At 71.3% G+C, this 55,345-nt stretch carries 52 protein-coding genes (2 of these 52 only partly in view); 13 read left to right on the top strand and 39 right to left on the bottom strand.

The features are described from left to right. A protein-coding gene (locus ABD912_RS17680; protein ID WP_425548101.1) for a Pls/PosA family non-ribosomal peptide synthetase crosses the window boundary here: on the top strand, window positions 1-1,898 show its 3' portion. 2,077 nt of this gene lie to the left of the window's left edge; only the last 1,898 of its 3,975 coding nucleotides appear in the window; its start codon lies off the left edge, out of view; it ends in the stop codon at window positions 1,896-1,898. Further along, complete coding sequence (locus ABD912_RS17675) at window positions 1,895-3,283, top strand: M1 family metallopeptidase (RefSeq protein WP_345152869.1); 1,389 nt, start codon at window positions 1,895-1,897, stop codon at window positions 3,281-3,283. Before ABD912_RS17680 ends, ABD912_RS17675 begins: the two co-directional genes overlap by 4 nt. 67 nt (window positions 3,284-3,350) lie before the next feature. Here the strand turns inward: ABD912_RS17675 and ABD912_RS17670 are convergent, their stop codons facing one another. From ABD912_RS17670 to ABD912_RS17655, 4 genes are all read right to left on the bottom strand, one after another. After that, window positions 3,351-3,971: a GOLPH3/VPS74 family protein gene (locus ABD912_RS17670; protein WP_345152868.1), complete on the bottom strand. Its 621-nt coding sequence runs from the start codon at window positions 3,969-3,971 to the stop codon at window positions 3,351-3,353. Between the two features lie 318 nt (window positions 3,972-4,289). Further along, window positions 4,290-6,833 (bottom strand): phenylalanine--tRNA ligase subunit beta, encoded by a 2,544-nt coding sequence (gene pheT, locus ABD912_RS17665; protein ID WP_345152865.1) that lies wholly within the window; start codon window positions 6,831-6,833, stop codon window positions 4,290-4,292. Between the two features lie 4 nt (window positions 6,834-6,837). Further along, on the bottom strand, window positions 6,838-7,926 hold the full coding sequence (pheS, locus tag ABD912_RS17660; RefSeq protein WP_345152864.1) for a phenylalanine--tRNA ligase subunit alpha: 1,089 nt from the start codon (window positions 7,924-7,926) through the stop codon (window positions 6,838-6,840). Window positions 7,927-8,182: 256 nt separating this feature from the next. Then, entirely contained in the window at window positions 8,183-8,869 is a 687-nt protein-coding gene (locus ABD912_RS17655; RefSeq protein WP_345152862.1) for an LppM family (lipo)protein, read from the bottom strand. 91 nt (window positions 8,870-8,960) lie between these two features. Between ABD912_RS17655 and ABD912_RS17650 the strand changes: the two genes are divergently transcribed. After that, the gene (locus tag ABD912_RS17650; RefSeq protein WP_345152860.1) at window positions 8,961-9,449 is read left to right on the top strand and encodes an eCIS core domain-containing protein; all 489 of its coding nucleotides are present in this window, start codon (window positions 8,961-8,963) and stop codon (window positions 9,447-9,449) included. 377 nt (window positions 9,450-9,826) lie between these two features. On the opposite strand, the gene ABD912_RS17645 is transcribed toward ABD912_RS17650, so the two are convergent. The 6 genes from ABD912_RS17645 to infC form a co-directional block, all read right to left on the bottom strand. Further along, the gene (locus ABD912_RS17645) at window positions 9,827-10,261 is read right to left on the bottom strand and encodes a (deoxy)nucleoside triphosphate pyrophosphohydrolase (RefSeq protein ID WP_345152857.1); all 435 of its coding nucleotides are present in this window, start codon (window positions 10,259-10,261) and stop codon (window positions 9,827-9,829) included. Beyond that, window positions 10,258-11,217 (bottom strand): cation diffusion facilitator family transporter, encoded by a 960-nt coding sequence (locus ABD912_RS17640; protein WP_345152855.1) that lies wholly within the window; start codon window positions 11,215-11,217, stop codon window positions 10,258-10,260. Before ABD912_RS17640 ends, ABD912_RS17645 begins: the two co-directional genes overlap by 4 nt. 157 nt (window positions 11,218-11,374) lie before the next feature. Continuing rightward, window positions 11,375-12,280 (bottom strand): TrmH family RNA methyltransferase, encoded by a 906-nt coding sequence (locus ABD912_RS17635; protein WP_345152854.1) that lies wholly within the window; start codon window positions 12,278-12,280, stop codon window positions 11,375-11,377. Window positions 12,281-12,634: 354 nt separating this feature from the next. Next, entirely contained in the window at window positions 12,635-13,279 is a 645-nt protein-coding gene (gene rplT / locus ABD912_RS17630) for a 50S ribosomal protein L20, sunset domain variant (protein WP_345152853.1), read from the bottom strand. A 109-nt stretch (window positions 13,280-13,388) separates the two neighbouring features. Continuing rightward, entirely contained in the window at window positions 13,389-13,583 is a 195-nt protein-coding gene (gene rpmI / locus ABD912_RS17625) for a 50S ribosomal protein L35 (protein ID WP_149957810.1), read from the bottom strand. 165 nt (window positions 13,584-13,748) lie between these two features. Next, window positions 13,749-14,750 carry a translation initiation factor IF-3 gene (gene infC, locus ABD912_RS17620; protein ID WP_425548100.1) on the bottom strand — a complete coding sequence of 334 codons (1,002 nt, stop codon included), beginning with the start codon at window positions 14,748-14,750 and terminating at the stop codon, window positions 13,749-13,751. Window positions 14,751-15,072: 322 nt separating this feature from the next. Here infC and ABD912_RS17615 point away from each other — a divergent pair, with 322 nt between their 5' ends. After that, on the top strand, window positions 15,073-15,441 hold the full coding sequence (locus ABD912_RS17615) for a DUF1844 domain-containing protein (protein ID WP_345152850.1): 369 nt from the start codon (window positions 15,073-15,075) through the stop codon (window positions 15,439-15,441). Between the two features lie 117 nt (window positions 15,442-15,558). On the opposite strand, the gene ABD912_RS17610 is transcribed toward ABD912_RS17615, so the two are convergent. The 8 genes from ABD912_RS17610 to ABD912_RS17575 all read right to left on the bottom strand — a co-directional run bounded on the left by ABD912_RS17610 (window position 15,559) and on the right by ABD912_RS17575 (window position 22,358). Then, window positions 15,559-16,890: an MFS transporter gene (locus ABD912_RS17610; protein ID WP_345152849.1), complete on the bottom strand. Its 1,332-nt coding sequence runs from the start codon at window positions 16,888-16,890 to the stop codon at window positions 15,559-15,561. Window positions 16,891-17,030: 140 nt separating this feature from the next. Continuing rightward, window positions 17,031-17,936 carry an SseB family protein gene (locus tag ABD912_RS17605; protein WP_345152848.1) on the bottom strand — a complete coding sequence of 302 codons (906 nt, stop codon included), beginning with the start codon at window positions 17,934-17,936 and terminating at the stop codon, window positions 17,031-17,033. 334 nt (window positions 17,937-18,270) lie between these two features. Continuing rightward, on the bottom strand, window positions 18,271-19,017 hold the full coding sequence (priA, locus tag ABD912_RS17600; RefSeq protein WP_345152847.1) for a bifunctional 1-(5-phosphoribosyl)-5-((5-phosphoribosylamino)methylideneamino)imidazole-4-carboxamide isomerase/phosphoribosylanthranilate isomerase PriA: 747 nt from the start codon (window positions 19,015-19,017) through the stop codon (window positions 18,271-18,273). A 72-nt stretch (window positions 19,018-19,089) separates the two neighbouring features. Continuing rightward, window positions 19,090-19,239 (bottom strand): hypothetical protein, encoded by a 150-nt coding sequence (locus ABD912_RS17595; protein ID WP_345152846.1) that lies wholly within the window; start codon window positions 19,237-19,239, stop codon window positions 19,090-19,092. A gap of 2 nt (window positions 19,240-19,241) precedes the next feature. Next, entirely contained in the window at window positions 19,242-19,880 is a 639-nt protein-coding gene (gene hisH, locus ABD912_RS17590; protein ID WP_345152845.1) for an imidazole glycerol phosphate synthase subunit HisH, read from the bottom strand. Beyond that, the gene (gene hisB / locus ABD912_RS17585) at window positions 19,881-20,501 is read right to left on the bottom strand and encodes an imidazoleglycerol-phosphate dehydratase HisB (RefSeq protein WP_425548099.1); all 621 of its coding nucleotides are present in this window, start codon (window positions 20,499-20,501) and stop codon (window positions 19,881-19,883) included. A gap of 58 nt (window positions 20,502-20,559) precedes the next feature. Further along, window positions 20,560-21,681: a histidinol-phosphate transaminase gene (locus tag ABD912_RS17580; protein ID WP_345152843.1), complete on the bottom strand. Its 1,122-nt coding sequence runs from the start codon at window positions 21,679-21,681 to the stop codon at window positions 20,560-20,562. Between the two features lie 149 nt (window positions 21,682-21,830). After that, entirely contained in the window at window positions 21,831-22,358 is a 528-nt protein-coding gene (locus ABD912_RS17575) for a LysM peptidoglycan-binding domain-containing protein (protein ID WP_345152842.1), read from the bottom strand. Window positions 22,359-22,632: 274 nt separating this feature from the next. Between ABD912_RS17575 and lexA the strand changes: the two genes are divergently transcribed. The 4 genes from lexA (at window position 22,633) to ABD912_RS17555 (ending at window position 27,653) form a co-directional block, all read left to right on the top strand. Continuing rightward, on the top strand, window positions 22,633-23,340 hold the full coding sequence (gene lexA / locus ABD912_RS17570) for a transcriptional repressor LexA (RefSeq protein WP_345152840.1): 708 nt from the start codon (window positions 22,633-22,635) through the stop codon (window positions 23,338-23,340). A gap of 326 nt (window positions 23,341-23,666) precedes the next feature. Further along, complete coding sequence (locus ABD912_RS17565) at window positions 23,667-25,085, top strand: class-II fumarase/aspartase family protein (protein WP_345152838.1); 1,419 nt, start codon at window positions 23,667-23,669, stop codon at window positions 25,083-25,085. Further along, window positions 25,085-26,626: an SLC13 family permease gene (locus ABD912_RS17560; RefSeq protein ID WP_345152836.1), complete on the top strand. Its 1,542-nt coding sequence runs from the start codon at window positions 25,085-25,087 to the stop codon at window positions 26,624-26,626. Before ABD912_RS17565 ends, ABD912_RS17560 begins: the two co-directional genes overlap by 1 nt. A gap of 25 nt (window positions 26,627-26,651) precedes the next feature. Continuing rightward, the gene (locus ABD912_RS17555) at window positions 26,652-27,653 is read left to right on the top strand and encodes a LacI family DNA-binding transcriptional regulator (protein WP_345152835.1); all 1,002 of its coding nucleotides are present in this window, start codon (window positions 26,652-26,654) and stop codon (window positions 27,651-27,653) included. Window positions 27,654-27,689: 36 nt separating this feature from the next. Here the strand turns inward: ABD912_RS17555 and ABD912_RS17550 are convergent, their stop codons facing one another. Next, window positions 27,690-29,702: an ATP-dependent DNA helicase gene (locus ABD912_RS17550; protein WP_345152834.1), complete on the bottom strand. Its 2,013-nt coding sequence runs from the start codon at window positions 29,700-29,702 to the stop codon at window positions 27,690-27,692. Continuing rightward, window positions 29,695-31,275, bottom strand: a complete 1,581-nt coding sequence (hflX, locus tag ABD912_RS17545) for a GTPase HflX (protein ID WP_345152832.1) — start codon at window positions 31,273-31,275, stop codon at window positions 29,695-29,697. The genes ABD912_RS17550 and hflX overlap by 8 nt, the downstream gene beginning before the upstream one ends. Window positions 31,276-31,452: 177 nt before the next feature. On the opposite strand from hflX, the gene ABD912_RS17540 reads away from it, so the two are divergent. Further along, the gene (locus ABD912_RS17540; RefSeq protein ID WP_345152829.1) at window positions 31,453-32,064 is read left to right on the top strand and encodes a class I SAM-dependent methyltransferase; all 612 of its coding nucleotides are present in this window, start codon (window positions 31,453-31,455) and stop codon (window positions 32,062-32,064) included. 76 nt (window positions 32,065-32,140) lie between these two features. Here ABD912_RS17540 and dapF read toward each other — a convergent pair whose 3' ends face one another. From dapF to ABD912_RS17510, 6 genes are all read right to left on the bottom strand, one after another. Next, window positions 32,141-33,109, bottom strand: a complete 969-nt coding sequence (gene dapF / locus ABD912_RS17535) for a diaminopimelate epimerase (RefSeq protein WP_425548098.1) — start codon at window positions 33,107-33,109, stop codon at window positions 32,141-32,143. Between the two features lie 221 nt (window positions 33,110-33,330). Then, window positions 33,331-34,236: a tRNA (adenosine(37)-N6)-dimethylallyltransferase MiaA gene (gene miaA / locus ABD912_RS17530; protein ID WP_345152826.1), complete on the bottom strand. Its 906-nt coding sequence runs from the start codon at window positions 34,234-34,236 to the stop codon at window positions 33,331-33,333. Window positions 34,237-34,243: 7 nt separating this feature from the next. Beyond that, a complete protein-coding gene (gene miaB / locus ABD912_RS17525; protein WP_345152825.1) occupies window positions 34,244-35,770 on the bottom strand; it encodes a tRNA (N6-isopentenyl adenosine(37)-C2)-methylthiotransferase MiaB in 1,527 nt (508 codons plus the stop codon). Window positions 35,771-35,836: 66 nt separating this feature from the next. Continuing rightward, complete coding sequence (locus ABD912_RS17520) at window positions 35,837-36,952, bottom strand: regulatory protein RecX (protein ID WP_345152824.1); 1,116 nt, start codon at window positions 36,950-36,952, stop codon at window positions 35,837-35,839. Window positions 36,953-36,986: 34 nt separating this feature from the next. Continuing rightward, a complete protein-coding gene (recA, locus tag ABD912_RS17515; protein ID WP_345152822.1) occupies window positions 36,987-38,030 on the bottom strand; it encodes a recombinase RecA in 1,044 nt (347 codons plus the stop codon). 209 nt (window positions 38,031-38,239) lie between these two features. Then, window positions 38,240-38,461 carry a DUF3046 domain-containing protein gene (locus ABD912_RS17510; protein ID WP_345152819.1) on the bottom strand — a complete coding sequence of 74 codons (222 nt, stop codon included), beginning with the start codon at window positions 38,459-38,461 and terminating at the stop codon, window positions 38,240-38,242. A 131-nt stretch (window positions 38,462-38,592) separates the two neighbouring features. On the opposite strand from ABD912_RS17510, the gene ABD912_RS17505 reads away from it, so the two are divergent. Then, window positions 38,593-39,096, top strand: coding sequence for a MarR family winged helix-turn-helix transcriptional regulator (locus tag ABD912_RS17505; protein WP_345152815.1), 504 nt, complete (start codon window positions 38,593-38,595; stop codon window positions 39,094-39,096). Between the two features lie 188 nt (window positions 39,097-39,284). Here ABD912_RS17505 and ABD912_RS17500 read toward each other — a convergent pair whose 3' ends face one another. From ABD912_RS17500 to dapA, 6 genes are all read right to left on the bottom strand, one after another. After that, on the bottom strand, window positions 39,285-39,710 hold the full coding sequence (locus tag ABD912_RS17500) for a helix-turn-helix domain-containing protein (RefSeq protein WP_345152813.1): 426 nt from the start codon (window positions 39,708-39,710) through the stop codon (window positions 39,285-39,287). 203 nt (window positions 39,711-39,913) lie between these two features. Then, window positions 39,914-40,483, bottom strand: a complete 570-nt coding sequence (locus tag ABD912_RS17495; protein WP_345152811.1) for a CinA family protein — start codon at window positions 40,481-40,483, stop codon at window positions 39,914-39,916. Further along, on the bottom strand, window positions 40,480-41,097 hold the full coding sequence (gene pgsA / locus ABD912_RS17490; protein WP_345152912.1) for a CDP-diacylglycerol--glycerol-3-phosphate 3-phosphatidyltransferase: 618 nt from the start codon (window positions 41,095-41,097) through the stop codon (window positions 40,480-40,482). Before pgsA ends, ABD912_RS17495 begins: the two co-directional genes overlap by 4 nt. A 42-nt stretch (window positions 41,098-41,139) precedes the next feature. Next, the gene (locus ABD912_RS17485) at window positions 41,140-44,055 is read right to left on the bottom strand and encodes an FtsK/SpoIIIE family DNA translocase (RefSeq protein ID WP_345152808.1); all 2,916 of its coding nucleotides are present in this window, start codon (window positions 44,053-44,055) and stop codon (window positions 41,140-41,142) included. A gap of 196 nt (window positions 44,056-44,251) precedes the next feature. Further along, on the bottom strand, window positions 44,252-45,955 hold the full coding sequence (locus tag ABD912_RS17480; protein WP_345152806.1) for a ribonuclease J: 1,704 nt from the start codon (window positions 45,953-45,955) through the stop codon (window positions 44,252-44,254). A 15-nt stretch (window positions 45,956-45,970) separates the two neighbouring features. Continuing rightward, a complete protein-coding gene (dapA, locus tag ABD912_RS17475) occupies window positions 45,971-46,888 on the bottom strand; it encodes a 4-hydroxy-tetrahydrodipicolinate synthase (protein WP_345152805.1) in 918 nt (305 codons plus the stop codon). Between the two features lie 103 nt (window positions 46,889-46,991). On the opposite strand from dapA, the gene ABD912_RS17470 reads away from it, so the two are divergent. Further along, window positions 46,992-48,236 (top strand): heparan-alpha-glucosaminide N-acetyltransferase domain-containing protein, encoded by a 1,245-nt coding sequence (locus tag ABD912_RS17470; RefSeq protein ID WP_345152804.1) that lies wholly within the window; start codon window positions 46,992-46,994, stop codon window positions 48,234-48,236. A 91-nt stretch (window positions 48,237-48,327) separates the two neighbouring features. Here the strand turns inward: ABD912_RS17470 and ABD912_RS17465 are convergent, their stop codons facing one another. The 6 genes from ABD912_RS17465 to ABD912_RS17440 form a co-directional block, all read right to left on the bottom strand. Then, window positions 48,328-48,783, bottom strand: coding sequence for a hypothetical protein (locus tag ABD912_RS17465; RefSeq protein WP_345152803.1), 456 nt, complete (start codon window positions 48,781-48,783; stop codon window positions 48,328-48,330). A 4-nt stretch (window positions 48,784-48,787) separates the two neighbouring features. Beyond that, window positions 48,788-49,546, bottom strand: coding sequence for a 4-hydroxy-tetrahydrodipicolinate reductase (dapB, locus tag ABD912_RS17460; RefSeq protein ID WP_345152801.1), 759 nt, complete (start codon window positions 49,544-49,546; stop codon window positions 48,788-48,790). A gap of 31 nt (window positions 49,547-49,577) precedes the next feature. Next, window positions 49,578-50,030, bottom strand: coding sequence for a molybdenum cofactor biosynthesis protein MoaE (locus tag ABD912_RS17455; protein ID WP_345152798.1), 453 nt, complete (start codon window positions 50,028-50,030; stop codon window positions 49,578-49,580). Then, window positions 50,020-50,520, bottom strand: coding sequence for a MogA/MoaB family molybdenum cofactor biosynthesis protein (locus tag ABD912_RS17450; protein WP_345152796.1), 501 nt, complete (start codon window positions 50,518-50,520; stop codon window positions 50,020-50,022). The genes ABD912_RS17455 and ABD912_RS17450 overlap by 11 nt, the downstream gene beginning before the upstream one ends. Next, window positions 50,517-51,002, bottom strand: coding sequence for a cyclic pyranopterin monophosphate synthase MoaC (moaC, locus tag ABD912_RS17445; protein WP_345152910.1), 486 nt, complete (start codon window positions 51,000-51,002; stop codon window positions 50,517-50,519). The genes ABD912_RS17450 and moaC overlap by 4 nt, the downstream gene beginning before the upstream one ends. Before the next feature lie 104 nt (window positions 51,003-51,106). Beyond that, window positions 51,107-52,405 (bottom strand): molybdopterin molybdotransferase MoeA, encoded by a 1,299-nt coding sequence (locus ABD912_RS17440; protein ID WP_345152794.1) that lies wholly within the window; start codon window positions 52,403-52,405, stop codon window positions 51,107-51,109. Window positions 52,406-52,803: 398 nt separating this feature from the next. Here ABD912_RS17440 and moaA point away from each other — a divergent pair, with 398 nt between their 5' ends. Together moaA and ABD912_RS17430 are read left to right on the top strand one after the other, a co-directional pair. Further along, window positions 52,804-53,994: a GTP 3',8-cyclase MoaA gene (gene moaA, locus ABD912_RS17435; protein ID WP_345152792.1), complete on the top strand. Its 1,191-nt coding sequence runs from the start codon at window positions 52,804-52,806 to the stop codon at window positions 53,992-53,994. Between the two features lie 10 nt (window positions 53,995-54,004). Then, window positions 54,005-54,319 carry a MoaD/ThiS family protein gene (locus ABD912_RS17430; protein ID WP_345152790.1) on the top strand — a complete coding sequence of 105 codons (315 nt, stop codon included), beginning with the start codon at window positions 54,005-54,007 and terminating at the stop codon, window positions 54,317-54,319. A gap of 78 nt (window positions 54,320-54,397) precedes the next feature. On the opposite strand, the gene ABD912_RS17425 is transcribed toward ABD912_RS17430, so the two are convergent. After that, on the bottom strand, window positions 54,398-55,345 hold the 3' portion of the coding sequence (locus ABD912_RS17425) for a M16 family metallopeptidase (protein WP_345152788.1). The gene runs 411 nt beyond the window's last position; only the last 948 of its 1,359 coding nucleotides appear in the window; its start codon lies beyond the right edge, outside the window; it ends in the stop codon at window positions 54,398-54,400.

Genomic DNA, 55,345 nt, shown 5'->3' with positions numbered 1-55,345 from the left:
TGGCCTCCGCCCGGCTGCTGCTGCGCGGCGTGCACCCGGGCTCCTACCCGCGCTCGGGCAAGGTGCACCTGAAGCTGTGGCTGGCCCAGCACATCGCCGACCTGGTGGACCCCGTCAGCCTCGCCAGCGCCCCCTGGGTCCCGTACTACGCGCGGGCGCTCGGGGCCAGGATCGGCCGCGACGCGAACCTGCATTCGGTGCCCCCGGTGACCGGCATGCTCACCCTGGGCCGCGGAGCCTCCGTGGAGCCGGAGGTCGACCTTTCCGGGTACTGGATCGACGGCGACCGGGTGCACATCGGCCATGTGGAGGTCGGCGCCGGAGCCACGGTGGGCTCGCGCAGCACGCTGCTGCCCGGGGCCGTGGTCGCCGACCGCGCCGACGTGGCGCCGGGCTCCGCCGTCGTCGGGCAAACCAAGGCGGGCACCGCCTACTCCGGCTCCCCCGCCCAGCGCACCGGCAAGGCCAAGCCCGCCTGGCCGCAGGAGACCCCACGCCGTGGCCGCTGGAGCGCGTTCTGGTTCGGGACGGCCTCCGCCGTCCTTTCGCTGATCCCCTACGTGGGGGTGCTGGCCGCCGTGGTCGTGCTCGCCGTGGCCGCGCGCGGCCACGGCAGCCTGCGGCACGCGCTGCCGGAACTGCTGCTGGCGGTCCCGCTGGCGGCGCTGGCCTGGTTCTTCGTCAACGCCGCGCTGGTCGTGGTGACCGTGCGCCTGCTTGGCATCGGCATCACGGAGGGCTGGCACCCGGTGCGCGGCCGCGTCGGCTGGCAGGTCTGGGCCACCGAGCGGGTGCTCGACATGGCCCGGGACCACCTTTTCCCGATCTACGCCAGCCTGTTCACCCCGGTGTGGCTGCGCCTGCTCGGGGCGAAGGTGGGCCGCAACGTGGAGGCCTCCACGGTCCTGCTGCTGCCCAAGATGACCACGATCGGCAGCGGGGCGTTCCTGGCCGACGACACCATGGTAGCGTCCTACGAACTCGGTGGCGGCTGGATGCGGGTGGGCCCGGCGAAGATCGGCAAGCGCGCGTTCCTGGGCAACTCCGGCATGGCCGGCGCCGGCCGGCGCGTGCCCAAGGACGGGCTGGTCGCCGTGCTCTCCGCCACCCCGGCGAAGGCCAAGACCGGGTCCTCCTGGCTGGGCAGCCCGCCGGTGCGCCTGCGCCGGACCGCCGTTGCCGCCGACGAGTCCCGCACCTTCGAGCCCCCGCGTCGCCTGAAGGCCGCCCGCACGCTGTGGGAGCTGTGCCGGTTCGTCCCGGTGGCCGTCACCGTGGCCATCGCCGTCCTGGTGTTCGCGGCCCTGGATGCCCTGGCCGAGTCCTACGGCTACGTGGTGGCAGCCGCGGCCAGCGGCGTCGTGCTGCTGGCCGCCGGCGCCGTCGCCGCCGCCGTCTCGGTGCTGGCCAAGTGGGTGCTGGTGGGGCCGATCCGCGCCGGCGAGCACCCGCTGTGGAGCTCGTTCATCTGGCGCAACGAGGTCGTGGACACCTTCGTCGAAATGGTCAGCGCCCCCTGGTTCGCCCGGCTCGCCTCCGGCACCCCGGCGCTGGTGTGGTGGCTGCGCGCGCTCGGCGCCCGGATCGGCCGCGGCGTCTGGTGCGAGAGCTATTGGCTGCCCGAGGCGGACCTGGTCACGCTGGGCGACGCTTCGACCGTCAACCGCGGCTGTGTGGTCCAGACCCACCTTTTCCACGACCGGGTGATGTCCATTGATACGGTGGAACTCGCCGACGGATCCACCCTGGGTCCGCAAGGCGTGATCCTCCCCGCAGCGGTGCTGGAGGCCGGGGCCACCGTGGGTCCGGCGTCCCTGGTCATGCGCGGCGAAAACCTTCCGCCATCCTCCTACTGGATGGGCAACCCCGTGCAACCCTGGAGCCGGCCCACCGCATGAGTCCCAAGAACCGACCCACCCGCCAAAAGAGCGAACCCGTGATCCCGGATCCCTACACCCCCGGGGCCGGCAGCGCGGACTACACCGTGGTCCACTACGACCTGGACCTGGAGTACAAGCTGGCCACTAACCGGCTCGACGGCCGGGCGCTGCTGCGCGGCACCGCGCTGGTTCCGCTGCAGCGCGTGGAGCTGGACTTGGGGAACCTGCGGGTCGTGCGGGTCGGCGCGGGCGCCAGGAAGGTCCGCTTCACCCACCGGGCGGGCCGCCTGGCCGTGCTCCTGCCGGCGCCCGTGGACGCGGGCGGGCAGTTCGAACTGGACATCCGCTACGGCGGGTACCCCCAGCCGATCCACGGGACGTGGGGGGAAGTTGGCTGGGAGGAACTCACGGACGGGGTGCTCGTCGCCGGCCAGCCCAACGGGGCGCCGTCGTGGTTCCCCTGCAACGACCACCCCAGCCACAAGTCCACCTACCGGATCCGGGTCAGCACGGATGCGGGGTATCGGGCGGTCTGCAACGGTGAGCTGGTCGAGCACACCCGGCGGGCCAGCTGGGAGAGCTGGACGTACCTGCAGCGCGAACCGATGGCCACCTACCTGGCCACGGTGCAGATCGGGCGCTACGACCTGCATCGACTCGTCGAGCCGGCCGCGGACCCCTCGGATGCCCGGCATTCCGTGCCGCTCCGGCTGCCGGCGCAGTTCGTTGCGGTGGACGCCGGGTTGGCCCCGGCGGCGCTGGCGGTGCTGGCCCGGCTGCCGGAGATGATGCGGGTGTTCATCGAGTCCTTCGGCCCCTATCCCTTCGAGTCCTACACCGTGGTGGTCGCTGACGACGTGCTGGAGATCCCGCTGGAGGCGCAGACGCTGTGCATCCTCGGGCGCAACCACCTCTCGCTTACCTGGGAGGCCCAGCGCCTGATCGCCCACGAGCTGAGCCACCAGTGGTTCGGCAATTCGCTGACCGTGGCCCGGTGGGACGACATCTGGATGCACGAGGGGTTCGCCTGCTACGCGGAATGGGTCTGGTCGGAGGCCTCCGGGGGTGCCGCCGCGCAGGCCCACGCCCGGGTGGCCTGGAACAGGCTCAATCAGCTCCCCCAGGATCTCTGCGTGGGCGACCCGGGCCCGGAGGAGATGTTCGACGACCGGGTGTACAAGCGCGGCGCGCTGGCCCTGCACGCCCTGCGCCTGGCGTTGGGCGACCAGCGGTTCTTCGGGATGCTCAAGGACTGGACCCGGCGCAAGCAGCAGGACAACGTCACCTACCGCCAGTTCGTGGCCCACGTGGAGTCGCACGCCCCGGAGGGCTTCAGGATCAAGGCCTTCCTGAAGCCCTGGCTGTTCCAGGAAAGGCTCCCGGCCTTCCCGGCGGCCGCCTAGCCCGGCCGCCTCACCCGCGGCCGGCCGGGAGGCTGGCGGCAGCGGACTTTCGGGTCTGCGGACGGGGTCAGCCGACCCAGACGTAGGAGAGTTCCTCGATCGCCCGGTACACGGCCACGGTGGTCCAGTTGCCGACGGCCAGTTCGGTCACCCTCTCCTTGGGCGTGGCATCGAGTTCCTTGTGCAGGAGCCCGGCGGCCCGGCACAGCGCCACCAGGGTCGCGTCCCCGGGAATGGGCTCTCCGGTGCCGTCCAGCACGGCGCCCAACCGGGTGCGCAGCCGCCTTTCCGGGGCGGGGTCGGCCTCGGGGAACCGCTCGGACGGAAAGAGCCCCAGCACGCGAACCTCCTCCGCGCGCACCTGGCCCCGCTGCACCAGTTCCCGCAGGACGGCCTCGCGCAGCCCCGCACTTCCCAGCCGCAGCACCCACCAGACGGGGTACCGCGGCTTGCCTTCGGCCTTGATGCGCGCCAGCGCCCGGTCCGGCAGCGCGGCGCCCAGCGGCGCGCCGTCGAGCACCACGACGCGCCCGTCCTTCAGCCCGATGCGCCCCGCCGCGTTCAGTTCCGCCAGCAGCGCCCCGGCGAGCCCGCAGTCGAACGCCGGCGCGGAGATGGCCCGCTGGCCGTTCCTGTGCAGGCCCAGCAGCGCGAAGGAATGGACGAGGTGAAGCTGGCTGTCGGTCATGGCGGGCCCTCCGTTGCTTTCCTTGCCCCCACTTCACCAAGGCGGGCACGGCACGTCAATTCCCGCCAAAGGTTGACGCCTCCCCCCACCCGTTTCGCCAAAGGTTGATGTCGGGTTTGGGGGCCGAACCCGACATCGACCTTTGGCCAAACGCAGGGGCGGGACAACGTCCCTTGCCGAAAAGCATCTGGGCTCCTGGTCTACATGGGGCCCTGGTCGAAGAGCGTCCGGGAACGACGGCGGGCCCGCACCTTTCCCAGGGAAAGGTGCGGGCCCGCCGTCGTGCACACTGCGGGTGGTGCAGCGTGCCGGCGCGTCCTACCGCTGCACGGCCCCGAAGCGCTCGGCAGCGAGGGCGACCGCGGCGGCGCGGGCCTCGGAGGCCTCGTCCGCGGTCAGCGTGCGGTCGTTCGCGCGGAAGCGCAGGCCGAAGGCGAGGGACTTCTTGCCCTCCTCGATGCCGGCCCCGGCGTAGACGTCGAACAGCGCCACGTCCTCGAGCAGTTCGCCCGCGCCTTCGCGCAGGGTGTCCAGCACGTTGGCGGCCACGGTGTCCGCGTCCACGACCAGGGCCACGTCCTGCGTGGTGACCGGGAAGGTGGAGATCTGCTTGGCCACAACGACGTCGGCCGCTGCCGCGCAGAGCGCGTCCACGTCGATCTCCATCGCCACGGTGCGGGCCGGAAGGTCCAGTTCGGCCAGCAGCTTCGGGTGCAGCTCGCCGGCGTAGCCGACGGCCTGGCCCGAGCGCAGCGACAGCGCCGCGGTGCGGCCCGGGTGGAACGCCTGGTGCGCGCCCTGGGCGACCACCAGTTCGACGCCGAGCACGTCCCCGGCCAGGCGGGCCGCGTCCAGCGCGTCCGCCCAGTCGTAGGGGCGCGGGGTGTGCTCCGGCGCGACCGGGGAATCGTGGCCGGTCAGCACCGCGGCAAGGTGCAGCGGCTGGTGCGGCAGCCCGCTGTAAAGCTCCTCCAGGACCTCGTCGGAGGGCTTGGCGCCCAGCGGCGGGATGGTGGCGGTGCCCAGCGTGTCGCCGGGCAGGAACACCAGCCCGGCCTCGTACAGGGCCAAGTCGCGGAAGCCGCGGCCGTGGTTGCGGCGGGCGGTCTCCAGCAGGCCCGGCAGCACGGAAGTGCGCAGGAAGCCGAACTCGTGGCTGATCGGGTTCGCCAGCTTCACGGCCCTGACCTCGGCGCCGGCCGCGGCGGAGCCGAACGTGCTGTTCTGCGCGGCGGACACGAACGGGTAGGACAGCACCTCGACCAGGCCGGCGTCGGCCAGGGCCTGCATCACGCGGCGGCGCTGGACCTGGGTGCGGCTCAGGCCGCGGCCGGGGGGTGCCACCGGCAGGGTCGCCGGGATCTGGTCGTAGCCGACCAGGCGGGCGATCTCCTCGGTGAGGTCCTCGCGGGTCTCCAGGTCCGGACGCCAGCTTGGCGCCGTGACCAGGTACCCGCCGTCGACGGCCTCGACCGTGCCGCCGAGCTCGGTGAGGGTGCCCTGGATCTGTTCGGCGGTGAAGTCGATGCCGATGCGCGTGGCCGGGTAGCCGGCCGGCAGCTCGATGGCCTTCGGCTCCGGACGGGTGCCGACGTCGGTGGCCGTGGCGTCGGCGGTCCCGCCGGCGAGTTCCACGAGCAGGTCGACGGCGCGCTGGGCGGCCTCGTCGGCGATCTCCCAGTCGACGCCGCGCTCGAAGCGCTTGGACGCCTCCGAGGGCAGGCGGTGGCGGCGACGGGAACGGGCGATCGAGACTTCCTCGAAGTGGGCGGCCTCGATCAGGACGTCCTTCGTGGTGCCGGAAACCTCGGTGGTGGCCCCGCCCATCACGCCGGCGATGCCGATGGGGCCGGAGGCATCGGTGATCAGCAGGTCCTCGGGGTCGAGGGTGCGCTCCTTGCCGTCCAGCGTGGTCAGCTTTTCGCCGGCGGCGGCGCGGCGCACCACGATCTCGCCCTGCAGCGTGTCCAGGTCGTAGAAGTGCAGCGGCTGGCCAAGCTCGAGCATCACGTAGTTGGAGATGTCCACGACCAGCGAGATGGAGCGGATGCCGGCCAGGCGCAGGCGCTGGGCCATCCACGGCGGGGTGGGCCGGGCGGTGTCCACGCCGCGCACGGCGCGCGCGACGAAGCGGTCGCAGCCGGGCTTGCCGTAGATGCCGGCCGCGTCCTCCAGCCGCACCCCGTAGCCGGGCCCGGCCGGCTCGGCCACGACGACGCCGGCGGCCGGGTCCGTGAACGCGGTGCCGGTGGCGTGGGCGTATTCGCGGGCGACGCCGCGGATGGAGAAGCAGTAGCTGCGGTCCGGGGTCACGTTGATCTCGGCGGCCTCGTCGTACAGGCCCAGCAGGGCCATCGCGTCCGCGCCGACCTCGGGATCCAGGCCCAGCTCGGAGAGCACGATGATGCCCTCGTGGTCGTCGCCGAGGCCCAGTTCGCGGGCCGAGGCGATCATGCCGGCGGAGAGGTGGCCGTAGGTCTTGCGGGCGCTGATGGCGAAGTTGCCCGGCAGCACGGCGCCGGGAAGGGTGACGACGACCTTGTCGCCCTCGACGAAGTTGTGCGCGCCGCAGACGATGCCCTGCACTCCGGAGGGGTCGATGCCCTTGGCGGTCAGGGTCTGCTCCTGGCCCTCGGGCACAACACGGACCTGGCACCAGTTGATGGTCTTGCCGTTGGACTGGGGTTCCTTGACCACGGACAGCACCTGGCCGACGACGACGGGTCCGGTCAGCGAATCGGAGGGACGGTGCACGTCCTCCTCTTCGAGGCCGACCTTGACCAGTTCCGCCATGACGTCTTCGGCCGTGGCGTCGGCCGGCACCTGCGCATACTCGCGCAGCCAAGAAAGGGGAATACGCATTGGGTTAGATCTCCATCCCGAAGTGTTCGCTGAAGCGCACGTCGCCCTCGATCATGTCGTGCATGTCCGGGACCTCGTTGCGGAACATGAGCGTGCGCTCGATGCCCATGCCGAAGGCAAAGCCGGAGTAGACCTCCGGGTCGATGCCCGCCGCGCGCAGCACGTTCGGGTGCACCATGCCGCAGCCGCCCCATTCGATCCAGCGCGGGCCGCCCTTGGCGCCCGGGTGCCAGATGTCCAGTTCGGCGGAGGGTTCCGTGAACGGGAAGTAGTTCGGCCGCAGCCGGATGGAGGCTTCGTCGCCGAACATCTGGCGGGCGAAGTGCTCCAGCGTGCCGCGCAGGTCAGCCATGGACAGGTCCTTGTCGATGGCCAGGCCCTCGAACTGGTGGAAGACCGGGGTGTGGGTGGCGTCGAGCTCGTCGGTGCGGAACACCTTTCCCGGGCACAACACGTACACCGGCAGGTCGCGCTCGAGCATGGAGCGAACCTGCACCGGGGAGGTGTGGGTGCGCAGCAGCAGGTGCGCTTCGGGCGGCTCCACGAAGAAGGTGTCCTGCATTTCGCGGGCCGGGTGGTCCGGCTTGAAGTTCAGGGCGTTGAAGTTGAACCACTCGGACTCGACCTCGGGGCCTTCGGCGATTTCCCAGCCCATGCCCACGAAGATGTCGGAGACGCGTTCCTGCAGCGTGGAGAGGGGGTGGCGGGCACCGGCGCGGCGGCGGCGCGGGGCGGCGGTGACGTCCACGGCCTCCTCGACGAGGATGCGCGCTGCGTGCTCGGCCTCGAGCACCTGGGTGCGCTCGGCGAGCGCCTTGTTCACGCGGCCGCGGGCGGCACCCATGAGCTTGCCGGCGGTGGCCTTCTCCGACTTGTCCAGCCGGCCGATCTCGCGGTTGGCCAGGCTCAGCGGGGACTTCTCCCCGGTGTGCGCCAGGCGGGCCGCCTTGAGCTGGTCCAGGTCGGCGGCGGCGGCGAAGGCCTGCAGGGCCTGCTCGACCGCTGCGTCGAGCGCGGCACCGTCCGTGGGCTGGGGAACGGCCGGTTCCGCCGCGCCGGGGGCGACGTCAACCGGTGACGTGGGTTCAGACATGGGTGTTTTCGGCCCTTTTCACTGTGGTTCGGGAGTCCTTTTGTTCCGCGGCCAAGTCTACCGGGCGAGGGACCCGTCCCGAGCGCAGCGAGGTAAGAGAGCGGCCAGGGGTCCCCGCGCGCGAAGCGTGTGGGGCAGGCCGCGAACGGGGAGCCCGGTGGACGCTACCGGGCGAGGGACCCGTCCCGAGCCCGGAACAAACGACGGCGGCACGCCACCCGCGCAGGTGGCGTGCCGCCGTCGTTTGTTCCGGGGTCTATCCCACCCCGGCGGGCTGGTGCTCCTTCGCGGCGGCGGGCTTCGGCGGTCGCAGCGCCAGCGCCAGCGCGAAGATGCCGCCGGCCAGGATGATTGCCCCGGCCAGCACCCACATCTGCCAACTGATGCCGGTGGGGTTGTCATCGGCGACCGCCGTCATCCGCGCCCCGGGGTTCTCCAGCAGGTTGAAGGTGACCTTGTTGCCTTCAACCACCGCGCCCGGGGAGGTCTCCAGGACCGGGCCGGGGAAGGTCACGCTCATCAGGGCCTCGGTGTACAGGGAGCGGGCCTGCTGGTCCTGCATGCCCAGGGCGGCGCCGTCGGCGGTGAAGTAGTACTTGCCGTCGAGGTGGTCCAGGGCCCAGCCGCCGGTCGCTCGGGAGAACTCCGCGTTGGGCACCTGGTCCGTCATGGTGAATCGGTAGCCGGCATAGTTGGCGTCCTCGTAGTCCGTGCGGACGGCCGCCTCCGGCATGCCGGCGAACGGGTCGGAACCGTTGCCGACCACAGCGAACATCTCCTCGACGCTCCGGTTGCCCAGCGCTTCCTTGCTGATGGCGATGACCATCGAGGAATCGGCGGACTCGGCCGAGTGCACCACCAGGTCGATGTTGAGCTTCACGCAGCCGGTCAGCGTCAGCAGGAGTGCGACCAGCAAGGGTATGGCGGTGAAAATCTTTTTCATGGGAACCCCATCCGGGACGTGTTTTCCATCACTTTTGAGGTTACCGGCCCGGGCTCTCCAGCGGACCACTTGTTGTGGCTACACTATGCGCATGATTGGGCCGCCGGCCGGGCGCCTGGGTTCGGGCTTGGGTGTGGGGGAACGGATGCGTGCCGCGGCGAACTGGGCCAACCTGAGCACGCCCGCCGGCCTGGCGCTGGCGCGGGCCGCCGGGTGCCGGGTGCGCCGCGGCGCCGGAGGGCTGCGCTATGCCCTGGGCTACCGCCCGCCGCTGCCCGCGGCGGGAGCGTTCACCGTGGGCAACGTCGTCTTCTTCCGCCCGGCCTTCGCCGACCCTGACGCCCACCCCGCCCTGGTGGCCCACGAGGGCAGGCACTGCACCCAGTACGCGCTCTGCCTGGGCCTGCCGTTCCTGCCGCTGTACTTCGCCGCGGCCGCGTGGTCCTGGCTGCGCACCGGCGATCCCGCCTCCCGCAACGTGTTCGAGCGTGCGGCCGGCCTGCGGGCCGGCGGATACGCCGAGCGCCCGCCGCGGCCCTTGGCGGCGGCGCTGCGGAGGCGCCGCCGTTCCCTCCGCTAGCCGCTCCGGCCCGCCCCTGCGGAAATGGCCCGGCGGCGTGCGGGCGGGAAGTTTCCGGAAGCTCCGGTCCGGCGGGAAGGGGCCGGGCCAGCCCGCGGGCCCTACCCGCTCTTCCCTTGGACGGACATTCGAAGATGTGTTCTAATCGGGGTGTGAGAAGGGAAGCTCAGCCATCCCGGTCGGCGCCAGCAGGTGAAAGAGCTTGGAGTGCCAACCGGGGCGGCCGGGGGCGGGGACCGGTGGACCTTTTGGTCCGTAGGCACCCCGCCCCCGCACTTCCCAGTCAGGTTTTTCCTGGCCCGGTTTTTCCCTGCCCGGTTCGTTCCCCGTCCGATCCTTTTACCGTCCGGTTCCTTCCCTGCCCGGTCCGCCGGCCCCTACCGCGCGGTGGCGGCCACCGCCTCCAGCAGGGCATCCACGATGGGACGGTCTGCCGGGATCCATGCCAGGGCCTCCAAGGCCACGGCGTCCAGCTCCACCCAGCGCAGCTCGTCGTGGTCCTGCAGCGGCGCCGGGTCGCCGGAAACCACCTCGGCCAGCCAGACGCGCATCGCGGCGGTTCCGTTCAGTGCCCAGCCCTGTTCCAGCGGGCCGGGGACCTCTGCGCCGAGGCGGGCGTCCACTCCGAGTTCCTCGTCGAGCTCGCGCAGCAGGGCCTCCTCGCAGGACTCCCCCGGCTCCACCTTGCCTCCCGGAAACTCCCACATCCCGGCATACTGCTCCGGCCGGGTGCGGCGCGCCGCCAGGAGCCGGGTCGGGTTCGGCAGCGAGTCCACGATCGCCGCGCCGACGATCTGTTTCAGCGCGCTCACGCGCCGCTCCCGGCGGGGGCGCCCTCCGGCGCCGTCGTGGTGTAGGGCTCTCGGTAGATGTCGGGTTCGATGTAGATGACGTTGGCGATCGGGACGGCCTGGCGCACGCGCACCTCGGTGGCGTCGATCTCCTCGGCGATCCGTTCGCTGCTCATTCCGGGTTCCACGGACATCTTGGCCGCGACGAGCAGCTCGTCCGGGCCCAGGTGCAGCGTCTTGAGGTGGATGATGCGCGCTCCGCCGGCGGTCAGGGCGTCCTCGATCAGCCTCACGTGCTCCCTGGTGGCGGACTCGCCGAGCAGCAGCGACTTGGTTTCGGCGGCCAGGACCACCGCGATGGCCACCAGCAGCAGGCCGATCATGGCGGTGCCGAGCGCGTCAAAGACGCCGTTGCCGGTGATCAGGGTCAGCGAGACGCCGAAGAGCGCGAAGACCAGGCCCAGCAGCGCGCCCAGGTCCTCCAGCAGGATCACCGGCAGCTCCGGGGCCTTCGCGCGCCGGACGAAGGCGACCCAGGACTGCTTCCCGCGGATGAGGTTGGATTCCTTGATGGCGGTGCGGAAGGACAGGCCCTCGGCGATGATGGCACCCACCAGCACGGCCAGCGGCACCCACCACCAGCGGCCCTCGATGCCATGCGGGTGCAGGAACTTCTGGTACGCCTCGTACAGCGCGAACAGGCCGCCGACGCTGAAGAGGACGATCGAGACGATGAATGAGTAAATGTAGCGCTCGCGCCCGTAGCCGAAGGGGTGCTGGGGGCTGGCCTGCCGTTGGGCGCGCTTTCCGCCGATCAGCAGCAGGACCTGGTTGCCCGAGTCGGCCACGGAGTGGATCGCCTCGGCCAGCATCGAGGAGGACAGCGTGACCAGCCACGCGATGAACTTGAAGACCGCAATGGTCAGGTTCGCCGCCAGTGCCGCGACGACTGCCTTGGTGCCTCCGGAGGCTGCCATGTGTGTTTCCCCTACGGTCCGGGTGCCCGGTGCGGGCACGTGGTTTTCCTCGCTCCACGCTATACCCGGTCCGCGCGCCGGACCCAGCCGGCCGCCGTCGCGCACTGCCGCGCGTCCCGCTTCCGAGCGCGCCTCCGGGACCGCCTTGCGGACCCGTTCAGGCGCGGCGCTGGGCGCGCGCGGAGGCGTAGAGGCAGACGGTCGCGGCCGTGCCCACGTTCAGCGATTCGGCCACCCCGTACAGCGGGACCGCGACGCGGCGGTCCGCGGCGGCCAACTCCTGCCGGTCCAGGCCCTGGGCCTCGTTGCCGAACAGCCAGGCGGTGGGCGCCTCCAGGAGCACGACGCCGGCGTCGGGCTCCCCCGCGGCACCCGCGAGGCGGCGGGCGGCCGAGTCGTCCTGCAGGGCGTCGAGGTCGGTGTCCCCGTAGCCGTCGGCAGCGAGCACGGCCAGGCCCGCGCCGCGCAGCGCCGCGGCAAGGTCGGCGAAGGGCACCCCGGAGACGATCGGCAGGTGGAAGATGGACCCGACAGTGGAGCGCACGGCCTTGGGGTTGTGGATGTCGACGCTGCCCTCGGTGAGGATGACGGCGTCGGCGCCGGCGGCATCCGCGGCGCGCAGGATGGTGCCGGCGTTGCCCGGGTCCTGGACCCGGCACATCACGGCAACCAGCCGGGGCGTGCCGGCCAGGACCTCCTCCAGGGTGTTCCCGGGCAGGTGGCAGACGGCGATGATGCCCTGCGGGGAAACGGTGTCAGCCATCGCGGCCAGGACCTCGTCGGTGGCCAGCCGCAGCCGGGTGCCGGCGGAAACCTCGGCCAGTTCGGCCAGTTCGGGGCTGCGCTCCAGGAACTCGGCGGTCGCATAGACGGACTCGACGACGGGGGCCCCGCTGGAGGCCAGGCGCTCGCGGTGCAGGGCCAGCGCCTCGCGGACCGCCTGCGGTCCCTCGGCCAGGAACAGCCCGCGCTTGGCCCGCCCCGAGCGCGTGGCCAGCCGGGCGACGTCGCGGACGCGGTCGGCTCGGGGGTTGGACATCACGTCGGGCGCGGAAAAACTCATGGGACGACTCTAGCCCCGAACGCGAAAGGGGGCGGAATCCCGCGGGCGTCCGACCCTGCCTGAACACAGGCCAAAAGACCGGCAAACATTCGGGGGTGGAGGCTCTTCCGTGCCGGGCCCCGAGGGCGTACCGTGAGACTTCCTGTCGGCAGTAACCATGGGCTCCGGCGGACGAAAAGGAAGGCCTGCGGCCGGGGAAGACCGCAGGCCTTTCTGATGCCCGCATTCCGTGCCTGGCAACCGGCGTTTCCCGGCAGGGCCGGGACGCCAAACGGAAAGGGGGCGGAATCCCGTGGGATTCCGCCCCCTTTTCACGGGTGCGTGCCAGTCATGGCGAGCCGGTCTTCGAAAAGACTAGGCTTCCTTGACCTGCTGGCGAGCCTCGCCACCGGCCGGCTCGAAGCCGGCGGCCTTGGCGGCCTCGACGGACTCGAACCAGTACTCGGCAGCGGTCTGCTCGTACCAGGTGGAGCCCGGCACGTGGTACTTGTTGGACTGGGCGTTGCCCTTGATCACGAAGCCCTCGGGGGCGTCCTGGCCCTCGACGGCCTTGATCGCGCCGGGAACCTCGTCGGTGGAAGCGGCAGCAGCCTTGGGGGCGGAAGCCTGGGCAACCGGGGCGGCCTTCGGGGCGTTCACGTCGGCCGGCAGGGCGGCCTTGGCCACGTTCACCAGGGCGACGAAGGCGGTGTTGTCGGAGATGGCCAGCTCGGCCAGCATGCGGCGGTCGACCTCGACCTCGGCAGCCTTCAGGCCCTGGATCAGGCGGTTGTAGGTCAGGCCATTGGCGCGGGAAGCAGCGTTGATGCGCTGGATCCACAGGCGGCGGAAGTTGCCCTTGCGCTTGCGGCGGTCACCGTAGCTGTACACGAACGAGTGCAGCAGCTGCTCCTTGGCCTTGCGGTACAGGCGGGAGCGCTGTCCACGGTAGCCCTTTGCGCGTTCAAGGATAACTCGACGCTTCTTGTGGGCGTTGACCGCCCGCTTCACACGTGCCACGTGTGTACTCCTTCTTTTCTGCCCCCGATACCTCGGCATCCGTCCAAACGGTTGCGGGCTGGGGAAAACTTGGTGGTGGGTGGGGACCGGAAGCCCCCGGGGGGAATGCTTAGAGGCCCAGCATCCGCTTGATGGTCTTGGTGTCCGCCTTCGAAACGATGCGGTCACCGGCCAGGCGGCGGGTCAGCGTGGAGGACTTGTGCTCCAGGTAGTGGCGGCGGTTGGCCTGCTGGCGCTTGAGCTTGCCGCTACCGGTCAGCTTGAAGCGCTTCTTGGCGCCACTGTGGGTCTTGAACTTCGGCATGTCCGCCGTTCTCCTTACGTGCTCCCGAAACCCTTGCGGGCCGGGGATCTTGTCGCGCTTCCGGTACCGGAAGCCCGTGGTGTGCGGTTCGGTGCCCCATGACGGGGCAAGCCTCGCCGGGTCCTACTTGGGCAGGTCCTTACGGGGCGGGTCCTACTGGGCCGTCTACTTGGCAGGGCGCGGAGCCGGCTTGGCTGCCGGCTTCGGAATGCCCGGCTTCGGGATGCCCGGCTTCGGAGCCGCGGCCGCCGGCTTCGGTGCGGCCACCGGCTTCGCGGCTTCGGCCACCGGCTTCGGGGCTTCCACCACCGGAGCGGCCTCAACCACCGGAGCGGCTTCCTCGACGGCCTCGGCCACGGGGGCCTCGACTTCCGGAGCAGCTTCCTCAGCCACCGGAGCGGCTTCCTCAGCGACCTCGACCTCGGCCTCGACCTCGGCCTCGGCCTCGGGGGCCTCGGCAGCCGGAGCAGCTTCCTCGACGACCTCGACCTCGGGGGCCTCGGTCTGGACGGCTGCCGCGGCTTCCGCCGCCTCCCGCGCCTGGATCAGCTTGGCCTGCAGGTCATCCCCGAGCGTGTCGCCCAGGGACTGGGTCATGGCCGGCTGCTCCGAAGTGTCCACGCGCAGCTTGGCCTCGGCGGCCTTGGCACGGTCGGTCTCGCGCTGGGCCTGGCGACGGGCCTCGGCCTTCGCCTCCGCCTTGTTCTTCAGCGGTCCGACGACCATAACCATGTTGCGGCCATCGATCCGCGGGGCGGACTCGACGATGCCGACCTCAGCCACGTCCTCCGCAAACTTGTTGAGCAGGCGGATGCCCATTTCCGGACGCTGCTGCTCGCGGCCACGGAACTGGATCATGGCCTTGACCTTGTCGCCCGCTCCGAGGAAGCGCAGGGCGTGGCCCGTCTTCGTCTCGTAGTCGTGCTTGTCGATCTTGAGGCGGAAACGGATTTCCTTCAGGACCGTGTTGGTCTGGTTCTTACGGGCCTCACGAGCCTTCACCGCGGCTTCGTACTTGTACTTGCCGAAGTCCATCAGCTTGCAAACCGGAGGCTTGGCCGTAGGCGCCACCTCTACGAGATCAAGATCGGATTCGAGGGCGAGGCGCAGCGCGTCTTCAATGCGGACGACGCCGACCTGCTCGCCGTTCGGTCCGACCAGCCGCACCTCGGGGACGCGGATTCGATCATTAATGCGTGGATCGCTGATGTGTAGCTCCTGTTGACTCGGGGTCCGTAAGCCCCCGCAACATAAGAAGGCCTCCGGTTGCGGGGCAAACGGAGGCCTGGTTTTTTCGGTGCGGACATGCCGCGCGCCCGGGACGCTGGTCCCGTGCAACCGAAGTGACCCGGCGGCCTGAAGCGGCTGCAGCGGGTGGGAGTTAGGCCTCCACTTGCATACCGGACCCGCTGCGTTTGCTGTCCCCCGGGCGAGCCGGGAGGCGCAACCGAATACGCGGATCCAGTCGGTCTGTGAAAAGCTTAGCAGCATGAGTACCCCTGAAACCAATCCCGAGTCCCCCGACGCCGCGACGAACCAGGTCCGCGACATTGCCGAGGTTGCCGCGGTGGAGATCATCACGACGGCGGCGGTGCACCTGATGAGCGCCGCGGCGGTCAAGTGCGGGCTCGCCGCCGGCGACGACGCCGAGGAACTGAAGGACCTCGACGAGGCCCGCAAGCTGATCACCGCCCTGGCCGGCCTGATCACCGCGGCGGCCCCGGAGGTCGGCAGCCAGCACGCCGCCCCGCTGCGTGACGGCCTGCGTTCCCTGCAGCTGGCCTTCCGCGAAGCCTCCCTGATCCCGGACGAACCGGGCAAGGGCCCGGGCGAGAAGTTCACCGGCCCGGTCAACTAACTCCCCACACGTTCCACCGCCAAGGGGCGGTGCGTGGCCAGGAACCCTTGGGATCCCGGTCCACGCACCGCCCCTTGGCATTTGCAGGACTGGCGCACTGGCGCCGCCGCGGACGCGCTACTCGGCGGGCGCGGCCTGCCGGGCCGGCTGCCGGCGTCGTACCGTCTGGGCGGTGAGCGCTGCGAGGCAGACCAGGACGCCGAGCACGCCCGCCGCCAGGAATCCGGCGGAGGCGCCCCGGGCGTCGATCACCACTCCCACCAGCGGAGCCCCCAGCGCGGTGCCGGCGGTCATGGACGACCCGTACCAGCCCATCGCCTCGCCGCGGCGGCGCTCGTCGACCAGTTCGGTAACGCGCTCGGACGCGGCGGCGAGGGTGGGGGCGCAGAGCAGCCCCGAAGGGATGCACAGCAGCGCCAGGGTCAGCGTGTCCGTGGCGAACATCGCCGGCACGGTGAGCACCGACATGGCCAGCAGCAGGGACACCGGCGACGGCTTCCGGCGCGAGGCCCCATACAGCAGGCCACCCACCAGCGAGGCGCCGCACCAGGCGAGGAACACCCAGCCCAGTTCGCCGACGTTGCCGGCGTCCTCCAGCACCGCAACGATTCCTACGTCGGTGCCGGCCAGCAGCAGTCCGGCGCCGGCGGCGGTGGCGAACACGGCGACGACGGCGCCGGTGGCCCAGCCGAAACGGAGTCGGAGGCGGCGCCCGCGCTGGCGGATCCGCCGGCGCACGGCCGAGCCGCCTGCGTCGACCAGTTCACCCTCGACCTCGGCCAGGTGCGCCGGGGCGGCGGAGACGACCTGGAGGAGGGCCTCGCGCCGCTTCTCCTCGGCGTCGGGCCGGGAGACGGCGCCGGGCTGGTCGGAGCGGGTGGGCGGGTTCTGCAGCATCAGCAGCAGGCCCGCGCCGGAGGCCGCGACGCCCACGGCGGTGAGCCCCACGGCGGTCGAAACCTGGGTGGCGACCACCGCGGCGAGCGCCGGGCCGGTCATGAAGATCAGTTCGGTGACGATCGAATCCAGGGCGAACGCCGAGCGCCGTTCCTCGCCGTCGGTCATCACGCCCAGGGACTGGCGCAGCACGCTGAAGACCGGCAGCGTGAACACGCCTCCCACGAAGACCACCGGCAGCAGCCACTCGTAGGGCAGGTGCGGGATGGTGCTCCACACGATGATCTCCGCGATGACGGACGGGATCAGTGCCCGCCGCAGGCCGTGCGCGTCGACCTGGCGGCCGCGCCAGGGCGCGCCCAGCGCGATGCCGACGGTCATCACCGCGGCCACGGTGCCGGCGGAGGTCCAGTCGCGGCCCAGGGTCAGGACCACGTGCAGGGTCAGCAGCACGCCGGCCGCCGAGTGGGGGAAGCGGGCCACCATGCCGACCAGCAGCAGCAGGGTGAGGTCGCGCCGCCTGAGCAGCGCCTTGTAGCGGGCGAAATCCATCCGGGGTCCTCCGGTAAGGGTGTGCGAGTGATGTGAGGCGCGCGGGCCGGGATTGCCGACACCGCGCGGGTGTTGCGGGGTGTTGCGGGAAGGGGCACCGGAGCCGTGCCGGGCGGAGGCCCTGGGCGGCTGCGGAGACCCTAGGCCGGTGCGGAGGCCAGGGCCAGTTCGATCGAGTCGACTGCCTCGGCGAAGGCCCGGTCCGCGCCCAGCGCGGCCTGGATCCGGGCCGCGCAGGCCTGGGCGTCGGCGGCCGCGGTACCGGGGCGGAAGGTGACCTCCAGGCGCAGTTCGGGCCCGGGGCCTCCCCCGGGCAGCACGCGCCCGTCGGCCGCCCGGCTGGCCACGCCGCGGCCCGGGGCCGCCGTGATGCCCACGACGGCGGGTTCGCCCGCGGCGAGCGAGCGCAGCAGCGGCAGGTGGGATTCGTCCTTGTAGCTGGGAATCCATTCGCGTTGCTGGGCCAGCGCCCAGACCGCGGGACGGCGCAGCACGAAGGTGACCTCGGCACCGGGATCCACCACCATCAGCTGGGCGCCATCCGAGACCGCCGAGAGGGCTGCGCGGGCCGCATACACGGCGACCGGGCGCGCCTCGGGGTGCCAGGCCTGCAACCGCGCGACGGAGGTGAAGGCCGGCAGGGCGGTGCGTCCGTCCGGGGCGGTGATGGTGACCAAGGCCATGTCCGCTTCCTTGTCCTCCACGAAGCCGTGCTCGCCGATCTGGTCCTCCGCGAGCGAGGCAACGACCGGGATGAACACGCGCGCAGTGCCCAGCGCCCGGTGCACGGCCTCCTCGGAGCCGGTGCCGGCGGCGAGGTCGGCGATGGCCGCCTCGTAGCCGGGGTCGGCCAGGCCGTTGTCGTCGTCGAAGTTGTGCAGCGGGTTGCCCTCGCCGCCCAGGTCGCGGCCTTCCCAGGGCTGGCCGGCGGAGTCGGTGCCGCTGCCGGCGCGCGCCAGCGCGGCGGCGATGTGGCCGGGCAGGTGGCGCGCGGCGCTGGAATCGTGGGGGGCATGTGCGTGGTCGGCGTGGTCGTGCGGGGCCATGGACCCAGCCTACCGGGCGAGGGGCCCGTGCCGAGCGCCAGCGAGGTGCGGGAGCCCGGGAGGCGCTACCGGGCGAGGGGCCCGTGCCGAGCGCCAGCGAGGTGCGGGAGCCCGGAAGGCGCTACCGGGCGAGGGGCCCGTGCCGAGCGCCAGCGAGGTGCGGGAGCCCGGAAGGCGCTACCGGGCGAGGGGCCCGTGCCGAGCGCCAGCGAGGTGCGGGAGCCCGGAAGGCGCTACCAGGCGAGGGGCCCGGGAGGAGACGACGCCGGAGGGCGGCTTCCGTGCGGAAGCCGCCCTCCGGCGTCGGGCTGTGGGGGCTTGGCTGCCCCGCGCCTTAGCGGCGGCCGGCCACGTCCAGAGCCTGCGGCAGGGTGAACTTGCCGGCGTACAGCGCCTTGCCGACGATGGCGCCCTCGACACCGGCCGGGACGAGTTCGCGCAGCACGCGCAGGTCATCGAGGCTGGAGATGCCGCCGGAGGCGACGACCGGCTTGTCGGTGCGTTCGCACATCTGCTTGAGCAGCTCGACGTTCGGGCCGCGCAGGGTGCCGTCCTTGGTGACGTCGGTGACGACGTAGCGGGCGCAGCCGGCATCCTCGAGGCGGGTCAGGACCTCCCAGAGATCGCCGCCCTCCTTGGTCCAGCCGCGGGCGGCCAGGGTGGTGCCGCGCACGTCCAGGCCGACGGCGATCGCGTCGCCGTAGCGCTTGATCGCGCGGGCGGTCCACTCCGGGTTCTCCAGCGCGGCGGTGCCGAGGTTGACGCGGGCGGCGCCGAAGTCCAGCGCGCGGTCCAGGGACTCGTCGTCGCGGATGCCGCCGGAGAGTTCGACCTTGATCTTCAGCTCGTCGGCAACCCGGCGCAGGACCTCGGTGTTGTTGCCGCGCCCGAAGGCGGCGTCCAGGTCCACCAGGTGCACCCATTCGGCGCCGTCGTTCTGCCAGGCCAGGGCGGCCTCAAGCGGGTCGCCGTAGCCGGTCTCGCTGCCGGCTTCGCCCTGGACCAGGCGCACGGCCTGGCCGTCGGCGACGTCGACGGCGGGAAGGAGTTCGAGGATGGGGGCGGTGTCGTTGTTGCTCATCGCGGGGCTTTCCTGTCGGTGCGGGCGGTGGTCGGCGCGCACCGGGCGGCGCGGGCCGTGGGTGTCACGGGGTCAGAGGGTGACGACGTAGGCGGCCAGCAGGGACATGCCCGCCAGGATCCAGCACGTCACGATCCAGCTCCTGTGGGCCTTCTGCTGGCGGAGGGAGAGCGCCCCGCCGGCGAGGACGCCGGCGAGGCCCATCAGGAGGATGCTCCACATCTCTAGAGCGTCCCCAGCCAGTTCTTCAGCAGTTGGGCGCCGGCGTCGCCGGACTTCTCCGGGTGGAACTGGACCGCCGAGAGCGGGCCGTTCTCCACGCCGGCAACGAACCGCGCGCCGTGTTCGGCCCAGGTGACGGCGGGCGGCTGCATGCGCGGCTGGGTGACGTCGAACTGCCACGACTGCACGGCGTAGGAGTGCACGAAGTAGAAGCGTTCGTTCTCGATGCCCTTGAAGAGGCGGGTGTTCTCCGGCGGTTCGACGGTGTTCCAGCCCATGTGCGGGACGATCGGCGCCGGCAGCAGCTCCACGGAGCCGGGCCACTCCCCCAGGCCGGGGGTGCGGATGCCATGCTCGACGCCTTCCTCGAACATGACCTGGTGGCCGACGCAGATGCCCAGGACGGGGCGGTTGCCGGCGACGCGGCGGCCGATCCACTGGAGGGCGCCGACGTCCTTGAGCGCCTTCATGACGGCGGCGAACGCACCGACGCCGGGAACCAGGAGGCCCTCGGCGTCGAGCACGTCCTCGGCGCGGCGGCTGAGCGTGACGTCGGCGCCGACGTGCTCCAGGGCCCGAACGGCGGAACGGATGTTCCCGGAGCCGTAGTCCAGGACCGTGACCTTCTTGGGTGTTGCCATCTAGAGCGCCCCCTTCGTGGACGGAATGGCGTCGCCGATGCGCGGATCGGGCTCGACGGCGGCGCGCAGGGCGCGGGCCAAGGCCTTGAACTGGGCTTCGACGATGTGGTGCGGATCGCGCCCGCCCAGCACGCGCATGTGCAGGCAGATGCCGGCGTGCAGGGTGAGTGACTCGAAGATGTGGCGGGTGAGCGAACCGGTGAAGTGCCCCCCGATCAGGTGGTACTCCTGCCCGGCGGGCTCGCCGCCGTGGACCAGGTACGGGCGGCCGGAGACGTCGACGACGGCGTGGGCCAGGGCCTCGTCCAGCGGCACGGTGGCCTCGCCGAAGCGGCGGATGCCCGCCTTGTTGCCCAGGGCGGTGCGCAGGACCTCGCCGATGGTGATGGCCACGTCCTCCACCGTGTGGTGGACGTCGATGTGGGTGTCGCCGGTGGCCTTGACGGTCAGGTCGACCAGCGAGTGCTTGGACAGCGCGGTGAGCATGTGGTCGTAGAAGGGCACGCTCGTGGAGATGTCCGACTTTCCGGTGCCGTCGAGGTCCATTTCGACGACGACGGAAGATTCGCTGGTGATGCGCTCCATGCGGGCGCGGCGGCCGGTGAGCAGTTCGGCAGACATACGTGTTCCTTCTGGCCTCATGGGGTTGGGGTCGGGGTGTCAACCCCACGGATCAAGTTTAGCCGCGAGCGGCAGTGGCGCCGTCGGCGAGCAGTTCCTCGAGGCGGACCAGGAAGGCCGTGGTTTCGACCTCGGTGCCGGCGGTCACGCGCAGGTGGCCCGGGATGCCGACGTCGCGCACCAGGACGCCGGCGTCCAGCAGGCCCTGCCAGATGCGCTTGGGGTCCTCGAGCCCGCCGAAAAAGACGAAGTTCGAATCGCTGGCGGCGGGCTTCAGGCCCATGCGGGTGAGCTCGTCGACGATGCGGTCGCGCTGGCCCTTGATGTCCTCGACGTTGGCCAGCAGCGCGCCGATGTGCTTGAGCGCGGCGTTGGCGGTGGCCTGGGTCACCGCGGAGAGGTGGTAGGGCAGGCGGACCAGGCGCATCGCGTCGCAGACCTCGGGGGCGGCGGCGAGGTAGCCGAGGCGGGCGCCGGCGAGGGCGAAGGCCTTGCTCATGGTGCGCGAGACGATCAGGCGCTCGCGGCCGGGCAGCAGGGACAGCGCCGACGCGGTGCCGGTGTGGGCGAACTCCGCGTAGGCCTCGTCAACGATCACGACGGTGTTGCTGGCTTCGCCGGCCGCGTAGACGGCCTCGACGACGTCCAAACCCAGCGCGGTGCCGGTCGGGTTGTTCGGGGAGCAGAGAAGGACCAGGTTCGGGGCCTGCTCGCGGACCTGGCGGGCCGCGTCCTCGGCGGTCAGCCCGAAGTCGCCGGAGCGGACTCCGGCGATGTATTCGGTGTCGGTGCCGCTGGCCAGCAGCGGGTACATCGAATAGGTGGGAGGGAAGCTCAAAACGGTGCGCCCGGGGCCGCCGAAGGCCTGGAGGATCTGCTGCAGCACCTCGTTGGAGCCGTTGCCGGCCCAGATGTTCTCGGGCTCGAGGCCGTGGCCGAGGTAGCCGGCGAGGCGTTCGCGCAGTTCGGTGAACTCGCGGTCCGGGTAGCGGTTGAGGCCCGCGGCCACCGCGGACACCTCGGCGACGATGGCCTGGTGCACCTCTGCCGGAAGCGGGTGGGTGTTCTCGTTGACGTTGAGCAGGATGGGCACGTCCAGCTGCGGGGCACCGTAGGGTTCAAGGCCACGCAGGTTGTCGCGCAGGGGCAGCCGGGACAGTCGCTCTAGCAGATCACTCACCGTACAAGTCTAGTTGGGCGCCGGGGCTGCCCCTGAATCGGCCCGGACCGGCGGGTAACATTCCCGGCTCGGGGTCCCAGTGCCGGCCCATCCCCGCGCCGGCCCGGTCCGGCGGCCCGGCCCGGCTGGCCTGCCTTGGAGGCCTGAGCTCAGTTGCCCGCCGGGATGAAGATCCGCTGGCCGGGCTCGAGGTTGGAGGTGGCGAGGTTGTTGACCTCGATCATCTCGGCGACCACTTCACGCGGGTCGCGTTCGGGTGCAAGCTCGGCGGCGAGGCCCCACAGCGTCTCGCCATCCAGGACGGTGACCGTCTGCCCCCGCACGGCGTCGTCCGTAGCGGTGCCGGTGGCCATTACCGGGGCGGTGAAGAGGCCGGCCAGCACCAGCAGGGCCGCTGCGGCCAGCATCGTCGGCATTCCGATCAGGACGAAGCGGCCGCGCCGGGTCAGCCGAAGCTTCGGTGTGGGGACTTGGGTGTGGCGGACCGGCTCCAGGTCCGGGACGAGGCACAGGTGGCCTCGGGAGGCGCTCTGCGGGCGGAGCGTACGCGCGCTGGCGGCCTGCCGGCCGGAGGGCCGTGCGGTGACGGGGCGCGGAAAAGCGGTGGGTGTGGTGCGGGTACGGCCCGAGCGGGCGGAGAGCTGGACGGGGGCTGCGAGTGCGACGTGTGCCAACATCTTGCCTTTCTCCATAGTCCTGCCCGCAGCCTGGAAGGGCGGCCACCGGGCGGAGTCGTTTTCGAAAGTGTGTTCCGAAACAATGTTCGAACGTTTCGGGTCCATTCTTAGCATCCAACAACGATGGATGTCGAGACTCTTCGAACAAACCTTTGAACACGGCGCGGTTATCCAGTACCTTTGGAGGTAGCGGGCCCGCGGGACATAGCCCACCAGCCGCCTCCGACGGTTTGGGGCGATCGGGGCGCCTGCGACGACCAGGACGGAGCAGACCATGAGCACCACGGACACCCCGGCACCGAAGAAGACGCCGAAGAGCCTGACCATCCGTCAGAAGAAGATCCTTGAGACCATCCAGCGGGCCGTGGCAAGCCACGGGTACCCGCCCTCGATGCGCGAGATCGGCGACACGGTCGGGCTGGCCAGCCTGTCCAGCGTGACCCACCAGCTGTCCCAGCTGGAGCGGCTCGGCTACATCCGCCGCGACCCGCGCCGGCCGCGCGCCATGGAGATCCTCAAGCCGCTGACCCTCAACGACGCCCCCGCCGTCGAGGCCGCCCGCCAAGTCCCCGAGCTGTCCGTGGTGGCGGAGCTGTCCACCTCCGCCGACACGGCCCTGGTTCCGCTCGTGGGCCGCATTGCGGCAGGTGGCCCGATCCTGGCCGAGCAGACCGTCGAGGACGTCATGGCGCTGCCGCGCCAGCTCGTGGGCCACGGCGAGCTGTTCATGCTCAAGGTCGCCGGCGATTCGATGGTCGACGCCGCTATCTGCGAGGGCGACTGGGTCGTGGTACGCCGCCAGCAGAACGCCCAGAACGGGGACATCGTCGCCGCGCTGCTCGACGACGAGGCCACGGTCAAGACCTTCCGCCAGCGCGACGGCCACACCTGGCTGCTGCCGCAGAACAGCCGCTACGAACCCATCCTGGGCGACCACGCCACCATCATGGGCAAGGTTGTCTCGGTGATGCGTTCGCTCTAGGACGCCCCGGCCCGTCCCGGGTTCCACAACCAAAGCGGAAGGCCTCCGCGCCACCCCCTCCAGCCTGGGGTGGCGCGGAGGCCTTCCGCTTTCCCGGTTGCGGCCGCCAAAGGGAGCAGCCGCTTTGCGTCCCCCGGGCGGTCGATGCCCCCGGCAGCCCCGCCAAGGGGCCAGCGGCATGCGGAGAGGGATGATTCTTGACCCCGGACCCAGAATGTGACTACCATTACATCAACCCCGGTTGGAATCGATTCCAACCCTCAAGGGATTTTTTTTGATTCCGTATTGGAATCGATTCCACGCCACAAGCCAGCGGAGTATCCACAATGACGAACCGATCCCCTTTTTCCCTCCTGACCCATCTGGCGGGAGACCAGGAACAGCTGGACATCTTCTCCGACGAAGCCGCCATCGAAAGCTGGCTGGCCGTCGAGCGGGCCCTGGCCCAGGCCCAGGGCGAACTGGGAGTCATCGGCTCCGAGGACGCCGCCGCGATCGTTGGGGCGGCCCACCGCGGCAACGTCTCCGAGCAGCGGCTCTGGGAATCCACGCGCAATGTCGGCTACCCGATCCTCGGGATCGTGCGCGAAATTTCCGCCACCCTTCCGGAAGGCCCGAACGGCCGGGTGCATTACGGGGCCACGACGCAGGACATCATGGACTCCGCCCTGGCCCTGCAACTGGTCCGCTCGCTGGCGAGCCTGGACCGGCGCCTGGCCCGCTTCGGCGATGCCTTGGCCGAACGAGTCACGGAGCACGAAGGCACCGTGATGCCCGGGCGCACCCATGCGCAGCAGGCGGTGCCCACCACGTTCGGCGCCATCCTGGCGACGCTGCTGGGCCAGGTGACCCGCCAGCGCGAACGCCTCGCCCAGGCGGCCCCGCGCATCGGCGTCATCTCGATGTTCGGCGCTGGCGGCACCTCCGCCGCCTATGGCCCCCGGTCGGCCCAGGTGCGCACCCGCGTGGCCGAACTGCTCGGGCTCGAAGACACCGGCATCTCCTGGCACGTCGACCGCGACGGGCTGGCCGAGTTCGGCTGGCTGTGCGCCACCATCGCCGCCACCTGCGCCAAGCTGGCCCGCAACATCGTGGACCTGTCCCGCACCGAGATCGGCGAGGTCTTCGAACCCTATTCCAGCCACCGCGGCGCCTCGTCGACCATGCCGCAAAAGGTCAACCCGATCTCCTCGGAGGTCATCATCGGCCTCTCCGGCACGGCGGGCGCCCTGGCCTCGGCGCTGGCCCGGATCCAGGAGGCCGGCCACGAACGGGCGGCCGGCGAATGGCAGATCGAGTGGCACATCATCCCCCAGCTTGCGGTGCTGGCCGGCTCGGCCCTCTCCGAGGCCCTAGTCATCGCCGAGGGCATGCGGGTCGACAGCGACAGGATGCTGGCGAACCTGCAGCTCGACGGCGGCCTGGTCATGGCCGAAGCCCAGATGATCCAGCTGGCCGACGCGATGGGCCGCGAACATGCCCACGACCTGGTGTACGAAGCGGCAACCCGGGCCCGCACCGAGGGCACCGTGCTGGCCGATGCCCTGCGCGCGGTGGCCCAGGAACACGGCACCGCTCACCTGCTGCCGGAGACCTTGGTCGGCCCGGCCAATTACCTGGGCGAAGCACGCACCATGTGCGAGACTTCCATCCGGCAGTGGCGTCAGGCACCGGCCCTGCCGGCGGCCTGGGGTGAACGGCCCGTGGTGGACCTCGTCCAGCCGCTCATCCCGGCGGGTTCCTGATGAGCACCCTGATGTCGACCCCGGCATCCGCCCCGGCGGTGCAGTCCGAGACGGAAAGCAAATTCGATGTGATCCGCAGCCGAGTCGGCCTCTTCGCGGCGCTTCCGCTGATGGCGCTTGCGCTCTTCTGGCCCTCCGGCCTTCCCGACAACCAGCGCTCGATGCTCGCCGTGCTGACGTTCGTCGTCCTGTTCTGGATCACCGAGACCATCCCCATCCCGGTCACCGCGCTGATCGGCATCGCCCTGCTGGTCCTGCTCGGAGTCGGCACCCCCGCCGAGGTCTACGGTGCGTTCGGCTCCCCCACGGTCTTCCTGGTCATCGGGGCGTTCATCCTGGCCCGGGCGATGGCGGTGCACGGGCTGGATCGCCGCTTCGCCCTGCGCGTGCTGTCCCTGCCGCGCGTGGGCAACAGCACGTACCTGACCGCCGGGGCGTTCGGCATCGTTGCCACCTTGCTCTCCATGCTGGTTTCCGCCTCCGCGACTGCGGCCATGCTCCTTCCCATCGGCATGGGTGTGGCCCGCACTGTCGGCGACCTGCTGCAGGAACCGGACTCCGGTCCAACGAACCACCGCACGCGTTTCTCCTGCATGCTGATGCTGGCCATTGCCTATGGCGCCGGCGTGGGATCGGTCCTCACCCCCATCACCGGCATCGCCAATGTCATTGGCCGCGGGGCCATCGAGGAGATGACCGGATACCGGGTGGAACTCTTCGACTGGCTGTCCATGTCGGGCCCCTACGTCGTCGCGCTCGGAGCCGTGATGTGGACCGCCATCGTGCTGCTGAACAAGCCGGAGACCCGGCACATCCCCAACGGCCAGGAGCGGTTCCGTGCGATGTATGCGGAGCTTGGCCCCATGTCCCGCGGCGAATGGAACGTGCTCGCGGTGTTCGCGATCACCGTGGCACTCTGGATCCTGCCCGCGGTGACCACCACCTTCGGCCTCACGAATCCGGTGCTTGTCGCCATCTCCGGCCGGCTGAACGAGGGTTCGGTGGTCGTGGTGACCGCCTGCCTGCTTTTCCTCCTCCCGGCGGGAAAGAACACGCCGTCGCTGAAGTGGAGCGATGCCAGCCGGATCGACTGGGGAACCGTCCTGTTGGTTGGCGTGGGGCTGACCGTGGGCCGGCTGATGAGCCAAACCGGTCTCGCCGAAACCTTCGGCAACGCAGTGGCCGAGGCCACCGGTGTCAACAGCACCCTGGCCCTGTGCCTGGTGGCAGTGCTGCTGGGCATGGTGATCTCCGAGACCACGAGCAACACCGCCAGCGTGGGCATCGTGGTCCCGATCATCATCCCGATTGCCATGGCGATCGGCGTCGATCCGATCATCCCGGCAATGGCGGCGATCTTCGGTGGAAACGCAGGCGCCATGCTTCCCGTGTCCACCCCGCCGAACGCGATCGTCTACGGTTCCGGCTACGTTCCCATGATCCGGATGATCCGCACCGGAATCGTCGCCGACCTCGCTACCGTTCCCCTGGTCCTTCTGGCCACGGTGGGAATCGGCTCCCTGATCGGGCTCAGCCTGTAAGGTCCGCGAACGATAGATTTGAGTCATGGTCAAACTCATCGACGTTGCACGCACAGCCGGTGTCGGAGCCGGCACGGCCTCACGGGCCCTCTCGGGCAACGGCAGCGTCGACCGGGAAACCAAGGAGCGCGTCATCGCCGTGGCCAAGCAGCTCGGCTACAGCCCGGACGTCGCGGCCCGGGCGCTCCGTGAGCGCCGCACCCGGACCATCGGGCTGCTCCTTCCCGACCTTGCCAACGAGTTCTACACCGCCAGCGTCGCTGTGCTCCAGCAGGAGCTCAGCGACGCTGGCTATCAATTGGTGATTGCCAGCACCGGCAACGACCCCTCCACCGAACGAATTGCCCTGCAAACCATGATCGACCAGCGCGTGGAGGGGATCGTCCACGTGCCGGTCGATGCGGACCTGGTCCTTCCGACCACCGTGCCCATCGTGCAGCTCAACCGCCAATCCGCTTCCCGTCAGGCCGCGGCGGCCAGCGACGACCTGGCCGGCGTGGACGAGCTCACCACGGCGATCGTCCACGCAGGCCACAGGGACATTGCGGTCATCGTTGGTCCAACCGGGTTCAGCACCAGCCGCAACCGCCTCCTCGGCGCCCTGCGGGCCGCCGAACGGGCCGGAATCCCCCAGTCCGAACGGCCACTCGACGGGGCGAGACTGCGCGTCCGGCACGCTCCGTTGACCGTGGACGGAGGCGCCCAGGCCGTGGCACAGCTCTTCCCGGACCTGCCGTCCTGCCTCATCGCGCTCAGCAGCCGCTTGGTCATGGGTGCGCTCCGCGAATGCGGAGACCGCGGAATCCACGTCCCCGAAAGCCTGTCCCTGGCGGGCTACGGCGATCCCGACTGGTTCTCCATCTGGCGCCCCGGCATCACGACCTTCGCCCCCAACCTGACGGAGATGGGGCGCCAGGCGGCCCGGCTGCTGCTGGCCCAGCTCGCGGGCGAGGAGACCGGGCCGCCCGCGCTGATCCCCGGCAAGGTCCAAGTACGCGGCTCCGTCACCGGGCTCTCCGCCGGCTGACGCCCGCCCGGCCCCTCCGGGGCCCGGCGGACGCCGCTACGCCTTCTGCAGCGAGGCGAGCCGTTCGAGCGCACCGATGACTGTCCGCTTGTCGGTCGTGGGCCACATCGGCGGCAGCGACGCGCGCAGGAACCCGCCGTAGCGTTCGGTCGCCAGGCGGGAGTCCAGCACCGCCACCACGCCGCGGTCCCCCGTGGCACGGATGAGGCGCCCGGCCCCCTGCGCCAGCCGGACGGCGGCATGGCTGGCCGAAACGGACATGAACCCGTTGCCGCCGTTGCGCGCGATGTCCCGGCTGCGGGCCGTGGCGAGCGGATCGTCAGGGCGCGGGAACGGGATGCGGTCGATGATCACCAGCCGGCAGGAAGGCCCTGGCACGTCGACGCCCTGCCAGAGCGTCATCGTCCCGAACAGGCAGGTGTCCCGCTCCTCGGCGAACTGGCGCACCAGGGCAGCCATGCTGGATTCGCCCTGGACGAGGATGTCCTGGTCCAGCCGCACGCGCAGCGCCGTCGCCGCGTCCTCGGCCGCCCGCCGGGAGGAGAAGAGCGCAAGAGCGCCGCCGCCCGAGGCGCGGATCAGGTCCTCGATCTCCTGCAGGCTCTCCTCCGAGACGTTGCGCCCGGGTTTGGGAAGGTGCCTGGCCACGTAGAGCATGCCCTGGCGCGGGTAGTCGAACGGGCTGCCCACGTCGACGCCGGTCCATGACGGCGCCCCCTCCCCCACCAGGCCAAGGGCCCCGGCGACCGGCTCGAACGCAGCGCCGATCGCCAGCGTGGCGGAGGTCAGCACCACCGTGCGGTTGTCGAAGAGGCCTTCGCGCAGCCGGCCCGCCACGGACAGCGGTGCGATGTTCAGGGTGGCCGGGGAGGAATCGTCGGGCTGGACGTACCCCTCGCCGGGGGTGAAGCCGCCCTGCCGGGACGCCCAGACGACCTCGCGCGCCTCCTCGGACGCGAGCAGGCGCTCGGCCTGGTCGACGAGGTAGCTCAGCTGGGAGCGGGCCATCTGGCGTCCGGCGTCGGCGGGCGAGTTCGGTTCGGGCTTCGAGTCGGACAGCGCCACGCGGGCGGCGTCGCGGACCAGTTCGACGGCGGTTGCCTGCTCCTCGTTGAGCCCGTTCGGCATCAGCCCGGCGGGAATCCCCTCCACGGCCTTCTGCAGGGCCTTGGCGCCCTGGGTGAGCGCGTCGACGCTGACCCGGCAGTGCTTGCGCGCCGCGGTGGCCGCCGTCTGCACCAACGACACCGACAGCGGCCGGGTGACCGAGCCGGTCACCCGGTCCTGCAGCTCGTGGGCCTCGTCGATGATGACGGTGTCGAACTCCGGCAGCACGGCCAGGCCCTCGAACGCCGCGACGGCGAGCATGGCGTGGTTGGTGATGATCACGTCAGAGTCGGCGGCGTGGGCGCGGGCCTGCTCGCTGAAGCACTCGGCCGCCATCGGGCAGCGCTGGGCGCCCAGGCACTCCATGGCCGAGACCGAGACCTGCTGCCAGGCCCGGTCGCTGACGCCGGGCACCAGTTCGTCGCGGTCCCCGGTTTCCGTCTCCTCCGCCCATTCGCGCAGCCGCACGACCTCCTGGCCGAGGGCGCTGGTCGGCCCGGGGGCCGCGGGGCGCGCGCCGGCGTCCTCGGCGAGCGAGAACAGGGTGCCCTCGTCGTCGTCCGGGTAGCCGCCGCCGAGCTTGTACCGGCAGACGTAGTTGGAGCGCCCCTTGACCAGGGCCACCTCGATGTCGCGGGGCAGGTCGGGGCGCAGGTTGGCGAGCAGCCGCGGCACGTCGCGGCCGACGATCTGCGCCTGCAGCGCCAGCGTGGCGGTGGACACCACCACCGGCTTCTCCGCGTCCAGGGCGTGCGCGATCGCCGGCACCAGGTAGGCCAGCGACTTGCCGGTGCCCGTGCCGGCCTGCACCAGAAGGTGGCGTCCGGATTCGAGCGCCCCAACGACCTCGCGGGCCATCTGGTGCTGGCCCTCGCGGGCCTGCCCGCCCATCCGCTCCACGGCCGCATCGAGCAGGGCGATGACCTCGGCGACCTCAGCCATGGAGGTTGAACGGTGCCAGGTCGGAGGCCAGGCCCTCACGGACCTTGACCACCAGCCGGGTGCCCTCGGCGACGTGCTCGGTCTCGAGGATCTCGGCGTCCTCGTTGTGCAGCCGGCTGACCAGGTCGCCGCGGTTGTACGGAATGAGCACTTCCAGGCGCACCTCCGGCCGCGGGATCGCCGCGCTGATCTTTTCCAGCAGTTCGGGGATGCCGGCGCCGGTGCGCGCGGAGACCACCGCATGGTTGGGCTCGCGCTGGCGGATGCGTTCGATGACGAACGGGTCGGCGGCATCGGCCTTGTTCAGCACGATGATCTCCGGCACGTTCTGCGCGTCCACCTCGCGGAAAACCTCGCGGACGGCGTGGATCTGCCCCTCCGGGTCCGGATGGGAGACGTCGACGACGTGCAGGATCAGGTCGGCGTCGGCCACCTCCTCCAGCGTCGAACGGAACGCTTCCACCAGCTGCGTGGGCAGCGAACGCACGAACCCCACGGTGTCCGCGAGCGTGTATCCGACGCCGTCGGCGGTCTCGGTCTTGCGCACCGTCGGGTCCAGGGTGGCGAACAGGGCGTTCTCCACCAGGACGCCGGCGTCGGTGAAGCGGTTCAGCAGCGACGACTTGCCGGCGTTGGTGTAGCCGGCGATCGCCACGGACGGCACCGCGTTGCGCTTGCGGTTGGCGCGCTTGGTTTCGCGGGCGGGCTTCATCGCGGCGATCTCGCGGCGCAGCTTCGCCATGCGGTTGCGGATGCGCCGGCGATCCAGCTCGATCTTCGTCTCGCCGGGGCCGCGGGAGCCGATGCCGCCGCCGGCGGCGCCGACCCGGCCACCGGCCTGGCGGGACATGGATTCGCCCCAGCCGCGCAGGCGCGGCAGCAGGTATTCGAGCTGCGCGAGCTCCACCTGGGCCTTGCCTTCTCGGCTCTTGGCGTGCTGGGCGAAGATGTCCAGGATCAGGGCGGTGCGGTCGATGACCTTGACCTTGACGATGTCCTCAAGGCCGCGGCGCTGGGACGGCGAGAGCTCGGAGTCCACGACCACCGTGTCGGCACCGGTCGCTGCGACGATGTCCTTGAGTTCCTGGGCCTTGCCCGAACCCAGGAACGTGCCCGGGTCCGGCTTCAGGCGGCGCTGCAGGACGCCGTCGAGCACCTCGGAGCCGGCGGTTTCGGCGAGCGCGGCGAGTTCGCGCAGCGAATTCTCCGCCTCCTCCACGGTGCCCTCGGTCCAGACGCCCGCCAGCACCACGCGCTCCAGGCGCAGCTGGCGGTATTCGACCTCGGTGACGTCCTCGAGTTCGGTGGACAGGCCGGCCACGCGGCGCAGGGCGCGGCGTTCGGCAAGGTCCTGCTGCTCGCCGTCGTAGGCGGAGTGCTCCTCGGAGAGCTGGCTGATGGCTTGGGCGCGCCCCCCGCCGAGCGTCCCGCGGGATCCCGCCTCGATGGGGCGGGCGGCTCCGGCCTTGTTGGCGGCCGCCCGGTCGTTGGCCAGGATCCGGTCGATGACGGCTTGGATCTCCCCCTCGTCGAGGGATCGGTCCTGAGGATTGGGCTGGTTGGTGTTGGTCATGGTCCCCTTCGCGAACTGCTGCATTAAGGATAGGCCCCGGGGCCGACAGTTGGCGCCCTGTTCTCCACAGGCGGAGCGCTCCCCACCACGATGGCGGCCCCGGGCTCGGCCACGCACGGCACCGGACCGGCCGGGCCGGATTCGCTCCGCCGCCGAACGGGCGGTTAACCTGCCTGCATGGATTCCGAGCATTACTTCAGCACACAGCCGTCGACGCCTGAGAAGCGCAAGACCATCACGGTGGTCCTCGCCGGCGCCGAACGGACGGTGCAGACCGCCGGCGGCATCTTCAGCCCGGACGGGGTGGACAAGGGCACCGCGGTGCTGCTGGCCGGCGTCCCGGACCCGGCGCCGGCCGGGCACCTGCTGGACATCGGCTGCGGATGGGGGCCGATCGCCCTGTCCATGGCGCTCGCCTCCCCCGGCGCAACGGTCCACGCGGTGGACGTCAACGACCGTTCCATCGGCCTGACCCGGGACAACGCCGCCGGGCTGGGCCTGGGCAACGTGGTGGCGGGAACCCCGGACTCGGTTCCCGCCGATGTGGAATTCGACACCATCTGGTCCAACCCCCCGATCCGCATCGGCAAGGAGGCCCTGCACGAGCTGCTGTTGCAGTGGCTGCCGCGGCTGGCCCCGGGCGGGCAGGCCTGGCTGGTGGTGCAGAAGAACCTGGGCTCGGACTCGCTGCAGAAGTGGCTGGGCGAAAACCTCCCCGCCGGGTTCAGGGTGTCGCGGGAGTCGACCTCGAAGGCGTTCCGGATCCTCAAGGTGGTCCGGCCCGCCTGACCGGCACCACCGGCCGCCGCCGTCGTTCCCGGTCCCGCGTCGAGCTATAAGCGCGGGGCAGCCGGGTCCCCTCGCGCTAGGCCAGGACGCCCCGCGCGACCAGTTCGGCCGGGCCGCTCAGTTCCACGTGTTCGCGGCCCTCGGGACCGGGAATGAACCGCACCCGGACCGTGCCGCCGGGCACGCGCACCTGCCAGTCGTCGACGGCCTCGTCGCCGGCCCAGTGGCGGGTGGCCACGGCGGCGGCGCACGCGCCGGTGCCGCAGGAGAGGGTCTCCCCCACGCCGCGTTCGTGCACGCGCATCCCGATGTGCCCGACGCCGTCAGTCACCAGAGGTTCGGCCGGCACCACGAACTCGACGTTGGTTCCGTGCGGCGGGACCGGGTCCACGCGCGGGGCGCGGTGCAGGTCGGCGGAGAGCAGCTCGTCCTCGTCGGCCAGTGCGACGACGGTGTGGGGATTGCCCATGCTCACGCTTAGGGCCGGGCGGTCCACCTCCAGCCCGTCGGTCTCCACCAGGGAGTCCAGGGCGCGTTCGGCGGCGGCCGCCGGGAAGATGAATTCCCACGGGCCCATGTCCACCGCGTATCCGTTGGCCGAGCGGGTCACGACCTTGATGCCGGCGCGGGTGCCGATGGTCAGCGCCTCGCCGTCGGCCAGCGTGACCAGGCCCTCCTCGGCGAGGAAGTGGACGAACGCGCGCACGCCGTTGCCGCACATTTCGGAGACGGAGCCGTCGCCGTTGCGGTAGTCCATGAACCATTCGGCCTCGGGGTGCGTTCCCAGCAGGTAGCGGCCCTCGGGCAGCGCGGCCGACCGCACGGCCCGGATCAGCCCGTCGGCGCCGATGCCGCGGTGGCGGTCGCAGAGCGCGGCCACCTGCTCGGGGACGATGTCGCGGGCGCCGTCGGGGTCGGCCACCAGGACGAAGTCGTTGCCGGTCCCATGCCCCTTGGCGAAGGGCATCCCGGCTAGGGAGGCCAGCGGGGACGTGGCGGCCCCCCAGGAGGCGTGCGGTGCGGAGGTCTGCGGTGCGCTGCTCATGCATATAAGCCTACGGTCCCCACCGGCCCGGACCGGAATCGCGCCCGAACCAAGGACCGGTCCTCCGGCGCATTTCACCAAAGGTTCCTGCCGCCAGGTTGCGTTTCACCAAAGGCAGGTGTCGGGTTCCGGGCCCAAAACCAGCATCGACCTTTGGCGAAACGCAGAGGGCGGGCGTTTTCCTGCGGCGAAAGGACGTGGGTGGCGGGGCCTAGGGCGGCTCAGTCCGTGCCGGCGGCGCGGACGACGGCCTCGGCGGCGTCGGCCAGGTCCGGGCGGGTGGCCTCCAGCCAGTGCACGCGCGGGTCGGCGGTGAACCAGGTGATCTGGCGCCTGGCGAACTGCCGGGTCGCGACGACAGTGCGTTCGGCGGCCTCCGCCACCGTCGCCGTGCCGTCGAGGACCTCGAGGAACTGGGAGTAGCCGATGGCCCGGGCCGCGGTCCTGCCCTGGCGCAGTCCGGCGGCGTCCAGCCGGCGGACCTCCTCGAGCAGGCCGGCATCCACCATGTGTCCGACCCGCACGGCGAGGCGCTCGTGCAGCAGCGCCCGGTCGAGGGCCAGCCCGATCTGGACGGCCGGTTGCGCGTACTCCCGCCGGGGCATGTAGGAGCTGAACGGCCGCCCGGTGAGTGCGTGGACCTCCAGGGCCCGGATGATCCGGCGCTCGTCGCCGAGGCGTCCGGCGGAATCGGGATCCACCGTGCGCAGCCGCTCCAGAAGCGGACCGGTTCCGCGTTCGGCGGCCTCGGCCTCCAGCCGGGCACGGACCTGCGGGTCCGTGGGCGGGAATTCGAGCACATCCAGGGCGGCGCGGACGTAGAGCCCGGAGCCGCCGGCCAGGACGGGGACGCGGCCGCGCGAGCGGATGTCGGCGAAGAGCGTCCTGGCCTGCTCCTGGAACTCGGCGACGCTGGCCTCCTGCGTGACCTCCATGGTGTCCAGCAGGTGGTGCGGGACGCCGCGGCGCTCCGCAACGGTCAGTTTGGCGGTCCCGATGTCCATGCCCCGGTAGAACTGCAGGGCGTCGGAGTTGACGACTTCCCCGTCCAGCCGCAGCGCCAGCTCGATGGCCAGGTCCGACTTGCCCGTGCCGGTGGGTCCGACGACGGCGATGATCGGCAGCATGCCGGCGCTAGGCGCGCGGCGGCAGGGCCGGCATGCCCAGGGACACGCCCTTGCCCGCGGCGCCGGGGGTGGGCACGCCGCAGGACTCGGCCTGCGCACGGTCCCAGGCGTCGCCGGCGCGGGAGCGGCGCAGCCGATAAGCGGAGGCGTCGGCCGGGTCCGCGACCAGGTGGAACGGCGCGGCGGCGGTCACCGTGACGGTGACGAGGTCGCCGGGGCGGGGCTGTCCGGCGCCCTCCGGGACGGAGAAGTGCACCAGGCGCTGGTCGGTGGAGCGGCCGGAGAGGCGGTGGGTCTCCTCCGCCTTGCGCCCGGACTGGGCGGTCACCAGGACCTCGACCTCGCGGCCGACCTGCTTGGCGTTCTCCTCGGCGCAGATGCGGTCCTGCAGCGCGGTGAGGCGCTCGTAGCGCTCCTGCACGACCGCCTTGGGCAGCTGGTCCGGCAGGTCCGCGGCCGGGGTGCCGGGGCGCTTGGAGTACTGGAACGTGAAGGCGCTGGAGAAGCGGGCCTGCTCGACGACGTCGAGGGTCGCCTGGAAGTCCTCCTCGGTCTCCCCCGGGAAGCCGACGATGATGTCCGTGGTGATGGCGGCGTGCGGAATGCACTCGCGGACCTTCTCGAGGATGCCAAGGAACTTCTTGGAGCGGTAGGAGCGGCGCATGTCCTTAAGGACCTTGTCCGATCCGGACTGCAGCGGCATGTGGAGCACGGGCATGACGTTGGGGGTTTCGGCCATGGCGTCGATGACGTCGTCGGTGAAGGCGGCCGGGTGCGGGCTGGTGAAGCGCACCCGTTCCAGGCCCTCGATGGCGCCGCAGGCGCGCAGCAGCTTGCCGAAGGCGAGCCGGTCGCCGAACTCGACGCCGTAGGAGTTCACGTTCTGGCCCAGCAGCGTGACCTCGATGGCGCCGTCGGCCACGAGCGCCTCCACCTCGGCAAGGATCTCCCCCGGGCGGCGGTCGCGTTCCTTGCCGCGCAGGGAAGGAACGATGCAGAACGTGCAGGTGTTGTTGCAGCCCACGGAGATGGACACCCAGCCGGAATGGATCGAATCGCGCCGGGTGGGCAGCGTGGAGGGGAAAACCTCGAGGGCCTCGAGGATTTCCAGCTGGGCCTCCTGGTTGTGCCGGGCGCGCTCGAGCAGCGCGGGCAGGCTGCCGACGTTGTGGGTTCCGAAGACGACGTCCACCCAGGGGGCCTTCCGCAGGATGGTCTCGCGATCCTTCTGGGCCAGGCAGCCCCCCACCGCGATCTGCATGCCGGGGCGGCGTTCCTTGATGGGCGCAAGCCGGCCAAGGTTGCCGTACAGCTTGTTGTCCGCGTTCTCGCGCACGGCGCAGGTGTTGAAGACGACGACGTCGGCCGCTCCCTCCGGACGCCCGGGTTCGATCCGGGCCAGTCCGGCATCCTCGAGCAGGCCGGAAAGGCGCTCGGAATCGTGCACGTTCATCTGGCAGCCGAAGGTGCGGACCTCGTAGGTGCGCACCTCGGAGTCCGGGGCGGTGGAGGGGGTTTCGGTCGCAAGGCTCACCCATCAAGGGTACCGAACCCGACAACGACACTGAACTGAGCGGCACCCAACCGGGCCCCCGCGTCGCTACCCGTGCAGTTTGTCCCACTCCTCGCGGATGACGCCCATCGCCAGCGAGGACGAGTAGCCTTTCCGGCCGAGCATGCCCACCAGGCGGCGCATCGCCTTGTCCCGGTCCAGCGTCCCGGTGGACCCGGCAAGCTTCTTCACGACCATTTCACGGGCGGTTTCGCGTTCCTGGTCGGAATCGACCTGTTCGAGGGCGCTGTCGATGGAGGCCTCGGCGACCCCCTTCTGCCCAAGCTCGCGGCGCAGCGCCGAGCGGGCGAGGCCCTTGGAGCGGGCGCGCTGGCGGACCCACGATTCCGCGAACGCCGCATCGTCGATGAGCTCGACCTCGGTGAAGCGATCCAGCACGGTGGCGGACACGTGGGCCGGAATGTCCTTCTCGGCGAGCTTCTGCTCAAGCTGACGCCGGGTCTTCGGGGCACCGGTGAGCAGGCGCAGCACAATGGCCCGGGCCGCGGCCTCGGCCGCGGCGTCGTCCTCGTAGACGATCGGCTCGCGCGCCCACGGGGGCACCTGGGTGCTGCGTTTGCGGGGGCGCCGGGCCTCGTCCGGCTCGTCGAACGCTTCCGCGTCGCCGGCGTCCGCGGCGGCGCGCCGACGGGACGGGCGTTTGGGCCGGGACTTTTCGCGCGGGGTGGCCGTAGGGCCGGGGGCCGAACCTGCCGCCGTGCCGCGGCCGGCCGGGCTCCCGGCGGACTTGGGCGCGGGGTCCGGCCCCCAGACCGCTCCGACGACCGCCTCGCCCAGGAAGTCGGGGAAGGGCCCCCCACCCGGAAAGTCGGGAAACGCGTCCTCCCCCAGCGGCACCGCTGGGTTGTCGCCCCCCGAAACTCCGGGGTGCCACCCGCCGGACACGTCGGCGCCGGCTTGCCCGGTGTCTTCGGTGTCGCCGGCGAATCCGGCTTCCTCCGCCGGATCGGTACCGTCGGCTTCGATGCTGTCGACTTCGATGCCGTCGGCTTGTGCGTTGCCCGGGGCTCCCGCGAGCATGGCGCGGAGCCGGTCGATGACGGCCTGGCGTTCGGCGGGATCCTGGGGGCCAACGACCGAAAGCGGCCCCCCGGCACCGTTTCCGGTGCTGGTGAGGCCGCTCCAGTCAGGGGCTTTCCCCACGGACCTGCTCCCTACGGGCCTATCCCCTATGGACCTAGTCGCCCACTGCCTTGAGCGGGGCCTCGCCCTCCGTGGGGGGCTGCACGCCGATGCCCAGCTTCTCCTTGATCCGGCGCTCGATCTCGTTGGCCAGATCCGGGTTGTCGCGGAGGAACTTGCGGGCGTTCTCCTTGCCCTGGCCCAACTGGTCTCCGTCGCAGGTGAACCAGGCGCCGGACTTCTTCACGATGCCCTCTTCAACACCCATGTCGATCAGGCTGCCCTCGCGGGAAATGCCCTGGCCGTAGATGATGTCGAATTCGGCCTGCTTGAAGGGCGGGGCCATCTTGTTCTTGACGATCTTGGCGCGCGTGCGGTTACCCACCGGGTTGGCGCCGTCCTTCAGCGTCTCGATGCGGCGCACGTCGATGCGTACGGAGGCGTAGAACTTCAGCGCCTTACCGCCGGTGGTGGTCTCCGGGCTGCCGAAGAACACACCGATCTTCTCGCGCAGCTGGTTGATGAAGATCGCGGTGGTCTTCGTCTGGCTCAGCCGGCCGGTGATCTTACGCAGGGCCTGGCTCATCAGGCGGGCCTGGAGGCCGACGTGGCTGTCGCCCATCTCGCCCTCGATTTCGGCGCGCGGCACCAGGGCGGCGACGGAGTCGATGACCACGATGTCCAGCGAGCCGGAGCCCACGAGCATGTCCATGATTTCCAGGGCCTGCTCGCCGGTGTCCGGCTGGGAAACCAGCAGGGCGTCGGTGTCGACCCCAAGCTTCTTGGCGTATTCCGGGTCCAGCGCGTGCTCGGCGTCGATGAACGCCGCGATGCCGCCGTTCTTCTGGGCGTTCGCCACGGCGTGCAGGGCCACGGTGGTCTTACCGGAGGATTCCGGTCCGTAGATCTCCACGACGCGCCCACGCGGCAGGCCTCCGATGCCCAGCGCGATGTCCAGCGCCACGGAACCGGTGGGGATGACCTCGATCGGGGCACGGGTGTCGTCGCCCAGCCGCATGACCGAGCCCTTGCCGAACTGCTTGTCGATCTGCGCGAGTGCCGCTTCGAGAGCCTTCTCGCGATCGTTTGCTGCAGCCATTGTTCACCTCGGTTGTCTTGTGGCCTTCCGGCCTGTGTCCGTCCTACCAACTACGGTAGGTGCCGCTCCTGACACTTTGGCCCGAAACGCGTCGGTTGTGGACTAGCGGGGCGGAAAGCCCCGCGGTTCGCCTCTGTGAAAAGTATACCCCGATCCGAACAAATTTTCGAATCTTTTTGGCTGCCGAAGGGCGCCTCCGCGGGCTGGCCTCAGGACTTCGGCGCGATGTCCCGGCCCAGCCGGCGGGCGTGCGGAACGTCCTGCATCTCACACACCGCGAGCCACACCGTCCGCGGCTCAAGGCCCGCCTGCAGCGCCTCGGTGGCGGTGCGCCCGCCCAGGCCGGACAGCACAAGGTCGCCCGCGAGGACGCGCGCGTAGCCCGCACCGAACTCGTCCTCCATCAGCCGCCAAAAATCACTCAAACGCACCCCTCCATTCTCCCATGGTCGGGACCCCGTCGGGTTCCGATGGCGTGGCGCGCACCGCAACGGGCGCCGTTCCGGTTCATGGGCTCGACACAGAACGGGGAACCACGGGGCGGGCACCTACACTGGGGGCCATGAGCGAGCAGGCCACCCATCCCGCCCCCAGCCTTGACGACCACCTGGCGCCCGGCGACGACCGCGAACAGGCGATCCACAGCATGGAGGTCAACCTGGGGGTGCTGTGGCGCCGCACCCGGGCCGATGCGCACCGGGCCGCTCGACTGGTGCATCCGGACCTCGACCCCGGCGCCTATGTGGTGTTGGGCGCGCTGCAACGCCGCGGCAGCCTGCGCCTGACCGACCTGGCCGCGGAGATCTGCGCAGGCAAGCCCTCGGCCAGCCGTCAGGTCTCCCAACTGGAGGGCTTGGGCATGGTGCGCCGCGACGCCGATCCGGCGGATGGCCGGGCGCAGGCAATTTCCCTCACCCCGGAAGGGGCCCGCCAGCTCCGTGCCGCCCAGTCGGTCCGCCAGCGCATCTTCCACGACGTCCTGGACGACTGGAGCGGGCAGGACCTGACCTCCTTCGCCGGACTGCTGGCGCGGCTTAACGAGTCCTACGCAAAGGGCCGGAGCTAAACAAGCTTTTCCGCCGGCACGGCGTCCCGCCACCGGCGGGTGGGCGCCACGCCATTGACTTGGGACCACGCCCTTAAACGCAAGGGGCCCCGCCTGTCGGCGGGGCCCCTTGCGTTTGCATCTGGACTTGCGTGTATTCGGGCGTGCGCTCCTGCGGCCCGCCCCCTGGCAGGACCGCGGAGCGACGCCTAGTGGCTGGCCGCCATGCCGAGTCCCTCGGGGAGTTCGTCGGGGACGGAGAACTGGCTGGCCAGGTCCAGGGGAACGGTGTCCGGTATGGTGACACCTTCGGCAATGGCCACTCGGTCACTGACTTCGCGGAGCATAAGGGACAGCGGCACGTCCAGGGCGGAGCAGATGGAGGAGAGCAACTCCGAGGAAGCTTCCTTCTGTCCACGTTCGACCTCAGACAGGTAGCCGAGGGACACTCGGGCGCTGTGGGACACTTCACGCAGGGTCCGGCCCTGGCGCTGGCGGACGTCACGGAGGACGTCCCCGATCTCATGGCGTAGGACAACCATTTTGCGTTCCTTCTGGTCGTGACGGGCGTTTTCTGTCAAGCCCACATCACGCCAACGGATCACGCCGTTCACGGATACGGGCTGCTTGACCATGTGTATTGCCTAACTCCTCTGTCCTGAACGCCTGATTGACGGTCGGTTCACGGCCTGCCGGTTGTGCGGGCCGTTGAAGATGTCAACTCGCCGGGAACTCGTTTTGTTCCCGGTCCCACCACCCTAACCATACGGCGGGGCCTGTTCCAGTGATGTTTCCGTACTGCGACCTCAAATGTCGCCCCATGCCACAGGCGCACCCCCTACGCGGCCGGCCCCACCAGTTCCAGGAGCAGCTCCAGCGCGGCCTCGCGCGATGCGGCGCGGATCCGCATCCGGTCCCCGTCCAGCCTCAGTTCACGCGCACCGCTTCCCTCCGGTCCGGCCCAGCCGAGGAACACGGTGCCCACCGGCTTGCCGTCGTGGTCGGCCGGTCCGGCCACCCCGGTGGTGGAAACGGCCAGGTCCGCCCCGCAGGCCCGCCGTGCCCCCAGGGCCATCTGCCGGGCGACCTCCGGGTCCACCGACCCCACGCTTTCGAGCAGCCCGGCATCGACGCCGAGCACCCCGGTCTTGACCTGGTTGTGGTAGGCCACCACTCCCCCGCGCAGCGCCGCCGAGGCGCCCGGTATGTCCGCGATCGCCGCGGCGACCTGGCCCGCGGTAAGCGATTCGGCGGTGGCCAGGGTGAGCGAGCGGGCGACGGCGGCGGCCACCAGCAGCCCCGCCACCTCACTGGTTGGTACGTCACTGGTTGACGCGTCACTGCCGGGCGAGATGGCGGGCGGCGGGCCGGCGGGAGCCCCGCCGTCGGGTGCTCCGGAAACGCTCATGTCCGGCCGGACCTCCGGGCCGAGGCGCGCAGGCGCAGGGCCGCGAGCACGTAGTCGACGCCGGTGTAGACGGTGACCGCCACGGCGGCCAGCATGACCACCAGGGCGACGGTGCCCACCCACGGGACCGTCTGGGACCACGGGAGCAGGTAGAGGAAGATCGCGGCGGACTGCAGCACGGTCTTCAGCTTCCCGCCCGGGGAGGCCGCGATGACCCCGTACTTGATCACCGCGAAACGGAGCACGGTGATGCCCAGTTCGCGCACCAGGATCACCACCGTCACCCACCACGGCAGCTCGCCCAGCCAGGACAGCAGGACCAGGCCGGCCCCCATGAGCAGCTTGTCGGCGATGGGGTCGGCGATCTTGCCGAAATTGGTGACCAGCCCGCGGCTGCGGGCCAGGTCCCCGTCCAGCTTGTCGGTGTAGACCGCGGCGGCGAACACCACCACGGCGAGCCAGCGCCACAGCCCGTACTGCTGCTGGTCGGCGAGCAGGAACCAGACGAAGAAGGGCACCATCACGATGCGCAGGATGGTCAGGACGTTGGCGATGTTCAGCGTGGGAACGGGTTCGGCAGGGCCGCGGCCGGAAGATGCCGGGTCGGAGGGGATCGGGTCGGAAGGGCTGTCCAGCGGGTCGGTCACGTCCTCAGGCTACCGTCCGGTCAGGTTCCATGCGTCCTCGGAGCCCTCGCCGTCCCCGTCGTCGCCGTCGTGGTAGTCGATGGCCTGGGTCCGGTTCTCCAGGTCCTCGGCCACCAGGTCGACGCCGAAGTGGTTGGCGTTGGCGTTCTCCGCCAGGGCCGCCTCCAGCGGGGCGGCCTCCGCGGCCGACGCCGGCGCCTCCTCCCCGCGCATGGTCGCCAGGACGGCCGGGAGGTCGTCCGGCTTGACCAGCACGTCGCGGGCCTTGGAGCCCTCGGAGGGGCCCACGACCCCGCGGGATTCGAGCAGGTCCATCAGGCGCCCGGCCTTGGCGAAGCCGACGCGCAGCTTGCGCTGGAGCATCGAGGTCGAGCCGAACTGCGTGGTGACCACCAGCTCGGTGGCCTGCAGCAGCAGCTCGAGGTCGTCTCCGATGTCGTCGTCGATCTGCTTCTTCGGCGCCTCCACCTCGACGAGGTCCTCGCGGTAGACGGCCTGCAGCTGGCCCTTGACGTGCTCGACGACGCGGTGGATCTCCGACTCGGTGACCCAGGCGCCCTGCACGCGCATCGGCTTGGACACGCCCATGGGCAGGAACAGGGCGTCGCCCTGGCCCAGCAGCTTCTCCGCGCCCGGCTGGTCGAGCACGACGCGGGAGTCGGTGACGGAGCTGGTGGCGAACGCCATGCGGGAGGGCACGTTGGCCTTGATCAGGCCGGTGACCACGTCCACGGACGGGCGCTGGGTGGCCAGCACCAGGTGGATGCCGGCGGCGCGGGCCAGCTGGGTGATGCGCACGATCGAGTCTTCGACGTCGCGCGGGGCGACCATCATCAGGTCGGCGAGCTCGTCGACGATGACCAGCAGGTAGGGGTAGGGCTTCATGACCCGCTTGGAGCCCTCGGGCGGAACCACCTTGCCGTTGCGGATCGCCTTGTTGAAGTCGTCGATGTGCTTGAAGCCGAAGTTCGCCAGGTCGTCGTAGCGGGTGTCCATTTCGCGGACCACCCACTGCAGCGCCTCGGCGGCCTTCTTCGGGTTGGTGATGATCGGGGTGATCAGGTGCGGCACGCCTTCATAGGCGGTCAGTTCCACGCGCTTGGGGTCCACCATGACCATGCGGACCTCGTCCGGGGTGGAGCGCATGAGGATCGAGACGATCATCGAGTTCACGAAGGAGGACTTGCCCGCGCCGGTGGCGCCGGCGACGAGCATGTGCGGCATCTTGGCCAGGTTCGCCACCACGAAGCCGCCCTCGACGTCCTTGCCGACGCCCATGACCATCGGATGCTCGGTCTTGCGGGCGGCGTTGGAGCGCAGCACGTCGCCCAAGGCGACCACTTCCTTGTCCGCGTTGGGGATCTCGATGCCGATGGCGCTCTTGCCCGGGATGGGGCTGAGGATGCGCACGTCGGAGGAGGCCACCGCGTAGGAGATGTTCTTGCTCAACGCGGTGACGCGTTCGACCTTCGTGCCCGGGGACAGTTCGATCTCGTACCGGGTGACGGTCGGGCCGCGGCTGAAGCCGGTGACCTGGGCGTCCACGTTGAACTGCTGGAGGGTGTCCGTCAGCGCCTCGACGACGGCGTCGTTGGCCTCGGAGCGTTCCTTCGCCGGCGGGCCGGCCGGCAGGAACTCGGAGGGCGGCAGGGTGTAGGTGACGTCCCCGGAGAGCTGCAGCTGCTCGGTGCGCTGCGGGATCGGCGGCAGCGGGGCCGGGGCCGGCTTCGCCACGACGGATCCGGCGGATCCGGCGGCGGCGTCCAGCCCGGCGGCGGAGACCGTGTCCAGCGCCTCGGTGGCCGGTTCCGCGGCCTCGGCCAGCCCGACGCGCTCGCGCACCTGCTGGAGGGCCTTCTCCGAGGCGGTGGGGCGGCGCACCCCCGGCGGCACGGCCGGTTCCGCCGGTTCGGGGTCGGCGTAGTGCTCCACGGACTCGTCGCCGTCGTAGGCCTCGAGTCCGTCGCGGATGACGGCGCGGTCGTAGGCCTCGGTGTCCGCGTAGCCGGCGGCCGCGGCGTCGGCGGTGATCTCCTCGGGGCGGTCCTTGCCGAAGAGGCGGCCGCGCTTCTTCCGGGCCTTGGGCTCGGGGTCAACGCGTTCGTAGAGGTAGCTCTGGTCGTGCCCGTCCGCCCGTTCCCCGCGCGGCGCGGACTCCCGCGCGCCATCGGCCGGCTGGCCCATGAGGCGCTCGTAGCCCTCGCGCAGGCGGAGGGGGATGTGCCGGAAGGGGGTGGCGGTCATGATCATCAGGCTCAGGAACACCATGAGCACCATGAGCACCATGGTGCCCCAGCGGCTGATCAGCGCCGAAAGCGGGTTGGCCACCAGGAAGCCGACGATGCCGCCGCCGGCCCACAGCTCGTCGAACGGGTCCGCCAACGTGGGCAGGCCGGCCACCACCTGGGCGACACCCGACCCGGCCACGGTTCCCAGCGCCAGGCCGATCCCGATCCGGTTGTTGGCCCGGTAGTCCTCCGGGTAGCGGAAGAGCCGGAACGCACCGACCACCAGGACGGCCGGAAGCACCACGGCCATGAAACCCACGGTGCCGCCGAAGACGGCGTGGATGAACGTGCCGAACCAGCCCTGGCCGCGCAGGCCCCACCATTCGACGCTGGCCACGGCCGCGGCCACCAGGACCAGGAACAGGCCGGTGCCGTCGCGGCGGACGTCGTGGTCCGGATGGACGTCGTTGCCGAGCTTGCGGAACGCCCCGGCCACGACGCGGGCCGTGCCCATCCAGGCGCTGCGCAGGGCGCGCAGGGGTGCGGGGAGGTCCGGGGGGAAGGCCTGTGCGGACTGCCGGGTGCGGGTGCCTCCGGAGCGCGCAGCGGTGCCGGTGGACTTGCTGCGCGATCCTGCGGAACCGGCCGCCTTGCCGTTTGCGGGCTTCGACCGGCCGGTGGTAGTACGGGTCGCCATACCCGCTACGCTACCGGAAAAGAGGTCCGGAACCGGAGACCGCCGCCCTGTGAGGAAGGGCTCGGGCGGGCGGCGGCCGCCGGGGGTTACGACGACGGCGGCCGCCGCGCCTTCCGCGCGGAAGGTGCGGAAGCCGCCGTCGTGCCGTGTCGCGGGCCCCGGGCGGGCTCGCCGCCGGCCGCCAGGCCTTGGGTTTCTAGGCTTCCAGGACGACCGGGACGATCATCGGGCGCCGGCGCAGCTTGCGGCTGACCCACGAACCGATCACGCGGCGCACGATCTGCTGCAGCTGGTGCGTGGTGTGGTCCGGGTTGTTGCGCACCGCCTCCTCGAGGGCCGCGGCGATCTTCGGCTTGATGTCCTCGAAGACCTGCTGGTCCTCGGCCACGCCGCGGGCGTGGATGTCCGGGCCGGAGACGATCTGCCCGGTCTGGCGGTTGACCACGGAGATCACCGAGATGAAGCCCTCCTCGCCGAGGATGCGGCGGTCCTTGAGGTCCTCGTCGGTGATGTTGCCGACGCTGGAGCCGTCCACGTAGACGTAGCCGCAGTCGACCTGGCCGACCAGTTCGGCGACGCCGTCCCTGAGGTCCACCACCGAGCCGTCCTCGGTCAGCAGCACGTTCCGCGCCGGGATGCCCGTCTGGGTGGCCAGTCGCGCGTTCGCCAGCAGGTGCCGCGTCTCCCCGTGCACCGGCATGACGTTCTTGGGCCTGATGATGTTGTAGCAGTAGAGCAGTTCGCCGGCGGCCGCGTGCCCGGAGACGTGCACCTTCGCGTTGCCCTTGTGCACCACCTCCGCGCCCAGGCGCGTCAGGCCGTTGATGACGCGGAACACCGCGTTCTCGTTGCCCGGGATGAGCGAGGACGCCAGGATCACGGTGTCGCCGACGCCCACCTGGATGCGGTGGTCCCCGTTGGCCATGCGGGAGAGCGCGGCCATGGGCTCGCCCTGCGAACCGGTGGACATCAGGACCACCTTGCTGTCCGGCAGGTCGTCGATGTTCTTCAGGTCCACCAGGCTGTTCGGGGGCACAGTCAAATAGCCGAGCTTCGCGGCAATGGCCATGTTGCGCACCATCGAGCGCCCCACGAACGCGACCTGGCGCCCGTGCAGCGCGGCAGCGTCGAGCACCTGTTGGACGCGGTGCACGTGCGAGGAGAAGGAGGCCACGATGATGCGCTTCTCCGCCCTCCCGAAGAGGTTCTCCAGGACGGGGCCGATCTCCTTTTCCGCGGTGGTGAAGCCGGGGACGTCGGCGTTGGTGGAGTCCGGCATGAACAGGTCCACGCCCTCCTCCCCCAGCCGGGCGAAGGCCCGCAGGTCGGTGATGCGCCCGTCCAGCGGCAGCTGGTCCATCTTGAAGTCGCCGGTGTGCAGCACGGTGCCCGCGGCGGTGCGGATGAAGACCGCCAGCGCGTCCGGGATGGAGTGGTTCACGGCCACGAATTCGCACTCGAACGGGCCCAGCGCCTCCACCTGGCCCTCGGCGACGGTGAGCGTCAGGGGGCGGATGCGGTGTTCCTGCAGCTTCGCCTCGACCAGCGCCAGGGTCAGCTGGGAGCCGATCAGCGGGATGTCCTGCTTCAGCCGCAGCAGGTACGGGACCGCCCCGATGTGGTCCTCGTGGCCGTGCGTGAGGACCACGCCGACCACGTCGTCCAGGCGGTCCCGGATGTAGCCGAAGTCGGGCAGGATCAGGTCCACGCCCGGCTGGAACTCCTCCGGGAAGAGCACCCCGCAGTCCACGATCAGCAGCTTGCCGTCGATTTCGAAGACCGCCATGTTGCGGCCAACCTCTCCCAGTCCGCCCAGCGGCACGATGCGCAGGGTTCCCGGCTTCAGCTGCGGGGGCAGGTTCCGGGGCGCGTCGGTGAGTCCCGGGGAGGTTTCTGTCATGGGGTGGCTACCTTTCTAGAGGTCCCATCCGGCCTCACGCAGGTCGACGCGGATGGTTTCGAGTTCCGCTTCCGACGGCGCAACCAGCGGCAGCCGGACCACGGTGTTCGGCAGGACACCCTGCCAGTGAAGAACGTTCTTCGCCGAGACCGCACCCTGGATGTGGGTCATGAGGGCGCGCTGGATCGGGTCCAGTTCGAAGTGCAGGCGGCGGGCGGTCGCGAAGTCGCCGGCCAGGGCCGCGTCGACCAGCTGGCGGTACTGGGCGGTCGCCACGTGCGCGGTCACGGACACGACGCCGACGGCGCCGATGCTCATGAACGGCAGGGTCAGTCCGTCGTCGCCAGAGTAGACGTCAAGGTCCGTGTTCGCCAGGACCTTGGTGGTTTCGAGGAAGTCGCCCTTGGCGTCCTTCAGCGCGACGATGCGCGGGTGGTCGGCCAGGCGGATCAGCGTGTCGGTGGCGATCTCGATGCCGGCGCGGCCGGGGATGTCGTAGACCATGACCGGCAGGTCGGTGGAGTCGGCGATGGCCTCGACGTGCGCCTGGACGCCGGCCTGGCTGGGCTTGTTGTAGTACGGGGCGGTGACCAGCAGGCCGTCGACGCCGAGGTCGGCGGCGCGCCGGGAGAGGCTGATGGAGTGGCGGGTGTCGTTGGTCGTCGAGCCGGCCAGCACCTTCGCGCGGCCGCCCACGGCCTCCACGACGGCACGGAACATGCCGAGGTTTTCCTCGTCGGTCAGCGTGGAGGTCTCCCCGGTGGTGCCGGTGACCACCAGGCCGTCGCAGCCGTCGTCGACGAGCTTGGTCGCCAGCGCGGCGGCGGCGTCGTAGTCGACTTCGCCGTTGTCCCCGAAGGGGGTCACCATGGCGGTCAGCAGGGTCCCGAAGGTGTAGTCGGTCCGGGGCGCGCGAATGTCAGAAGCAGCCATGGCCCCAACGTTACACTTTCGCGGACGGGACCCGCGCCACGCGCGCTCTCAGCGCGGCGTCGTAGGCTGGCAACATGACGAAGAGCACGTTGCCGGGGCTCGCGTGAGCGCGCGCAGGCCCAGCCCCGCGCCCGCGCCCGCCCTCGCGGGCGGACATCGCCTCTCCGGGGTCGACGCCGCACGCGGGATCGCCCTGCTGGGCATGATGGCCACCCACATCCTCCCGCTCTCCCAGGCCCTGCCCGGCGGAGGCGGCGGGCCGACGTGGACGGCGCTGCTGTTCGCGGGCAAGGCCTCGGCGCTGTTCGCGGTGCTGGCCGGCGTCGGACTGGCCCTGCTCACCGGCGGGGCGCGACCGCAGCCGCCCGAACGCCTCCGCCGGAGCCGGCGCGGGATCGCCGTGCGCGCCCTGCTGGTGGCCGTGATCGGATTCGCCGCGGGCTCGCTGGACGCGGGCGTGGCCGTGATCCTGGTCCACTACGGCGTCCTGTTCCTGCTGGCGCTGCCGTTCCTGGGCCTGCCCGCGCGGCGGCTGGCGTGGTGGGCCGGCGGCTGGCTGCTGCTCTCCCCCGTGGCGCTGTTCCTGCTCCTGCCGGTGGTCCGGGCCTGGGTGGACCCGTCCGACGTCGGCGGCTCCCCCGCGTTCACCGACCTGGCCCAACCGGTGACGGTCCTGGCTGACCTGTTCGTGACCGGCTACTACCCGGTGGTTGCCTGGCTGGGGTTCCTGCTGGTGGGCCTGGCCGTGGGCCGCAGCGACCTGTCCCGGCCGCCGGTGGCGCTGGCCCTGCTGGCCGGCGGAACCGCGGTGGCCGCGGCGGCCCGCTGGGGTTCGGCCGAACTGCTCGCCGCCCCGGGCGCGAACGCCGCGCTGCGCGCCGCCACCGGGCTGAGCGCGCAAGGCCTGGACACCGCCCTGGCCACCGGCCAGAAGTTGGACGGGGCGCAGCAGAGCATCTGGTGGTTCGCGCTTTCCGCCCCGCACACCGGGTCCCCGCTGGACCTGCTCCACGTCGCCGGCACGGCGCTGGCGGTGCTCGGCGGCTGCCTGCTGGTCGCGGCCGCGCTGACGGCGACCCTGGGCCCGCTCGGCGACGCGCTGCTGTGGCCGGTGGCCGGGGCGGGCGCGGCCACCCTGACGCTCTACACCGGGCACCTGATGGCCCTGGACCTGCTCAGCGGGATGACCGCGGAGCTGCCCCGGCTGGCCGTGTACCTGGGGTTCGTGGTGGCCGCCCTGCTGGCCGGGATCGTGGTCAAGTGGTCGGGGGTGCGCGGCCCGCTGGAGGCCGCGGTGCACGCCGCCTCGGCGGCCGCGGCGGGCGGGCGCATCAGGGAACGGACCTGACCTTTCCGGAACGTAGCCTTTCCGGAACGTCGCTTTCCCGGAACGCGGCCGTCCGCCGGAGGTTCCCGCGGGATACCTCCGGCGGAAGGGCTCAGGCCTTCGCGTCCGCCGAGTCCAGGTAGAGGCCGATCGCCTGCTTCATGCTCTTGCGGGCGCGCGGGCGGTCGCCGGCGGCGTCGTAGGCCAGGGCGAGCCGGTGCATCGAACGCCAGCTGTCCGGGTTGGCCTCGGCCTCCTGGCGGTACTGCACGAAGTCCTCGTCCGCGGCGGCCTTGATGATGCGTCCGGACGGGGTGCGCGGCAGGGTGTCCTCCGGCAGCAGTCCCTCGGATTCGAGGATGCGCGCCATCTTCTGCGTGCGCGCCCCGAAGAGCACCTCGCGGATCAGGATCCAGACGCCGACCAGCGGCAGGACCAGCGCCGCCGCGCCGATGGCCTTGGCCATCGGCTCCGCCGCGTTCAGGAAGCGCATGGCGGAGCCGAAGGACGCCACCAGGTAGAAGGCGAACAGGGCCAGGATCGCCCCGACCCACAGTTTGGTCTTCACGTGGCTAGCGCCCCAGTTCCAGGTAGCCGTCGAGCCCGTAGGTCAGGCCCGGGCGGGAGGCGACGGTGCGCAGGCCCAACAGCACGCCGGGCATGAAGGAAGCGCGGTCGAAGGAGTCGTGGCGCAGGGTCAGCTGCTCGCCGGGCCCGCCCAGGAGCACCTCCTGGTGGGCGACCAGGCCGCGCAGGCGCACCGAGTGCACGCGCACGCCGTCGACGTCGGCGCCGCGGGCGCCCTCGAGGCAGGTCTCGGTCGCGTCCGGGCTGGCGGGCACGCCGGCCTCGGCGCGGGCGGCGGCGATCAGCTCGGCGGTGCGCACGGCGGTGCCGGAGGGGGCGTCCACCTTGTTGGGGTGGTGCAGCTCGATGATCTCGACGGACTCGAAGTACTTGGCCGCGGTGGCGGCGAACGCGCTGGCCAGCACGGACCCGAGCGCGAAGTTCGGGGCGATCAGCACGCCGGTGCCCGGCTGGCGCTCCAGCAGCGCGGAGAGGTCCGCCCGCCTGGCGTCCGTCCAGCCGGTGGTGCCGACGACGGCGTGTAGGCCGTGCTCGACGGCGAAGCGGACATTGGCCTCGGTGCTGTCCGGGACGGTCAGGTCGACCACGTGCGTGGCGCCGGCCTCCAGGATCTTCTCCAGCGGGTCGTGGCGGCCCAGGGCGGCGACGAGCTCCATGTCTGCGGCCGCGGAGACGGCCTCGACGGCCTCCGCGCCCATGCGTCCGGACGCGCCGAGGACGGCGACGGAAAGTGGTGGGGTCATGGGCACAAGCCTAGCCGTACTGCCGGCGCCGTCAGGCGCTGCCCACCCATTCGCTGCCGCCGTCGGTGAAGTGCTGCTCCTTCCACACCGGGACCCCGGCCTTGACGGCCTCCACCAGGTCGCGGCAGGCCTCGAACGCCTCGCCCCGGTGGGCGGAGGCGGCAGCGGCGACCAGCGCGGCGTCCCCGATCGCCAGGTCCCCGACGCGGTGCGCGGCCCACAGCCGGGTGCCGGGATGGCGGGCGGCGACCTCCGCGGCGAGCTCGGCCATCCGCCGTCCGGCGCTCGGGTGCGCGCTGTAGGCCAGCCGCGTCACCGAACGGCCGGCGTCGTGGTTGCGCACCATGCCGGCGAAGGTGACGACGGCGCCGGTCGCCTCGGTTTCCACCGCGTCCCAGGCGGTGGCCGCGTCGATCGGCTCCGTGCTCACGTCGGCGAAGACGACGGTGCCGGCCGCGCCGGCGGGTTGCTGATCAGTGAGCATGGCTGCCCTCCAACTGGTCGCAGATATGGCCGATGATCGGGTCCAGCACCCCCAGCGCCTCCATGACGCCGCGCGGGGAACCCGGAAGGTTGACGACGAAGGTCTGCCCGGCGGTGCCGGCGTGGCCGCGCGAGAGCGCCGCGTACGGCGTGGAAGCCCTCCCGGAGGCGCGGATGGCCTCCATGACCCCCGGCAGCTGGCGCTCCAGCAGCGGCAGCGTCATCTCGGGGGTGAGGTCGTCCTCGGACAGTCCCGTGCCGCCGCTGGTGAGGATGACGCGCGGCCGGGTGAGCAGCAGCGCGCGCAGCGTCGCGCCGACCGCTTCGCCGTCGGGGACGACGACGGAGGCGCCGGCCTCGAAGCCGTGCTCGAGCAGCCAGTCCCGGATGACCGGGGCGGTGCGGTCCTCGTAGACGCCGGTGGCGGCGCGCGTGGAGGCGATGAGGATGGCGGCCTTGCGCGGCTCGCCGGCGGGTTCGCAACCGCTCATGCGGTGGTCTCCTTCGGGGGGTTGTGCTCGGCGGCGGCGAGCGGGACGGGGGCGACCGACCAGTCCCCGCTCTTGCCGCCGGTCTTGGCCAGCACGCGCACGCTGCCGATCTCGGCGTGCTTGTCCACGGCCTTGGTCATGTCGTAGAGGGCCAGGGCGGCCACGGTGGCCGCGGTCAGCGCCTCCATCTCGACGCCGGTGACCCCGCGGGTCTTCACGGTGGCCAGGATGCGCACGGTGCCGGCCGCGGCGTCGGGCTCGAAGTCCACGGTCGCCTTAGCCAGCGGCAGCGGGTGGCACAGCGGGATCAGTTCCGGGGTCTTCTTGGCGGCCATGATTCCGGCGATGCGGGCCACGGCCAGCGCATCGCCCTTGGGGAGGGTGCCCTCGGCGAGCATGGCCACGACGTCGGGGCGGGTGGCCAGCACGGCCTCGGCCGTGGCCTCCCGGGAGGTTTCCGGCTTGGCGGAGACGTCCACCATGTGGGCGCTGCCGTCGGCGCGGACGTGGGTGAGGCCTGCGGCCGGTCCGCGGTTCTGTCCGCTGTCCGGGGCGGTTCCGTCCGGGGCGGTGTCCGGGGTCGGTGTCATTGGGGGTCTCCCATCGTGAGTACGGATACGTCGGTTCCGGCGTCCAGGTGGCCGGGGTCCGCGGGCAGCAGGGCCAGGGCGGTGGCCTGGGCCAGGGCGTGGAGCAGGTGCGATCCGGGGCCGCCCAACGGCAGGAAGCGTCCGTCCTCGAGGATTCCGCGCCGGACCTGCAGCTTGCCGGCGGGCTTGTCGAGGTCGACGGCGAGGGGCGCGCGGACCAGGGGGCGCGGGGCCGCGCCGAGCAGTTCGCACAGGACCGGGCGCAGGAACATCTCGAAGCTGACGAAGCTGCTGACCGGGTTCCCCGGGAAGGCCAGCAGCGGAACCGGGTCGGTGCCGGGCAGCGCGAGCAGGCCGGCACCCTGCGGGCCCCCGGGCTGCATGGCCACCGAGCCGAAGGCGATGCCGTGGTCGGCCAGGGCCTGGCGGACCACTTCATAGGCGCCCTGGCTGATGCCGCCGCTGGTCAGGACCAGGTCGATCCCGGCCGGGGCGGCAGCCAGGGCGTCGGCAAGCGCGGCCTCGAAGGCGGGGGCGTTGTCGGCGCAGATCCCGGCGGTCGTGGTATCCCAGCCGGCCTCGGCCAGGGAGGCGGTGAGCAGGGTGGTGTTGGCGTCGTGGATCTGTCCCGGAGCGAGTTCGGTGCCGGGAGCCGCAACCTCGTCGCCGGTGGAGAGCACCAGGGCGCGGGGACGGCGGCGCACCGCCAGGCGGTCCAGGCCCAGTGCGGCGGCCAGCCCCAGTTGGGCGGCCCGCAGCCGGGTGCCGCCGGACAGCGCCGTTTCCCCGGCCGGCAGGTCACTGCCGGCCGGACGCACGTAGGTCCCGGCGGTGAAGGATGCCGGCAGCATGACGGTGGTGCCGGTACGGTACGACTCTCCCCCTCCAACGAAGTCGGGGAACGCGGGCGGGTCGGCGGCCTCGATCGGCACCACGGTGTCCGCGCCGGCCGGGAGCATGGCCCCGGTCATGATCGGGGCCGCGTGGCCCGGCGGCAGCGGCGGGGCGGCGGCGCCGGCGGGGATGGGCGGTGCCACCGGCAGCGTGGCCACGGGCACCGGGCCCGCGGACAGGTCCGCCGCACGCACGGCGTACCCGTCCATCTGCGAGTTGGCGAAGGAGGGAAGCGGGCGCGGGGCGGCAAGGTCGTGGGCCAGGGTGCGGCCCAAGGCGGCCGGCAGCGGCACGGTTTCGGACCCGAGGGCGCCGGGCAGCCCCGCGAGCAGGGAGCGCACCGCCGCCTGGTGCTCGGCGACGGAGCGCCGGAAGGTGGCGGGCCGGACTTCGGGAAGCATGGGTCCCAGTCTAGGCGGCGAGGGACCCGCGCCGAGCGAAGCGAGGTGCGGGAGCCGCCTGGACGCTAGGCGGCGAGGGACGGGACCGCCGTTTGCATGCCCGTGCGTCGGATGCGGGCGACGCGTCACCATGCAGGCGACGCAAGGACATGCAGGCGGTGCCGAATACGATCGAAGGTCGCTGGCGCCCACTTTGCGGCAAACCGAGTCGTCGCTGACATCCAGAAAAGGTGCAGTCGCCGAACTCCGCATTTCAGCCATGGTTCCATCCTGAAATCCGCACCTGCGGTTCAAGAGCGCTTTCCGACACCGCCGCACCGCGTCGCACCGCCCCCGAGGTTGCACCGCGTGGCCTCCGCCACAGGCGGACCGAAGCGGTGTGGTCTACTCTCGATGGCATGGGTTCCGCAGAAACGACGCAGGGAAGCACCGCCACGGCGGTGTCCTTGGGCATGCCCGGGATCCCCGGGCGCCGGATCGATGCGCCCCAAATTGGCGGGGTCCAAATCGAAGAAACCCGGCTCCGCGGGCCCGGCTTCGCCCCCGATCCCGCGCGGCCGGCGGACCCGCGCCTGCTGGACCGCTTCGGCCGCACCGCCACCGACCTGCGCGTGTCCGTGATCGACAAGTGCAACCTGCGCTGCACCTACTGCATGCCCGCCGACGGCATGGCCTGGCTGCCCCAGAACCGGCTGCTGACCGCGGAGGAGATCCGCCGCCTGGTGGGCATCGCGGTCCGCGACCTCGGCGTGCGCGAGGTACGCCTCACCGGAGGCGAACCCCTGGTGCGCAAGGACCTGGCGGACATCGTCGCAGGCCTGCGCACGGACCACCCGGATCTGCCGCTGTCGCTGACCACCAACGCCGTCGGCCTCGCCGAGCGGGCCGCCGAGCTCGCCGCCGCGGGACTGACCCGCATCAACGTTTCCCTGGACACCCTCCGCGCCGACACCTTCGCCACCCTGGCCCGGCGCCCCTTCCTGGACCGCGCGCTCGCCGGGATCGAGGCCGCCGTGGCCGCCGGGCTGGCCCCGCTGAAGATCAACGCCGTCCTGCTGCGCGGTGTCAACGACGAACAGGCCCCCGAGCTGGTCAGCTGGGCCCTGGACCACGGACACGAGCTGCGTTTCATCGAGCAGATGCCGTTGGACGCGGACCACGGCTGGCGCCGGGAGAACCTGGTCGGCGCGGCCGAGACCCGGGCGCTGCTCTCCCGCGACTTCGTCCTCTCCCCAGACCCCCGGGCACGCAACGGCGCCCCCGCCGAACGGTTCCTGGTGGCCGCGAAGGCCCGCCCCGACGTCGTGCTCGGGACGGTGGGGATCATCGCCTCGGTGACCGAGCCGTTCTGCGGCGACTGCCGCCGCACCCGCCTCACCGCGGAGGGCCGCGTGATGTCCTGCCTGTTCTCCCGCGAGGAAACAGACCTGGCCGGCCCGCTGCGCTCGGGCGCCACCGACGCGGAGATCGCCGACCGGTGGCGGGGCGCCATGTGGGCCAAGCCGCGCGCCCACGGGATGGACCGCCCGGGGCTCGGCGACGCGGGATTTGTGCAACCGGAACGCACCATGAGCGCCATTGGAGGCTAGCTTGGGATCGATGACTGTCAGGTTCTTTGCCGCGGCCGCCGCCGCCGCCGGCACGCCCGAGCGGGTGGTTCCGCTCGCGGCCGTGCCCGCGGCCGACGGGTACGACGCCGGCACGCTGGGCGCGCTGGTCGCGTACCTGGGGTCGGCGCAGGGTTCCGCGGCGCCGACGGCATCCGCGGCGCCTGCGGCAATCACAGCGCCGTCGCTGGCGCGGGTGCTGGGCCGCTCCAGCTTCCTGCTCAACGAGGTGAACGTGCGCGACCGCACGCGCCCGCTGGCCGTCGGGGACACCGTGGACGTGCTGCCGCCCTTCGCCGGCGGCTGAGCGGGCCTTGCCAAAAGTGCATTAACGCGTGAGGGCCGCCCCGTTGGGGGCGGCCCTCACGCGTTGTTGCGGGTGCGGCTACATGCCGAAGTCGGACGGCTGGTCGAACGGTCCCACGACCGTGACGGTCCGCGGGCGGTCCGCCAGTTCGCGGGCCAGCGCCCGCACGTCCTCGCGCGTCACGGCCCTGACCCGGGCCAGGGACTCGTCGATGTCGTGGAAGACGCCGGTGACCAGTTCGGCGCGGCCCAGGCGGGACATGCGCGAGCCCGGGTCCTCGAGCGCGAGCACCGTTCCGCCGGAGAGCTGCCCGACCGCCTTCCGCAGCTCCTCCTCGGTGATGCCCTCGGTGGCGAGCTTCTCCAGCTCCTCCCCCAGCAGGCCGATGACCTGGCCGGTCTTGGCCGGCGAGCATCCGGCGTACATGCCGAAGTAGCCGGCGTCCGAATAGGCCGCGGAGAAGGAGTACGTGGAGTAGACCAGGCCCCGCTTCTCGCGGATCTCCTGGAACAGGCGCGAGGACATGCCCCCGCCGAGCACGGCGTTGAGCACGCTCATGGTGTGGCGGCGCTCGTCGTTGGCGACCAGCCCCGGGCAGCCCATGACGATGTTGGCCTGCTCCACCGGACGGCGGAACACGTCGACGGTGTGCTGGCCGCGGATTTCGGCCGGCTCCGTGGGGCGGCGCTCCGCGGGGCTGGCGCCTTCCTCCAGGTCCCAGCCGGACGCGGAGAGCGCGTCGAGCACGCGGCGGCAGACGTCGCCGTGCTCCAGCGAACCGGCGGCGGTGACCACCAGTTCGTCCGGGCGGTAGAACCGGCGGTAGTGGTCCCAGACGGATTCGCGCGGGACGGCCAGGATGGCCTCGGGGGTTCCCCCGATCGGACGGCCCAGCGGATGCTCGCCCAGGACGGCGGCCACGAACTTCTCGTGGGCCACATCCCCCGGATCGTCGTTGTCCATCGCGATCTCTTCGAGGATGACGTCGCGTTCCTGCTCCATCTCCTCCGGGTCGATCACCGCGGA

The sequence above is a fragment of the Arthrobacter ginkgonis genome (genome assembly GCF_039540195.1).
Classification (GTDB): Bacteria; Actinomycetota; Actinomycetes; order Actinomycetales; family Micrococcaceae; genus Zafaria; species Zafaria ginkgonis.
Note: the sequence above shows the minus strand (reverse complement) of the source record. Positions and strands in the feature narration are given on the sequence as shown.

What these genes read in the sequence shown, in the direction of transcription:
- ABD912_RS17675 (WP_345152869.1), top strand. Translation starts at nt 1,895, where the DNA reads ATGAGTCCCAAGAACCGACCCACCCGCCAAAAGAGCGAACCCGTGATC.
- ABD912_RS17670 (WP_345152868.1), bottom strand. Translation starts at nt 3,971, where the DNA reads ATGACCGACAGCCAGCTTCACCTCGTCCATTCCTTCGCGCTGCTGGGC.
- pheT (WP_345152865.1), bottom strand. Translation starts at nt 6,833, where the DNA reads ATGCGTATTCCCCTTTCTTGGCTGCGCGAGTATGCGCAGGTGCCGGCC.
- pheS (WP_345152864.1), bottom strand. Translation starts at nt 7,926, where the DNA reads ATGTCTGAACCCACGTCACCGGTTGACGTCGCCCCCGGCGCGGCGGAA.
- ABD912_RS17655 (WP_345152862.1), bottom strand. Translation starts at nt 8,869, where the DNA reads ATGAAAAAGATTTTCACCGCCATACCCTTGCTGGTCGCACTCCTGCTG.
- ABD912_RS17650 (WP_345152860.1), top strand. Translation starts at nt 8,961, where the DNA reads ATGATTGGGCCGCCGGCCGGGCGCCTGGGTTCGGGCTTGGGTGTGGGG.
- ABD912_RS17640 (WP_345152855.1), bottom strand. Translation starts at nt 11,217, where the DNA reads ATGGCAGCCTCCGGAGGCACCAAGGCAGTCGTCGCGGCACTGGCGGCG.
- ABD912_RS17635 (WP_345152854.1), bottom strand. Translation starts at nt 12,280, where the DNA reads ATGAGTTTTTCCGCGCCCGACGTGATGTCCAACCCCCGAGCCGACCGC.
- rpmI (WP_149957810.1), bottom strand. Translation starts at nt 13,583, where the DNA reads ATGCCGAAGTTCAAGACCCACAGTGGCGCCAAGAAGCGCTTCAAGCTG.
- ABD912_RS17615 (WP_345152850.1), top strand. Translation starts at nt 15,073, where the DNA reads ATGAGTACCCCTGAAACCAATCCCGAGTCCCCCGACGCCGCGACGAAC.
- ABD912_RS17610 (WP_345152849.1), bottom strand. Translation starts at nt 16,890, where the DNA reads ATGGATTTCGCCCGCTACAAGGCGCTGCTCAGGCGGCGCGACCTCACC.
- ABD912_RS17605 (WP_345152848.1), bottom strand. Translation starts at nt 17,936, where the DNA reads ATGGCCCCGCACGACCACGCCGACCACGCACATGCCCCCCACGATTCC.
- priA (WP_345152847.1), bottom strand. Translation starts at nt 19,017, where the DNA reads ATGAGCAACAACGACACCGCCCCCATCCTCGAACTCCTTCCCGCCGTC.
- ABD912_RS17595 (WP_345152846.1), bottom strand. Translation starts at nt 19,239, where the DNA reads ATGTGGAGCATCCTCCTGATGGGCCTCGCCGGCGTCCTCGCCGGCGGG.
- hisH (WP_345152845.1), bottom strand. Translation starts at nt 19,880, where the DNA reads ATGGCAACACCCAAGAAGGTCACGGTCCTGGACTACGGCTCCGGGAAC.
- hisB (WP_425548099.1), bottom strand. Translation starts at nt 20,501, where the DNA reads ATGTCTGCCGAACTGCTCACCGGCCGCCGCGCCCGCATGGAGCGCATC.
- ABD912_RS17575 (WP_345152842.1), bottom strand. Translation starts at nt 22,358, where the DNA reads ATGTTGGCACACGTCGCACTCGCAGCCCCCGTCCAGCTCTCCGCCCGC.
- lexA (WP_345152840.1), top strand. Translation starts at nt 22,633, where the DNA reads ATGAGCACCACGGACACCCCGGCACCGAAGAAGACGCCGAAGAGCCTG.
- ABD912_RS17565 (WP_345152838.1), top strand. Translation starts at nt 23,667, where the DNA reads ATGACGAACCGATCCCCTTTTTCCCTCCTGACCCATCTGGCGGGAGAC.
- ABD912_RS17560 (WP_345152836.1), top strand. Translation starts at nt 25,085, where the DNA reads ATGAGCACCCTGATGTCGACCCCGGCATCCGCCCCGGCGGTGCAGTCC.
- ABD912_RS17555 (WP_345152835.1), top strand. Translation starts at nt 26,652, where the DNA reads ATGGTCAAACTCATCGACGTTGCACGCACAGCCGGTGTCGGAGCCGGC.
- ABD912_RS17550 (WP_345152834.1), bottom strand. Translation starts at nt 29,702, where the DNA reads ATGGCTGAGGTCGCCGAGGTCATCGCCCTGCTCGATGCGGCCGTGGAG.
- hflX (WP_345152832.1), bottom strand. Translation starts at nt 31,275, where the DNA reads ATGACCAACACCAACCAGCCCAATCCTCAGGACCGATCCCTCGACGAG.
- ABD912_RS17540 (WP_345152829.1), top strand. Translation starts at nt 31,453, where the DNA reads ATGGATTCCGAGCATTACTTCAGCACACAGCCGTCGACGCCTGAGAAG.
- dapF (WP_425548098.1), bottom strand. Translation starts at nt 33,109, where the DNA reads ATGAGCAGCGCACCGCAGACCTCCGCACCGCACGCCTCCTGGGGGGCC.
- miaA (WP_345152826.1), bottom strand. Translation starts at nt 34,236, where the DNA reads ATGCTGCCGATCATCGCCGTCGTCGGACCCACCGGCACGGGCAAGTCG.
- recA (WP_345152822.1), bottom strand. Translation starts at nt 38,030, where the DNA reads ATGGCTGCAGCAAACGATCGCGAGAAGGCTCTCGAAGCGGCACTCGCG.
- ABD912_RS17505 (WP_345152815.1), top strand. Translation starts at nt 38,593, where the DNA reads ATGAGCGAGCAGGCCACCCATCCCGCCCCCAGCCTTGACGACCACCTG.
- ABD912_RS17500 (WP_345152813.1), bottom strand. Translation starts at nt 39,710, where the DNA reads ATGGTCAAGCAGCCCGTATCCGTGAACGGCGTGATCCGTTGGCGTGAT.
- ABD912_RS17495 (WP_345152811.1), bottom strand. Translation starts at nt 40,483, where the DNA reads ATGAGCGTTTCCGGAGCACCCGACGGCGGGGCTCCCGCCGGCCCGCCG.
- ABD912_RS17485 (WP_345152808.1), bottom strand. Translation starts at nt 44,055, where the DNA reads ATGGCGACCCGTACTACCACCGGCCGGTCGAAGCCCGCAAACGGCAAG.
- ABD912_RS17480 (WP_345152806.1), bottom strand. Translation starts at nt 45,955, where the DNA reads ATGACAGAAACCTCCCCGGGACTCACCGACGCGCCCCGGAACCTGCCC.
- dapA (WP_345152805.1), bottom strand. Translation starts at nt 46,888, where the DNA reads ATGGCTGCTTCTGACATTCGCGCGCCCCGGACCGACTACACCTTCGGG.
- dapB (WP_345152801.1), bottom strand. Translation starts at nt 49,546, where the DNA reads ATGACCCCACCACTTTCCGTCGCCGTCCTCGGCGCGTCCGGACGCATG.
- ABD912_RS17455 (WP_345152798.1), bottom strand. Translation starts at nt 50,030, where the DNA reads ATGCTCACTGATCAGCAACCCGCCGGCGCGGCCGGCACCGTCGTCTTC.
- ABD912_RS17450 (WP_345152796.1), bottom strand. Translation starts at nt 50,520, where the DNA reads ATGAGCGGTTGCGAACCCGCCGGCGAGCCGCGCAAGGCCGCCATCCTC.
- moaC (WP_345152910.1), bottom strand. Translation starts at nt 51,002, where the DNA reads ATGGTGGACGTCTCCGCCAAGCCGGAAACCTCCCGGGAGGCCACGGCC.
- ABD912_RS17440 (WP_345152794.1), bottom strand. Translation starts at nt 52,405, where the DNA reads ATGCTTCCCGAAGTCCGGCCCGCCACCTTCCGGCGCTCCGTCGCCGAG.
- moaA (WP_345152792.1), top strand. Translation starts at nt 52,804, where the DNA reads ATGGGTTCCGCAGAAACGACGCAGGGAAGCACCGCCACGGCGGTGTCC.
- ABD912_RS17430 (WP_345152790.1), top strand. Translation starts at nt 54,005, where the DNA reads ATGACTGTCAGGTTCTTTGCCGCGGCCGCCGCCGCCGCCGGCACGCCC.